Source organism: Pseudomonas sp. H26/SER47-MNA-CIBAN-0231 (assembly GCF_040310465.1).
GTDB lineage: Bacteria > Pseudomonadota > Gammaproteobacteria > Pseudomonadales > Pseudomonadaceae > Aquipseudomonas > Aquipseudomonas atacamensis.
The window spans coordinates 1-57380 of record NZ_JBEOPW010000009.1; the positions used below are offsets into that span (position 1 = coordinate 1).

Consider the following 57380-nt stretch of genomic DNA (forward strand, 5'->3'; position numbering starts at 1 on the left):
GCGAGCCTGCTCGCGAATGCGGTTTGTCAGTCACTGTGGCTTCGACTGGCGGATTGCTTTCGCGAGCAGGCTCACTCCTACATGGGGGCGGGTCAAGGCTGGAACCATTCGTGGCGTTCGTTGAAGGTTTGCTGGATGAGGTCGGTGAGGGCTTGGATTTCGGTGGAGTTTTGCGAGTCGGTGTTGACGGCAAGCCACGCGTGTAGCTGCATCGGTTCGGCGAATAATCCGGGCAGTGCGATGAGGCCACGGTCGAAGCGGCTCATGTATGCCGGCAGCAATCCGATGCAAGCGCTGCACCGGATCATCTCCAGCATCAATTCATAAGATTGCATCTGCACTACGCCAGCCAAGCGCTGCTCGACCAATTCATTCCACGGGCGAAAACTCTGAACCTGTCGATCATGCTGCCACTGCACCAGCATGAAGTCCGCCAGATCATCCGGCGTTTCCGGTCGCGCTGTCACCCGCGAATAGCGCTTGGCGATGTGCGGCAGATATTCAATTCGCGCGAGATGTTGCGGTGCGCTGGTGGCGAAGGTGGGACCAAGGTTTGGAGCTTCGCCGGAGGCGAGCCAGAGGACAATGTCGGCGCTGACCGCGCGCAGGGCCAGTTCGCTGTCGAGGGCGATGATTTCCAGGCGCAGGCTGGCATTGCGCCGCAGTAGTGCGATGAGGTCGCGGCCGAGGATGTCGTGGAGGATGGATTCGGCGATGGCGAGGCGGATCAGCGGTTGTTCGATGACCGGGAGTTTGCGTTGGTGGGCCAGGGTGCTGAGTCGGGCCTGCAACTGTTGGCCTTCGCGGGTGAGCGTTAGGGCGCTGCCCTGGAAGCTGAACAGGCTGTGTTGCAGTTGTTGTTCGAGTTGCGCGAGTTGTTTGCGCAACAGGGTCGAGCGCACGTTGAGGCTGCGCGCGGCTTGCATGAAGCAGCCGCAGCGGGCGCTGACGAGGAAGTATTGGGCGACTTCGCTGTCGATGGTCGCGGCCTGGTTTAGCCAGGGTTCGGGGCGGGTTTGGGGCGTTTGATAATCAGCGGGGCCCGGGCGTCCTGCGGGTTCAGTGAATGACATTGATGACTCCCTGTCGATCTTTGTAGTTGCCTTGAGTGCGCCATAGCCCCCTGTGGGAGCGAGCTTGCTCGCGAAAGCGTCAGCACATTCAACATATTTGCTGACTGATACTCCGCTTTCGCGAGCAAGCTCGCTCCCACAGGGGTTGTGGTGTAGGTGAAATCAGTGTTTTTCCTCCAGGATTTTGTTCAGTTCGGCGCCGTCGATGCTCAGGGTGGCGGTGTTGAGCATGCCGTCCAGATAAGCCTGGGCGATCTGTTCCTGGCGTTGTGCGCGCAGGGCCTGGGTCAGTTGGTCGCGCAGTTCCTCCAGCGTCGCGGTGCGGGCCGGTTGTTGTTCGGTTAGTTTGATCACGTGGAAGCCGGCGGCACTTTGCACCGGATCAGACACGGCGCCCACCTTGAGCCGCGCCACGGCGCTGCGCACTTCCGGCACCAGCTGTTGCAACGGTTGCAGGCCGGTATCACCGCCCCGCTCTGCCGTCACTCGATCCTGCGAATATTGCGTAGCGAGCGCCGCAAAATCAGCCGGTGCTGACTGCGCCTTCTTGCTCAATTCAGCGGCTTGTTTGCGTACGGTTTCCAACGAAGCGGAATCACTGACAGCAAGGAAAATCTGACTGACCCGGTACATCGGCGGCGTCTGCCAGTTGGCCTTCCCCGCGTCATACGCCTGCTGCAACTCAGCTGCGCTTGGATACTCCGCCGGCACCTGACTCACCGAGCGCAAATAATCACGAAACACGATCTGCTCAGTCGCCGCGCGAGTCTGCCGGGCGACGTCGGGACGCTGCGCCCAGCCCTGCGCATCGGCCTGTTCCAGCACGGCTTTTTCCGCCAGCCGCGCACGAATCCAGCGCTCCAGCGCCTCACGGTTGCCGCGCAGCTGTTCGCGGGTTTGCGCCGGGACGGTGGCCAGCAGCGCCTGCAATTCCTCTGGCGAAACCTGCTGATTGCCCAACCGCGCGACCGCTGGCCCGGCTGCAACCGCCATCACCGGCGAGGGCTGCTGAGCGGCGACCGGATCACTGCCCGGCCGCAGCACCAATGCCACGGCCACCACCAACAACGCCAGCGCTCCGGCGCCGATCACCATGGCAGGCTTTTTCACAGCGCGACTTCCTCTTGTTCGGCGATAGCTGATTTGGCGGTTTGCACACCAGTGGCCTGGCTGAAGTCGCGCAGGTAAACGATGAATTCCTGCAACAGGCGATCCCACAATTCCAAATTGCCGCGCAGGTGCTCGTTGCTCACCCCAGCGGCCACGACCACGTCCATTTCCATCAGCAGAAACTCGCCCTGCAACGACAACCGTGCAAACCGCCGCGTAGCGTTCCACTGCTCGGCCACGCCCTGGGGCAAGTCGCCCTGCACGCGCAGCGCACAGCTGAAGGTGAAATCAACAAAGCTGCCCTGCTCCAGCGCCGGGTTGCCGAACCGCACGGCGTAGCCGATGCCCTGACTGGCGCTGAGCAATTGCACGATGCCGTTCTGTTCGCTCTGGTTGACGCGATAACCGGCGGCTTGCAGAACGTCGGTCAGTGATTGCGGGGAAACGTGGGTGATCAATTGAGTCATGGCTTTCTTCCTTGTTATCAGTGAGCGATCGCGGCTTGCGGCGCGTCGAATTGGGTTTTGTACAGCTCGTCGCCAAAGCCTTGGGCCAGTTCATCGAACTTGACCCGGGCACTGCCGGCGAATGGCTGGCGGATCTTCATCACTTCGGCGACGTCGATGTTTTCGTAGGCCGTGAGAATCTGTTTGGCGACGCCGTACATTTGCTGATTCTTGGCTGAACATTGCTGCACTTGTGTGTCACGTTCCGCCAGTTGCGCTTGCAGCTTCGAGCGTTCGGCTTCCTTGCCGCGAGCGAGGACCAACAACTCGTCGTAGGCTTTTTTGAACTTGCCGGTCTGCTCGGCACTGGCCGCCACTTGCGCCTGCGCCTGGCTGTGCAGGCTCTGTTGCTGCCCGGCGAGTTGCTCGGCGAGGCCTTTGGCTTTGGCCAGTTCGGCGGTCAGCTGCTTGATCTGCGCTTGCGCTGCCTTGGCTTCGTTCTGCGCTGCCAGTTGCGCGGCGCTGGCCTGGGCCTGTTGGCTTTGCAGGGCCTGCAATTGCTGGGTGGTGCTGCGCAATTGCGTGCGCAAGCGCTCTTCCATGCCTTCGGCGCTCGCCCCGGTGGCAAGCAGCAAACCCAGGCACAGCGCGAGAAAACGCGTGTTCATAAAGCTCTCCCGGCGCCTTAGAAGCGCGTGTTGATCTCAAGCTGCAAGACGTCGATGTCGAACGGCGCGCCGTACACCGCTTCGGTGCTCATCCAGCGACCCGTGGCAGAAACGTTCTTCGCCAGGCCGTAGTTGCCGCCCATGAAATAGCCCTTGGCGTTGGTGCCGCCGAGGTGGAACGACGAGTCGTTGAAGCCGTCCGGCAAGGCGTCCGGCTGGATGTACTTGTAGCCGGCGAACAGGTTCCAGTCGCCCTTGCGTTTGAGGTCCAGTGCGTTGCCGAGGGTGAACTGCACCATCCATGCATTGGCGCCGCTTTCGATCTCGCCGTTGCTGTCGAGGTTGTTGACGATCTGCCCGGCGGAACGCTTGCGCATGTCGCCTTCGTCGTAGCTGAGGTTGTGGATGTAGTTGCCCTGGCTGCGCAGTTTGAAGTCCTGCGGCAGGTCGGCATCCCAGACCACGTTGAGATCGAGCAGGTTGAATTCGGAGGCGAGACCGACGAATTGCGGCTGCGGCGTAGCGCTCGGGTTGAGCGGGTTCGGCGTGATGTCACGCAGCAGGAACACGCTGTTGCCCTTCTGCATGAACGCCGCGCGGGTGCCGTCGCTGTCGCAGCCTGGCGCGCCGGCCCACGGTTCGCAGGGGCTGGAGCGCTGGCCCTGTATGTCGTCGAAGCGGTAATAGGCCAGCGCACCTTTGAGGCGGTTGTTGCTGTTGATCGCCCATTTCGCGCCGAGCTGCGCGCCGTACAGCCATTTGTTGTCGCTCTCTTCCTTATCGAAACCGTTGCTGCTGGAAGTGTCGTTGGTGTAGTCCACCGGGAACGCGCCGACGGTGCCGAACACGCCCCAATCGCGGTTGAGCTTGTGATCGAAAATCGCCGCCACACCGTCGAAATTCAGGTCGTTGGAATAGAGCATGTCGGTGGACATGAACGGATTGGCGAAGCGCCCGCCGGTCAGGGTCAATTCGTCCATTGGCTTCCAGGTCAGGTAGCCCTGATCGAGCCAGATGTCCTTCTTGGCGAAGCCGCCGCCGAGGTTCTGCGTGGTCGATACCGGGTTGTTGTCCGAACCGGTGCCGATGCGAATGCCGGCGGTCCATTCCTCCGAAATCACTGCTTTCATGCCCAGGCGTGCACGCAGGCGAAAGAGGTTTTCGCGGTCTTCGCGGGTGTTGAGCAACGGCGGCAGACTGGTGCTGCTGTTGGGATTTACGTCGTACGGGCCATTGTTGTTGAGCTTGGCGAAGTCGACGATTTCGTTGCTGTTGTTGCCCGAGTAGTACCGCGATTCGTCACGCAGGCGAATGTCGCCGTCGAAACTGATGCGCGAGGCCCAGTCCGGGAAGGTATTCGGCGCTGCCCAGTTTTCCTGTTTGGCGGTGGCCATGACCTCGGCTTTGACCTGATCGCGGATCTGGTCACGCACCGCTGCCGGCACGTACTGCACACGGACATCGCCCGGCGCGGCGACCGGTCCGGCCGCGACTGCGGTGGACGCGGCAGCCTGTTTGGCCTGCGCCGCTTCGTTCTGCGCCTGGGCGATCAGCGCGTCGGCCTTGTCCTGTTTGAGGATGCCCTGCTCGACCAGCAAGCGGATCAGATTGATCGTGGCGTTCTCCGACGGCGCAGGCGCTGCCACGGCCTGACCGACCAGGGTCGCAATGACCATGCCGACCGCCAGGGACAATCGATTCACGTTGGAAATCATCTGCACACAACTCCTTTTGCCGAAGCTTGAATAAGTGAATTAACCCGGACGCCGCCCTTGCAGGGACAAGCGCACGGGCAAAGTGATGGAGGCCGGAGGCCGTTCGCTGAGGGCTGGCGCACCGCGTAAAGCGGCCAGCACCTGGGTATCGATTTGCGGGTTGCCACTGGATTTGATCAGCTCGACGCGGGTGATCTCACCGACGCGGCTCAGCCAGACATCGGCCTGCAGCGAGAATGCGAGGTTGCGCAGGTCGGGGTTCTCGCGCAGCAAACGCTGGAAGGTGAACGCGAGAAACTGGCTGTACGTGCCCGTGCCCAAACGCCCGCCGCCAGCACCGGCCATGCCGCCGCCCTTGCCCGCGCCGATGTTGAAAGCGTCGCTGCCGGCCTGCGCGTCGCCGTCCATTTGCATCGGATTGGCCAGATCGTCCGCCGGCGATGGCGGCGCCTCTTCTTCAGGCTTGACCTCCTCCGGCTCCGGCGTTGGCTCGGGCTCGACGACTTTTTCTTCCACCGGCGTTTCCGGCTCTGGCGGTTTCTCCGGCGGCGGTGGTGGCGGTGGCGGCAACGGAATGATCGTCGGCACCTTCGGCGCTTCGCGACGCACGCCGGCCATGTCGTTGGCCCACTGCCAGAGGAACCACGCGGCGAGCGCGGCGACCAGCAATCCGGCGCCCCACTTCACATAGCGCAACGACGACTTTTTCACGGGCGGCGGCTCGATCGGGAGTTGTGCGGTCATGACTCAGCCCTGACTCGGTTTGCCGGTAACGAGACCGACCTGGGACAGTTCGAGCCGGCGCAGCAGATCGAGTACTTCGATGACTTTCTGGTACTGCACCGTCGCATCGCCGCGCACGATCACCGGGAAATCCGGGCTCTGCGCTTTCTCGATGCGCAGGCGCTCTTCCAACTCGGCCAAAGTGACCGGATAGGCATCGAGGAACACCTGGCCGCCGTCGTTGACCGAGATCGCCTTGGTCTTGGCCTCCGACAGCGAAATCGACGCGCTGGCCTTGGGCAGGTTGATCTGGATCCCGGAGACCTGCGCGGTGGCGGTGAGGATGAACATCACCAGCACCACCATCAGCACATCGACCAGTGGGGTGATGTTGATGCTGTCGACGGCGGCATCGTCATCATCGTCGTGGGAGGCATTTACGGACGCCATGTCAATGCTCCTCAGGCCGGTACGGAGTGGTTGGCGTGATGGCCGCGCTGGTGCGACGCCTCACTGAACTGGCTCTCGCCGTGCATTTCCGCCAGCCGGGTGATGAACTCGTCGACGAACACGCGCATGTCGGCGCTGACTTCCTTGTTGCGGGTGATCAGGCGGTTGTAGCCAAACAGCGCGGGGATCGCGACGAACAGGCCCATCGCCGTGGCCAACAGCGCGGCGGCCATACCGGGAGCGATGGCGTTGATGTTGACGTCGCCGGCCATCGCCGTGCCGAGGAACACCACCATGATCCCCAGCACCGTACCGAGCAGGCCGATATACGGACCGCCGGCGATGGCGTTGGACAGGGTCGAAAGTTTCGAACTCAGCTGCTGGTTCTCGCGGGTGCGCACGCCGTCCATCGAGCAGCGGATGGCTTCGATGGTCGCCGCTGAAACCGAGGAGGTATCGGCGCCCTGCTCGCGACGGGTACGGATCTCTTTGACCGCCACCAGATACAGGCGCCACAGCGACGAATGCTGCAGACGCTGAGCCAGTTGCGCATCGTCGGCGAACATTTCCAGACGCGTGCCGACCTTGGCGAATTGCACGCGGAAGTCTTCGTTGGCCGCGGTGACGCGGCTGAGGCTGCGGTTCTTGCGCAGCATGATGATCCACGACTGGAACATCATCAGCACCAGCACGGCGATGATCACCCAGGCGTCGACTGGCACCGCGTTGAGCAGGAAGCCGAGGCTGCCGAAGCCAAAGCCGGACTGCTCTTCATCGACGCCGTAAGCCACCAGTTTCGACTCGGCGCCTTGCGAGGTGGCATCGGCCAGCAACAACGCGGCCGGACGGGCGACTTTCGACAGGCGCAGCTCATCAATAGCGCCAGCGAATGGCTGGAACGCGCCTTCCTGCAGATCGGCGCCGATGGCCATGACCGAGTTGAACGCCGGCATCGCTTGGGCCAGTGCAGCGCTTTCGCGACCGTTGATGTACAGGGTGACTTTCGAACCCTCGGCGGTCAGCGCAACGTGTTGCCATTGCGCCGGAGCCAGAGCTTGCGTGGCGGCGGCGCGCTGGCCGTCGATTTCCACGAACGGCAGGCCTTGGCTGACGCCGACCAACAGACTTTGCGTGCCTTCGCGTCGAGCGAGAATCAGTTGCTCGCCACTCGCCTGATCCAGACGCAGCCAGGCACTGACGGTGAACGCGCTGCCCGCGTTGTGTTGCAGCGACGGACTGGCTGGCAGCAACAACGGCTGGCCGCTGAACTGCAAGGCACGCCCGACGACGCCATCAATCGCTGTGCCGGTCGCGCTTTGCGCGGTGTTGCCGTACGCCGTGGTGTCTTTCGCCGGGGTGCCGGTGGCGCCGTCGAATTGATACAGCGCGGTGTAATTCGGATCGAAGGTGAGTTGCCCGTTGCCGGTGGCCGGGGCTTTCTGGTTGCCGTAGTACATCCAGATGTCCTGACGCTGACCGCCCTCTACATTCGGCACATCGACCCAGATCAGCGCCATGCCCATCAGCGCGTCGAAACTTTCGATCTGGTGGTTGAGCACGGTTTTGTCATCCGCCGCGACAAAGCGCAGATCGGAGCCGTCCTCTTTCACGCCGTCGAAGGTGAAGTTGCCGGTGTGCAGGCGCACCAGTAGCGCGGTGCGGCCGAGCGCCTGATTGATCGCCGCGCCTTGTGGCGTGGTGTCGACGGCGATCTGTTTGCGGTAATGCCAGTCGTCCTGCCACCAGGCCTGAGCCGTGGCCGGGAGCACGAAGCCCAGGCAGATCAACAACGAAAGGAAGAGGCGTTGCATGGACGTGCTCCGTTAGAAAGTGGCTTGAAGGTTGAAGTGCAGGCGCGATTCCTGCTTTGAGGTGTTCGGCCCTTCGAGTAGCGGGTAGCCCCAGTCGAGGCTGCCGGACAGCCATTTACTCAGGCTGGCGCGGGTGCCGAGGCCGACGCTGGCCAGGGCGTAATTGGCGTCCTGATCCGGCAGTTCGTCGCGCAGATACAACTGCGCGCCTTCGGCGAAGGCATAGAAGCGCCAGTCCTGCATCCACGTGCCGGCGAATTTCGCCAGCGACGGTGTGCGCAATTCCTGGCTGAGCAAATAGCCGTCATCGGCGGTACGTTCAGCCGCGAGATAGCCGCGCACGGAGGTGGCGCCACCGGCGGAGAATTGCTCGTTGGAAACCAGCGGCCCCGAGGCGAGTTGGAATGCGGCTTTGCTTGCGCTCTGCCAGTCGCTGTCGAAGGTCCAGGTGTAGTTGGTGTCGCCCTTGAGCACGGCGAAACTCGGTTTGGCGCGATAACGTTTGTAGTCGAAGTCTTCGTCGTCGCTGCCGTAGCCGAACACGCTGCGCGTGGCGGCCACCAGACTCAGGCCGAGGCCGAGCTGGCTCTTTTCGCTGTAGCGAAAGCCGTTGTAGGCGAAGGTGAACGGCGCGTATTTCAGCGGTACCTTGTCGCTTTCGCCGGACAGGCTCAGGCGCTCGTCGAAGTCCTTGAAGTCGATCCCGGCCGACAACGAGCTCGACCAATTGTCGCTCGAGGGCAACGTGTAAATCGCCGCGACGCCGTAGCTGTGACCCTTGCCGAGCACGTTGCTGCCGCCGATGGTGGCGACGTTGCTGTCGGACTGGTAACCGGAGAACTGCACGCTCCAGCGCTCGCTCAGCGGCGCGGTGTAGGACCCGGACCAGACCTTGGCGTTGTCGGTTTCCTGCGGCGCGGTGAAGAACGTCAGGTTGACGCTGTGGCCGAGCTGCCAGAGGTTGTTGTAACCGAGGCTGGTGACGCTGCGCAGCTTTTCGGTGTCGGCGCTGTAATCGTTATTGAGGCCGACGCTGGCCGTCCACGGGTTCTGGTCTTCGACCTGCAAATCGACATCCATGGTGCCGGGGCGCTGCCCTTCGCGCACCAGCGGCATGACCTGGCGACCGGGGGTCTTGTTGAGCTGCGCGAGTTCGCCTTGGACTTTGGCAAAGTCCGGCACCTCGCCTTCTTTCAGCGCCGGGACGTTGTCGCGGATATCCAGCGGCGAATAGTGTTTGGCGCCGACCACGCGCACCCGGCCGACCTTGGTTTCGCTGACTTGCAGATAGACGATGCCATCGGCCACGGCCTGCTCGGGCAGCTCGACAAACACCGATTGATAGCCGCGTTCCTGATAGGCCTTCTGCAACGCATCGCGGGCGCCTTCGATGTCGCTCAAGGCTTTCTGCGGGCCGAGAAACGGGTACACCGCTTCTTCGATCGCCCGGGCATCGAGCACGGTATTGCCGCGCACGAAGTATTCGTTGACGTCGACCAGTCGCTGCGCGGCGGGCGCTTCTGTGCCCTCCTCGGCCAGCGCCGGCTGCGCGCCCGCCGTCACCAGCAGCCAGCCCCACAGCGCCAGCCGTGACGTGAAAATCCGTTCCACATTACCCCCTGAAATTCGCGATGACCTGTGGGCGTTAGCGCCCGGTGTGCTGCGTCAATTGCTGATCGTGGTGGCGCAGGCGTGCTTGCCCAGCCAGGTGTGCAACAGCGCAAAGTTCAGCGAGAACTCGGGCATTTGCAGCAAGGCACCGCAGAACACTTCGCCGATGATTTTCTGAATCAGCAGCACCGCGCGCGGCTCGTTGAGCAGCGTGGCGATGTCACGGCTGAGGGCGGTGAAACTCCAGACTTTCTGGTTCAGGCCGAGGCCGACGAACCAGCGGAACAGCAGGTTGTAGTTCAGCTGTTCATAGAGCTGCTGTTCGCTGGGCACCGAATACAGCAATTGCAGGAGCAGGACGTGCATCACCGTCTGCGCGGGAATGAGCATGCCGGGTGCGGCATTGAGGTCGTGCAGCAGGTCCTGGTGGGCGTCGAGCAGATCGTCGATCTGCGGGCGCAGCAACACCAGCGAATGGCCCGGAGGAATGTAGCTGGACACTTCTTTCAGAGCGCCCTGCCAGTCCTCCTGCGAGACGATCCAGACCCACGGCGCGCCGTAGCGATACACCGAAACCGGCTTCTTGCGCGCGGCTTCGACGATCTTCGACAGGCGTTGATCGAGCTCCTGCATGCCCACTTTCGAATAACGTTCCATAGTCCCCATTGCCTCACTCCCGGCGTCCCGCCCCGACTCGCAAAGTGCGCCCCGAAAGGCCCCTCAAGCGCGTTACACAGGCATGACCGGACTGGCAAAGGGCTACCGAACTTTTGTCATAAAAGCTTCATTACCGAAGACAGACTGACTGATTTACACGATCGACCGTGGGAGCGAGCCTGCTCGCGAAAGCGCTGCGTCAGGCAATGAGGATGTTGGATGTGCCGGCGCCTTCGCGAGCAGGCTCGCTCCCACAGGGTGGACTGCGGTTGCACCGTTGCGTGACATTCGCGTGACATTCACAGGGTTAAATCCCGGCCCGTTCAGGCGTATAACCTTCACAAGACTTTCAATCGGCACGCCGACTTCAACACAGGGTAGTGACATGACCACAGCAAACATCCTTGGCAACCTGTTCCCTTCGGTCAGCGACATCCCGGAAAAATATCGCCTCGACGCTCAGGTCGAGCAGCGTGAATATCTGGTCGATGGTCAATTGCGCCGCTGGGACGGCCCCCTCGCGCAGGTGCGCAGTCCGGTTTATCTGAAAAGCGAAAACGGCGAAGAACAGGTGATCCTCGGCAGCACGCCGCTGCTGGATGCCGACACCGCCCTCACCGCCCTCGACGCTGCCGTTCGCGCTTACGACCGAGGTCAGGGCCTGTGGCCGACCATGCGCGTGGCCGAGCGCATCCAGCATGTCGAAGCGTTTCTCGGCCGCATGCGCGAGCAGCGCGAGGCGGTAGTCAAGCTGCTGATGTGGGAGATCGGCAAGAACCTCAAGGACTCGGAAAAAGAGTTCGATCGCACCTGCGATTACATCGTCGACACCATCAATGCCCTGAAAGAACTCGACCGCCGTTCCAGCCGCTTTGAGCTGGAGCAGGACACCCTCGGCCAGATCCGCCGCGTGCCGCTCGGCGTCGCCTTGTGCATGGGGCCTTACAACTACCCGCTGAACGAAACCTTCACCACGCTGATTCCGGCACTGATCATGGGCAACACCGTGGTGTTCAAACCGGCCAAGCTCGGCGTGCTGCTGATTCGGCCGTTGCTCGAAGCCTTCCGCGACAGCTTCCCGAGCGGCGTGATCAACGTCATCTACGGCAGCGGCCGCGAGACCGTCAGCGCTCTGATGGCCAGCGGCAAGATCGACATCTTCGCCTTCATCGGCACCAACAAGGCCGCCAGTGACCTGAAGAAGCTGCACCCGAAACCACACCGTTTGCGCGCGGCTCTGGGTCTGGACGCCAAGAACCCGGGTATCGTCCTGCCCGAAGTCGATCTCGACAACGCCGTCAGCGAAGCGGTCACCGGTTCGCTGTCGTTCAACGGTCAGCGCTGCACCGCACTGAAAATTCTTTTCGTGCATGAAGACGTGGTCGACAGCTTCATCGAGAAATTCAACGCCAGACTGGCCACGCTGAAACCGGGCATGCCGTGGGACAGCGGCGTGGCGCTGACGCCGCTGCCGGAGTCGGGCAAGGTCGATTATCTGCACGGTCTGGTCGCGGATGCGCAAAGCAAAGGCGCACAGGTGGTCAACCCGAATGGTGGCGAGTCCCACGCCTCGTTCTTCTACCCGGCAGTGCTCTATCCGGTGAACCCGCAGATGCGCGTGTATCAGGAAGAACAGTTCGGCCCGGTCGTGCCCATCGTGCCGTACCGCCACCTCGATACCGTGATCGACTACGTGCTGGAATCCGATTTCGGCCAGCAGTTGAGCATCTTCGGCACCAACCCGGTGGCGGTCGGCCGGCTGGTCGACACTTTCGCCAACCAGGTCGGGCGGATCAACCTCAACGCCCAGTGCCAGCGCGGCCCGGACACCTATCCGTTCAACGGCCGCAAAAACTCCGCCGAAGGCACGCTGTCGGTTCACGATGCCTTGCGAGTGTTTTCGATTCGGACGCTGGTCGCGACCAAATTCCAGGAGAGCAACAAGGACCTGATCAGCGAGATCATTCGCGGGCGTGATTCGAGTTTCCTGACCACCGATTACATCTTTTGACGGGTGATCGGCAGGATTGAATGATCCTGCCGATCCGTCAGCCCCCCGGCGATTCAGTGACTACACTCAGCCCAGCATTGCTGGATGCCCGGGAGGCTGACCATGCTCGATTACTTCGCATTGGGTCTGTTGGTTTTTGTCGGTCTCGTGCTGTTTTACGGGATCATCGTACTGCATGACATTCCGTACGAGATTGCTGTCCACCGAAACCACCCACACCAGGACGCAATCCATGCCACGGGCTGGGTCAGCCTGTTTACCCTGCATGCGCTGTGGCCGTTTCTGTGGATCTGGGCGATGGCCTATCGCGAGGATCGCGGTTGGGGTTTTGGCGATGGCAAACCCATTCAGAATCACGTCAATCAACTGGAGCAGCAGGTCGTCGAGCTGCAAGCCCGGATCGAGCGGCTCGAAGCGCAGTCGCCGGTTGTGTCTCAATCTGACAGCCGGGGGATCTGAGCATGGATCTGTTGCTCATCCTCACGTATGCCGCGCTCTGCGTCGCGATTTTCAAGATCTTCCGCATTCCGCTGAACAAATGGACGGTGCCCACCGCTGTTCTGGGTGGCGTGCTGATCGTCGGCGCGCTGATTTTCACCATGAACTACAACCATCCCTATTCCGAAGTGGCGCGCTCCTACTTTGTCTCGGTGCCGGTCATTCCGATCGTCAGCGGCCAGGTTATCGACGTGCCGGTAAAGGGCAACGAACCCCTGGAAAAAGGCGACGTGCTGTTCCGCATCGATCCCACGCCTTTCCAGAACCGCCTGAAATCGCTGAAGGCGCAACTGGTTGCAGCCAAGGGCGACCGCTACCGCATCACCGAACTGATTCGCCGCAACTTCGGCACCCAGCGTGAACTGGACGCGGCCATCGCCCGCACCGACGATCTGCAGGCGCAACTGGACAATGCGCAGTTCGAGCTGGACAACACTGTGGTTCGAGCGCCGAGTAAAGGCTTCGTCACCCACGTTTCGCTGCGCCCGGGAATGATGGCGAGCAAGCTGCCGCTGCGCCCGTCGATGGTGTTTATTCCGCAAGAAGGTCAGTACTTCGCCGCTTGGATGCGTCAGAACAGCCTGCTGCGTCTGACCGTGGGCGACGAGGCCGAAGTCGCCTTCGATGGCATTCCCGGCAAAGTCTTCGCGGGGCGAGTGAAAAGCGTGATCGGGGTGATCGCCGAGGGCCAAGTGCAACCTTCCGGCACCCTGATCAGCTACACCGGCTCGCCCCCGGCCGGACGGGTGCCGGTGATCATTGAAATCACTGACCCGGCGTTCGCCGAATACAGCGCGCTCATGCCGGGCGGCGCCTACGGGCAAGCGGCGCTTTACAGTCAGCACTTTCATCACATCGGCGCGATGCGCAAAATCCTGCTGCGCATGTCCGCCTGGATGAATTACATTTTCCCCTTCCATTGATTTGATTGACGTACGAGGTTCGCACTGACTACTTACAGCACCCACCGCCTGCCACCGCTGTTGCGCCGTATCCTGCGTCCGTTACTGGACCCGTATCGGCGCTACCGTCACGCCCGACTGATCCATTCCGTGCGGGTGGCCTTGGGGTTGCTGGCGACGATTCTGCTGACCACCGGCATCAACCTGCCCCACGGCGAATGGGCGTCAGTGACCATGCTGGTGGTGATCGGCGGTTTGCAGCACCACGGCAACATCGGCAAAAAAGCCGCCGAGCGCGCCATTGGCACCCTGATCGGCGCGGGAGTCGGATTGGCCTTGGTGGCGCAGCACGCCTGGCTGGGCATGCCGTGGCTGACCTACTTTTCCATGGCTGTGGTCTGTGGGTTCTTCTCTTATCACGCGATCGGCAAGGGCGGCTACACCGCCCTGCTCTCCGCCATCACGGTGTTCATCGTCGCCGGGCATGGCGACAACCCGATCACCGATGGTCTGTGGCGCGGCGTCGACATCCTGATCGGCATCGCCCTCGCCCTGGCGTTTTCCTTCGCCCTGCCGCTGTACGCGGTCTACTCGTGGCGTTACAACCTCGCCGATGCCTTGCGCGATTGCGCCACGGTATACGGGCGCATCATCAACGGTGAAGCGGTCAGCGCCGACGAGCATGTGCGGCTGATGAGCAAAGTCGGCGCGGTGATGGTGCAATTGCGCTCGCTGATGCCGTCGGTGTCCAAGGAAGTGAAAATCTCCATGACCGAGCTCGACGCGATTCAGCGCAACCTGCGCATGTGCATCAGTACGCTGGAAATTCTCGGCAATATCCGTCCCAATGCCAGCGACCCGCAGGCCACAGCCCATTTGCAAACGGCGCTGAAGGCCGAACACCGGCAGATTCGCGTGCAACTGATCGGGATGGCTCGCGCCTTGAAAACCGGGGCCTCGCAACGGCTGGAGCGGCCGATGGAGCTGCCAGCAGCGGACCTTGATGCGCCAGTCGCCAATACGCTCGACGGCTACCGGATGCTGACCCGGCAACTGGCGGCCAATATCAGCGAGATGCGCCAGCGCTTGGCAGCAACCGCACCGCGCTGGAACATCTGATCCTTATTGTGCCGCCAGCCGCCGGGCTTTCCAGCCCCAACCTTGTTGCATGCCGGCGGCGGCCAGCAGGATCGCCGCCACGCCGATCCACTGCAGCAATTCGAGGCGATGGCCGAAGGCGAACCAGTCAACGAAAATTGCCGCGATCGGATATATAAAGGACAGCGCGCCGGTCAATGCCGTCGGCAATTTTTGAATCGCGCCGTACAGCAAGACGTACATCAGACCGGTGTGCACGATCCCGAGAGTCAGCAGACTGGCCCAGGCATCGACGCCTTGCGGCAACGCATCGAAATGCGCAAAAGGCGCGAGCAACAACACCCCGGTGCAGACTTGAATCAGCGCGATCAGATGTGGCGGCGTGCCGGTCAGGCGCTTGATGATCAGTGCCGCGATCGCATACAGAAACGCCGCGCCCAACGCCAGGGCAATTCCCATCAAGTAATCGTTACCCTCCTCGCCTTGCGTGCCATGGGCGCTGACGATCGCCAGCATGCCCATGAACGAAATCGCCAGCCAGAACAGCTTCTGCAGGGTAATTTTCTCGCCGAGGAACAACGCCGCCAGGCCGACCAGCATGAATGGCTGCACGTTATAGACTGCGGTGCCGATGGCAATCGAGGCGCGGGAATAGGATGCGAACAGCAGCACCCAATTGCCGACAATCGCCATGCCACTGAGCACCGCCAGCAGAAACGTTGTGCGAGTCAGCATTCCCGGACGCAGGAAGCCAAAAGCGGCGCAGACCAAGAGCAAGGTGCCGGCGCCGAACACGCAGCGCCAGAACACCACGTCGAGCACCGGTTGCCCGGACACCAGCACAAACCAGCCGATCGTCCCGGATATCAGCATGGCGGCGGTCATTTCCAGCGAGCCGCGGCGGATTGCGTTGTCCATCATCTTCTCCTGAGGCTGTGAGCGAAGCATGGCAAAAGTATGCCAAGCGCACCTCGCGCTGCTCCAGCGCATAAAGCAGGCTAAACTTGGTTTTTGCCTTTTTTATCGAGGGTGATTTGCGTCCTTTGCCTAATCCGGAGTTTGAATGTGACTGACGATATCGATCAGATCCTTATCAGCGCGCTGATGGAAGACTCGCGGCGCTCGCTCAAAGCGCTGGCGCAGATCAGCGGCCTGTCATCGCCTAGCGTGGCAGAGCGGTTGCGGCGCCTGGAAGAGCGCGGCGTACTCAAGGGCTACACGGTGGAGATCGATCCGAAATGCTTCGGCTATCAGTTGCAGGCGATCGTCCGTGTGCGGCCGCTGCCAGGGCAATTGCAGGAGGTTGAGCGGCAGATCATGTCGATTCCGGAGTTCACCGAGTGCGACAAGGTCACCGGTGACGACTGTTTTATCGCCCGCCTGCACGTGCGCTCCATGGAGCAGCTCGATACCCTGCTAGACCGACTGAATACGTTGGCCGAAACCAACACCGCGATCGTCAAGAAGACCCCGGTCAAGCGACGCCTGCCACCGATGGCGTAGGTGTCTTTTACCAGTGATCAGGGTAGATTGGGTTTTTTCGCGGCTAAGGAATGGCGCTATGAAAATTCAGGCAATACTGCTGGCGGCCCTGCTGCTCGGCGGTTGTGGCACGATTCAAACGGTGGCGCGCGACGACCAGGCTGCCATTGACGGGCTCAAGCAGCAGAAAAGCTATTGCGGCGCGGTACCGAGAATCTACAGCGGCCTCGCTTATGACTTCTGCACGCTGAACGCTCCGCTGGCCTCAGGCATCGATCCCGATGATCACCGCAACGCGGCCATTCCGGTGGTGCTGGTGGACGCCGTGGTGTCCGGCGCCCTAGATACCTTGCTGCTGCCCTACACGATCTACCGTCAGCAAGTGGACGGCAGCATCGTCATCAACTGAGCAGACACCTTTGTCCAGACGATAAAAAACCCGCCGAAGCGGGTTTTTTATTGCAGCCATTACGATCAGTCGTCGCGGCTCATGATGCCGAACAGTTGCAGCAGGCTGACGAACAGGTTGTAGATCGATACATACAGGCTGATGGTCGCCATGATGTAGTTGCGCTCGCCGCCGTGGATGATCGCGCTGGTCTGGAACAGAATGCAGACCGACGAGAACAGCACGAAGCCGGCGCTGATCGCCAGTTGCAGGCCGCTGATCTGGAAGAAGAAGCTCGCCAGCGTAGCGCCCAGCAGGACAAAGAAACCAGCGGTGATGAAACCACCGAGGAAGCTCATGTCTTTGCGGGTGATCAGCACGTAGGCCGACAGGCCACCGAACACCAGTGCGGTCATGGCGAAAGCCGAGCTGACCACTTCAGCGCCGCCCTGCATGCCCAGGTAGCGGTTGAGGATCGGGCCGAGCAGGAAACCCATGAAACCGGTCAACGCGAAGGCGGATACCAGGCCCCAGGCGGAATCACGGAGTTTGTTGGTGAGGAAGAACAGCCCGTAGAAGCCGATCAGCACCACGAAAATGTTCGGGTAGCCGACACGCATCTGCTGGGCTACGAAGGCCATCACGCCGCTGAATGCGAGGGTCAGAGCCAAGAGACCATAAGTGTTGCGCAGGACGCGGCTAACCTCTAGCTGCTCAGCCTGCACGCTGTTATTAACTGCGTAATCCTGTTCGCGCATGGCGACACTCCTGTTGGTTTGAAACGTTCAGTCGCAAAGATCATAACAGACGCTCTGTAACAAGCCATGCAGAGAGTTTGACAGTGTGTTTCATTCAGGTATTATGGCGCCCGCAACGCAAACGGAGGTGTGGCCGAGTGGTTTAAGGCAACGGTCTTGAAAACCGTCGACTGTAACAGGTCCATGAGTTCGAATCCCATCGCCTCCGCCATCTTATGTACGACAAAGCCCTGATTATTCAGGGCTTTGTCGTTTCTGCGAGACATGTTTTGCGCAGCAGCGTTTGCGCATCTGTTGAGTCATTTCTCAGCAGTGCCTCGTACACCTGAGGCGCTGCTGTCCAGATAGCCAATGCGTACTCGCTCAGCCAAGCGACTCAAAGACAGCCTCCGCACGCTGTTGCACCGGCGCCTGAGGTCTGCGCATTTGCTGCCAGGCGAGCTGCGCCTGGACCTTGGCCACCGAATCGAGCACTTTCTGCGCCCAGCGATCATCCTCGGGATGCACCACGACCACCCGGAAGCCATGATCCTTGCCTTCAATCTGCACGCCCTCCGAATCATCGACATGCAAGTCGATATCGAACGCTGGCGGATACTTGGAAGGCGCGTTCGACATCCCGTGCGCCGTCAGGGCACGGTTGTGCAGTACGCTGTTGACCACGCCGTCGACGCGGATACCGTACAGCGCCAACCAACGCCTGATATAGGACGGCGTGCGCCCGGATGAGGTGTAGACCCAGACACTGCAATCCTGGCGGCGCAGCTCTCGGATTAGCGATCGTGTGCCCATCCGCAACGGTTCACCCAACCAGCGATGAATACAGGCCGGTAGTCGACTGTTCTCGACTGCGCAGTGATGAAGCTGGCAGGCGAGCGTGTCATCGATATCGAACGAAATCCGTATGCGCTGACGTTCGAACAACTGCGGCAAAGCGCAGCGGACAGCCTGCCCTGCCCGGCTGCCGAAGGTTCTCAATCTGGCAAATGCTGGAGCCCAGCTCATTAATTACTACCCTGCGAGAGAGGCAAAGGCTTGCCTTTGAGAAAGAACTTCATTGGATCAGGCGCCTGTTCTTCCAGGAATGCTGCATATTTTTTCTTGATCTTGGGCAATTCGTACAACGCCTTGACGCCATGCTTGGCGGAGTTGCGGATGACCGAAGACGGGTTGAAATAGCCCTCGGCATTTTCCAGGGTCAACACGAATGGAGGCAGCCCCGCCCGCATGAGCAGGTAGCTGACTATCAGCGAGCCACTGCGGTTGTTGCCTTCGATAAACAGCTGCGGCTTGCTCAGAATGCGCACATAGACACCCGCCGCACGCTTCCAGACTGACTCACTGCGGTATGCGCAATACCAGTTGTACAAGTCCTTGATGCCGCCCTCAACATTGTTGAAGAAGTGCGCCTCGGTAGCTGCCAGATGCTGGGCGTATTCGAGCCGGCGTGCCGGATCCCGGCCACACAGCACCGTGGCGTTGATCTCCAGCATCAGGTTCAGTTGCTGCAGATCGAACAGGTCGACGCCGCGGGCAACATATTCGTCAACCAACGCATAGCCTTCAAGCACATTGTTCAGGACTTCGTCAGTGAACGGGTCTCGGGGCTCGGTGAAGTGCCGGCTGAGCTCGGCGAAACGACTCTGCACATTACGCAGTGCGCGTTCAATCGCAGGCAAATCAAGGCGATGCGTGGCAGGCATTGGAGCTCCTTGGAAACGCTTGGTAAATGTCCACCGATGCCCGCCAAATCCATTTGGCTTGTGCAGGTAGGCGGCCGTGACCGGTGCTGTGACTTAGCTGAACTTGCCGCTGATGTAATCGCCGGTCATCTGTTCACGCGGGTTGTCGAAGATCTGCGCGGTCGGGCCCATCTCGACCAGATAACCGGTGCGTGTGCCCTGGGAAATATCCACCGAGAAAAACGCCGTGGTGTCAGCAACACGGATGGCTTGCTGCATGTTGTGAGTCACCAGTGCGATGGTGTAGTCCTTCTTCAACTCGACCATCAATTCTTCAACGCGTCGGGTGGCGATCGGGTCCAGTGCCGAACAAGGCTCATCCAGCAGCAGGACTTCCGGCTCAGTGGCGATCGCCCGGGCGATACACAGGCGTTGTTGCTGGCCACCGGAGAGCGACAGGCCGCTGACCTTGAGCTTGTCCTTGACTTCGTCCCACAGCGCGGCGCCTTGCAGCGCATGCTTGACGCGGTCACCGATATCGCCTTTGTAGCGATTGAGGCGAAGGCCAAACGCGACGTTGTCGAAGATGCTCATCGAGAACGGGTTAGGCTGTTGAAACACCATGCCGATGTAGCGGCGCACGACCACCGGATCGACGCCCTTGCCGTAGACGTCCTGCCCGAGGAAATGCACATGGCCCTCGAAACGAAAGCCCTTCACCAGATCGTTCATCCGGTTGAGGCTGCGCAGCACGGTGCTTTTGCCGCAGCCTGAGGGACCGATGAATCCGGTGATCTTGTTTTTCTCGATGGGCACGTGGCTGTCACGTACTGCCATGAAGTTGCCGTAGAAAATCTTGTCCAGTTTGCAGTCCATGACTACAGGCGCCTGGGTGACAAAAGGAGCGGCAATTTGCGCAGTGGATACGTTCAAAATCAGATGCTCCCGTTCTTAATACTTGGGCTTGCCGAAGATCCGGCTGATGATGTTCACGAACAGCACGATCATCACCAGCACCAACGAGGCCGCCCATGCGAGCTCGAGCTGGTTATCGAAAGGCATGCCGGAGAAGTTGTAGATCAGCACCGCCAATGAGGCAGTCGGATTCATGACATCGAGATTGCCCTGGTGGTAGATCCAGTAGTTGCTGAACAGCGCGGTAAACAACAAGGGGGCCGTCTCGCCTGCGGCACGCGCCACGGCGAGCATCACGCCAGTCAGGATCGCCGGCATGCCGGTCGGCAAGATGATCTTCCAGATGACCTGCGAGCGAGTGCAGCCCATGCCATAAGCAGCATCTTTCATGATCTTGGGCACCATCCGCATCGATTCTTCTGCGGTCAGCACCACGATAGGCAGCATCAGGACGGCGAGCGCCACGCCACCTGCCGGTGCCGAATACGTGCCGGTGGTCATCACTACCAAGGCGTAGGCAAATACACCTGCCAGGATTGATGGCAGGCCCGTAAGCATCTTGGCGGCAAAACGTGCGGCGTTCCCCAGCTTGCTGTCCGGCCCCAGCTCAGCCAGAAAAATGGCCGCCATGATCCCGACCGGCACCGCGATCGCTGCCGCGATACCGACCATCACAAAGGTACCCGCCATCGCATTGCCGAAACCGCCACCCATCTCGAAGCCGGTCGGCGGCAGTTCGGTGAAGACTTCCAGGTTCAGACGCGCGCCACCGCGGGTGATCAGCATGTACAGCACGGAAATCAGCGGTACGCTGGCCAGCAAAGCACCTGCCCAGACCAGGGTGGTCAGGATCAGGCTGCGCAGCGCGCGGCCTTCGAACCTGCGTTGCAAGCTGGGCATCGCACCGGTTGGCGCAGTCAGGTCTGTTGCTGCGGTCAAATCAGTCATCACTTGTTACCCCGTTGGGCGTACATCATGATCATCGAGCCGAAAATGTTCACGATCAGCGTAATCAACATCAGCACCAGCGCGGCATACATCAACACCTCGATCTCGTTCGGTCCGGCTTCGGGGAAGTTCAGCGCCAGCAGAGCGGCAAGCGTGTTGGCCGGTGCAAACAGCGAGAGGGAAATGTTGTTGGCATTGCCGACCAGCATGGCCAGCGCCATCGTTTCACCCAACGCGCGCCCCAGGCCCAGCACCAGAGAGCCGAAAATGCCGGTGGCGGCCGAAGGCACCATCACTTTGAGAATCGCTTCCCAATGGGTAGTGCCCATGCCGTACGCGGCCTGTTTGGTTTTCATCGGCACAGCCGTCAGCGCGTCCTGCGAAACGGCGGCAATGGTCGGCAGAATCATGATCGCGAGCACCAGCGCTGCGGGCAGCAGGCCCGGACCGCTCAGGGACGTGCCGAAAAAAGGTATCCAGCCCAGTTCGCTGTTCAACCAGGTCGTCAGCGGCCGAATCGCCGGGATCACCACATAGATCCCCCACAGGCCATAGACCACGCTGGGAATGGCCGCGAGCAGTTCGACGATGGTGCGAAACAGCGCAGCGAGCTTGGTTGGCAGGAAATCCTGGGTCAGGAAAATCGCCATGCTCACGCCAAAGACACCGGCGATCAGCAACGCGATGAAGGCGCTGTAAAGCGTGCCCCAGATGGCCGGCAGGATGCCGTATTTGCCTTGGTTGACGTCCCATACGCTGCCCAGAAGCACATCGAAGCCGTGCTTCTCCATACCGGGAAGTGCCTTGCGTCCGACTTCGAACACCAGTGCAAATACCAGCGCCAGAATCAGTACCACACCGATGCGCGCCAGCGCGCGGAAGGTGCGATCAACCAGGAAATCCTTCGTCGAGGGTGGCTGGCAGGCAGAGTCGGGATTAACCGGTACGACAAAAGGTTTGTTCATGGGCTAAGTCCGGAACAGGGGGAAAACTCTCCCGGCGTGGCGCAGACGCACACGCCGAGAGAGACCTCACGGCGTTACTGAATGTTGGCGGACGCTTTGCGAACCTGTTCGACGACCGATTGCGGCAACGGGATGTAACCCATCGAATCGGCAATCTTCTGCCCCTCGGTCAGGCTGTATTCGACCATTTCACGCATGGCCTTGGCCTTGGCCGGGTTGCCATTGTCCTTGCGGAAAATCATCCAGGTATAAGAGGTGATCGGATAGGACTTGGCACCGTCCGGATCAGGCAGCCAGGCCACCAGGTTTTCCGGCATCTTCACCGCCGCCAAGGCCTCGGCACCGCTTTCGGCGTTTGGCACGACGTAATTGCCAGCCTTGTTCTGCAACTGCGCGAAGTCGACCTTGGCCAGCTTGGCGAAGCCATATTCGATGTAACCAATCGCACCAGGGGTCTGGCGTACGGTAGCGGTTACGCCATCGTTTTTTGGCGATTTGATGAACTTGTCACTGGCCGGCCAGTTGACGGTATTGCCCTCACCCAACGCCTGCTTGAACTCGGCGTTGACGGTTGCCAGGTGCTTAGTGAATACCGCGGTCGTACCGCTGGAATCTGCACGCACGACAACGGTGATCGGCGTATCGGAGAGTTTCAGGTCCGGGTTGGCCGCGACGATCTGCGGATCGTTCCAGCGCGTGATCTTGCCCAGGAAAATGTTGGAATAGACGTCGCGTGGCAGCTTCAGACCCTTGGGATTGCCCGGCAGGTTGTAGGCCAGCACGATTTCCCCGGCAGTCATCGGCAGCAACTGCACGCCTTCGGCGACCTTGGCGATATCTTCGTCTTTCATTGCCGAGTCACTGGCAGCGAAATCCACGGTTTTGTTCAAGAAGTCCTGTACGCCCGCGCCACTGCCCTTGGATTGGTAATCGACAGTGACGCCATCGGATTTCTTGCTGAAATCCTTGAACCAGGTCAGATAGATCGGCGCCGGGAAACTTGCTCCGGACCCCGTCAGGCGAACATTTTCTGCTGCAAAGGAGGCCGAGGTGGCACAAAGAGATACCGCAATGGCGAGCGCAGCAGACTTCATCAAACTTTTCATTAAATGACACCTAGTGATTACGGGCTCCCGAACTCTGCAGCAGTTTTGTGACGATTTCATGAAAGCAAAGTGGCAAGCGTTACCCTCATGGTCCGCAGCAGCGCCTATGGATGTAATCGGCTTCCGGGTTTCGAAAAATCGAATCTTCCCGTGCCGGGCTTGTCACTACCCCCTGATCCCGAGCAGTCACGTGCCAGGTTCACATTGCAAAAACGCTACTTTTCCCCAGCCTTTATGGCCCTCAACCGGAAATGGCGTTAGCATTTCAGTAATTCGGCTGAACAAGCCTGTTTATTCAGATCAGGGTCGCATTGTGGAAAAGCTAAAACGCCTTCAAAGCGGGATCGAAGGGCTCGACGCGCTGCTTCAGGGGGGCTTTGTCGCCGGCGCTTCATACATCATTCAAGGGCGCCCGGGCTCCGGCAAGACCATCCTTGCCAACCAGCTAGGGTTTCACCATGCCCGCAACGGCGGCCGTGTGCTGGTCGCCACGTTGCTGGCCGAGTCCCACGACCGCCTGTTCCAGTTCCTGTCGACCATGAGTTTTTTCGACGCTTCGCGAGTCGGCGCGGAAATTCAGTTTGTCAGCGCATTCGATACGCTGGAAAACGAAGGCCTCGATGAAGTCGTGAAGCTGCTGCGACGTGAAATCACTCGGCAGAAGGCGACCGTCATGGTCGTCGATGGCCTGCTTAATGCACGCTCCAAAGCCGACTCGCCGATCGACACGAAAAAATTCATTTCCGAACTGCAAGGCCATGCCGCATTTGCCGGTTGCACCGTGCTGTTCCTGACCAGCTCGCGCCTGGACGACGGCAGCCCCGAGCACACGATGGTCGACGGCGTCATCGAAATGGGTGAAGAGCTGTTCGGTACCCGTTCGGTGCGCCGCATTCATTTGCGCAAGACTCGCGGCAGCGGCGCGTTGACCGGTCTTCACGAGTGCGAGATCACCGATAACGGCCTGGTCGTCTACCCGCGCCTCGAAAGTCTCTACAAGCGCCCTTCCGCCCCTGACAGCGCGGACATGACGCGCATCCCAAGCGGCATTGCGTCGCTCGACAAGATCTTCGGTGGCGGCTTGCACAGCTCCAGCGTCACGCTGGTCATGGGGCCTTCCGGCATCGGCAAGACCACGCTGGGTCTGAAGTTTCTCGCGCAATCTACGGCCGAAGCGCCTGGCCTGCATTTCGGTTTCTATGAAAGCCCGCAGCGGCTGCGGCTGAAAGGCCGTTCGCTGGGCATCGATATCGAACAAATGGAACACGGCGGTGCGCTGAGCATTGCCTGGCAGCCAACTACCGAAGGCTTGCTGGACGGACTCGGCGCACGCCTGCTGAGCCTGGTCGATGAAAAAGGCATCAAGCGCCTGTTCATCGATAGCCTCAGCGGCATGACTCGGGTTTCAACCACTCCGGAACGCATCACCGACTTTTTCAGCGCGCTGATGAATGAGCTGCGGTCCAGAGGCGTGACGGTCTTTGCCTCTTGGGAAATGCGCGATTTGTTCGGCTCCGAGGTCAGCGCACCGAACTCTGACCTGTCCAGTATTGTCGACAACCTGATCCTCATGCGTTTCTTTGAAAATCACGCTGAACTTCGCAGGACGCTTTCCATTCTTAAGGTACGCGATAGCTCCTACAACCCGTCGCGGTTCGAGGTGGTTGTACGCGATCAAGATGTGTTCCTGGAAAAGGCTTTGAAAAATGAACCTTCAGTCGCAGCTGAGTCATTGCCTGGTTCAATTTCGTAAGTCTTCAAGCGGGTTGAAATAACATGACCACCATTCTGGTAGTCGACGACGAGTATCTGATTGCTGACATTCTTGGCTTTGCGCTTGAGGATGAGGGCTTCATGACCGTGACCGCGAGCAACGGCAAGAAAGCGCTCGAGGTGCTGGAAAGAGAACGCCCGGCGCTGGTTATTACCGACTTCATGATGCCAGTCATGGACGGCCTCGAATTCGCCGAAGCCGTGCGTGCCCAGCCGTCCGTCAAACACTTGCCGATCATTCTCATGAGTGGCGCGCAAGCGCACATCGGCATGCAGCGCTCCGATCTGTTTGATGTGGTAGTGCCCAAGCCGTTTGATATTGCGGTGATTGTGGCTGAGGTGAAGAGGCTGTTGGGCTCATAGATACTCGACGACAAAGGCAATTTCGGCATTGGCATCGCCCGCTCGCATTTGCGCATTGGAAGGCTCGATGCGCACGAAGCGGGCTTGCAAGGAAACGGATGCATTACCGCCGCTCGATGTTGGCGCTTTCATTATGTAATTCTGGTTCAGCTTGAGTATCGTCCTGTCACTGAAGCGCATTTGCAATGCCAGCCCTTTGGCAGTGGAATTACTGTTGAGGTGTACCACGCCGGTATCAGCGCTCCATGCAGGGCTGCCCGCAGTGGGCGAAAAGGAGTACCTGAAGTTATTGATTCCGGGAGGACAGTTTTTCATATCAAGAAAGAAATATTTCTCCTTGGCATAGTCACCGTTCTGCAAAAAATCGCTCATGGTGTAGCTGCCCATATCCACTTTCACATCAGGTGTTTCACAAGACTGCGAGACGATCCGCGTTCCATTTGTATTCATTGCCAGAGGCTCGATTTCTGCAGCGACGAAGGTCCCAAGTTGGCCTGAGGGTATCGTCGCACTGCCGGAAATAGTTCCCGTCTTTACAAAACGCAAGATGTGCTCAGAACCATTCCAACCCCAACCGCCAGCAGTGTCGGTAGTTCCTGGAAAGCCTTTCCACGCTTTCCCCGATGGCGGTCGGACCCATTGCCAGCCGATTCCGGTATTTCCGATAGGAAAAATCTCCGCGCCCGGCTGAGTAACGCCGACAGTATTGCGTACACCTTCGTTGTGTACCGCAGAGCACCTGAATGAGCTGGGTATGGCGCCCAGGGTCACGATCGGGCTTTCATAGATAACCGTGCCGTTGGGCGTGTCACGAGGCACCGAGATCGTGGCTGGAAGAACCACCCTGACACTGCCCTTGGAATGGTCGGGATAAAATTCGCAAACTGCAGCCATTGCGTTAAATGGCAGTAAATACAAAAAACCGACAATTAAAACATGGGAAAACTTCATAGCAATCTCTCTGAACTCGCCGTGTTTGCAAACATTTGAATGGCGGACGATTGCGTGAACTATCAGCAGTAAACGCCACCAAAGCGGCAGCAGACGATAATGAAAAAAAGGAGCTTGAGCAAAAAGTTTATTTATTCGCAAACAAGACAATTCTCATGGACCCACAAGAAACTTTAGATAGTCGGTTTAAACAAGAAGCCTTCTGCGAATTCGTTAACAAATGTTAGCCGTTATCGACATACGCAAATAGAGCACAATTTAAGACTCGTCTTAAAGGCCCAGCGAATCGAGGTTATTACACTGTCTACTCTTGATAGGAGAAACGATTCCGTGAGAGCCCTCGATACCCTCAATAGCTCAAAACCCCAGAGCAACGCCGCCATCTACTGCCTGACCATTCTTGCGCTGGCACTGATCGCCATGACTGTGGTCGCCGGCTACCAACTCAATGAACTGTTTCCACTGAAGGCTGTGGTGCAACAACAGGAGGTCCAACTCACCCAGCGCGCCGATGCAATCCAGTCGATGAGCGCAGAACTGAAGCGCCTGGCGGAACAGAAACAGGTTTTGGAAGCCGACCTGCTTAGCGCAAAGGAACAGGCGAAGGCCGCTGAGCACGCAAAAACCGAACTCGAAAACAATCGACAGGCAGCCCTGACCAGCGCGGCGTTAGAGGATGAAGATTCACTGTGCGCGATCATCGAGCAAAACATCCGACTTGTTGCGGACCAACTCAATCGCGACGATTTCTTCCGCCTGCGTGATGAGCGCGAAGCTGAAGCCGAAGCGGTACTTGAAAGCTATGAAAAACAACTCGCCAGCTGCATTGAGCAGTTGACAGCACAAACCGCATCGCCAGCACAAACTGACTCTGCACCCCATGCGCAAGACTTTGCTGCGCCGATCGAGCGCTGATCAAAAAGCCCTGGTAGCCAGGGCTTTACGTTTACTGATTAAAGTTTGAATTCCTTGGTCAATTTGTTCAGCGACGCCGCCAATTGCGACAGCTCCGCCGATGCGACTGCGGTCTGTTTCGATCCCTCTGCGGTTTCACACGAAAGGTCGCGAATGCTGATCAGGCTGCGATCCACTTCACGCGCAACCTGAGCCTGCTCTTCTGCAGCGGTTGCCATCAGCAGGTTTCGCTCGTTGATGAGATTCAGCGAGCCAGTGATGTCGGTCAGCACTTCGCCGGCGATATTGGCCATTTCGAGCGTTCTCTCGGCCTGAGCGCGGGTGTGGCTCATGGAGGAAACTGCGCGGCTGGTGCCCGACTGAATGGAGCTGACCATGGACTCGATGTCCTCGGTCGACTTCTGAGTACGCTGCGCCAGCCCTCTCACCTCATCGGCAACCACGGCAAAACCGCGACCCGCCTCCCCCGCCCGCGCCGCTTCGATCGCTGCGTTCAAGGCAAGCAGATTGGTTTGTTCGGCAACCTCTCGGATAACGTCCAGCACGCTGCTGATATCGCTCGCCATGGTCGATAGCGCCTGCACCTCAGCCGAGGTGCTGTGCACGCTGGACACCATCAGGTTGATTGCGGCTACCGTGTCGCTGACCTGACTTCGACCGGCAATGGCTGCCGCGCTTGATTCCGACGTCAGCTGCGAGGTCGATGCGGCGTTGTCTGCAACCTGCTCCACCGCTGCACTCATTTCAGTGACGGCGGTGGCGGCCATTTCGATTTCATGGCTCTGACGTTGAGTGATACGCGAGATATCTTCAGTGACGCCGTGCATGACCTCCGAGGTCTCGGCCAACTGCGTGGACGAATCACGGATCATGATCAAGGCATCTCGCAGACTGGTTTGCATCGCCGCCAATGACGACAGCATTTGCGCCGCCTCATCGGAGCCATCCAGCGCAATGGTTTCGCTCAAATCATTGGCGGCGATGCATTCGGCCACCCTTAGCGAGCCTGCAATGGGTACCGTCAGGCTGCGGGTATACAACACGGCCAGGGCCAACGAAGCACCGATCGCGATAAGAATGAACACACTGACGATCAACAGCGTGTGCTCATAGACATTGTCGGCCTGCTTGCCCGCCTCATAAGCTTCTATCTCGTTGAGAGCAATCAATTTCTTGAGCGCGACCTGTACGCCATCCGACGCCGCACGCATCTGATTCCTGGACAGCGCAATGGCCGCTTCAAGCTGCCCGTTCGCCACTGTTTCAAGGTATTGATCCTGCGCCTGATCGTTGACCTTCTGTGCTTTGGCAAACTCCTCGAACGCCTCGCGCCCGGCGTCAGTCGCCAGCAGGTCAATGAGCGCACGCTGATGATTTTTGATCATCTGACGCGACTGCTGGATGTCAATCAGGGCCTGCGCTTTGCGCTCACTCGTTTCAATGGGATTGCGCAAGCGAGCGTTGTTGCCCTTGATTTCGACGAACTCTCGATCGAGTTGGCCGAGCAGCTTGATACTCGGCACGATCGTCGTCTCGACGTACGTTTCTGCCTTGTTGAGCAAGTCGACTTGCTGCAGAGCGATCAATCCGATCGCGATAATCATGAGACAGAACAAGCCGAAACACAGCGCCGAACGCGGCGCGAGATTGAGTTTACGAAGCAGCATGATGCCTTACCTTAGAGTGTATTCAAGACAATGGGGTAAACGAGTGGGCAGCAGAGCGGCGCTGCGGTATAGCGCCTCGGCGCATACCTGGATCAACGCGGGAAGGTGCGGTAGCTAGCGGTTGGCGCACGGAGAGAGTGTGGAGTTGGTCGAGGCCGGCTCCGCAATTTCCTTGAGCGCCGGATCGGCCAGCATCAGAAAATCTGCCAGTCGCGGCAGATTGATTTTCGAGACCAGGCGCATCCAGCGTTGCGGATGCGGGTTGAAGAAGGTCTTCGACCACTGGTGATCATCGTTAGGATTGAAAATCAGCAGATGACGAATCAGCGGGTTTTCCCCGAAAAAGTCGAGCGGATCCATCGCCATTTCGCTGAGCAACTCAGCATTGACGACGACCAGGCTCAACCGTTGAGGGCAGTAATACGTCAGTATTTTCAGGTCACGATAAGTGCAAACGTTCAAGACGCTGAGACAGCCCAGCTTATTGAACTGCTGTTCGATCGACTGGCCTCTTCGCACGTCGCTGTCGGCGATCAGGATCCGCAAGGATCGACTGCGGTTATTTTCAAGAAACATCGGACACCTTTGGCAGCTCCATTCTTCCTTTCAAGAAAATAACCAAGGGCCAACCTGCCTGATATGAGACTTGTCTCAAAAATGAACGCAGGGATAGATGATAAAAAGCCACACCTTGACGACAGCCCACGCGATCGGCGCATGGTCTGGCTCAGAAAGTGTTGAAGGAGGGATTTTGCAACGCAGGGGAGTCGCGACAAGCCAGAAGCGCGGGACGATTCTGTGCGAACCAGACAATTCTCATTATTAACGCCCCTCTTTGTCAGTAACCTTGAAACAAGGGGCGCAGGCTCATTCTTTCCAAGCCATCAAGGCAGCGTCATCGTCACTACGTAATTACCGCTCGTTATCTGGTGACCCTTGTTGTCCGTGAGCAGCAAGCGCTGGTCGTAATAATCGTCCTGCTCATGAGTATCGGCAATCACCTTCACAAACACCTGCTGGCGCGACTCACCTCGCCCTGCCGCACTGACGTTGTTCACGGTAAAAATCTGCCCGGTGCTTGCCTGGGGGCAATCAAGCAACTCGACAGAAGAATGGCTGGCGCCACTGGCAATGCAACTTGCCTCGACAATTCGACCGCTGAAGCGAATCACTCCGCTGACCGGCGCAGACTGGGCTGCGCTGACGGTGTCAAAACCGAGCAGGCAAAGGCAGGCAATCAATAAAGGACGTCGAATGATCATCGCGAAACTCCATGGTTATTAACCAAGGTATCGCCCGCTGCAAAATGATCTTTAACGTCAGCTTCAATGCAAGGCCAGTCGGATGGTCATGAGCCGATACGTTTACAGCTCGATCCGTTTGATTTTCTTGATCAGATCAGCCTGTGCATGCTCCAGCTTCAATGCACTGCGATTGAGGTCCAGCGGATCGATAACAGGCGCCTCGCACTCGGCTTCAAGCTCGTTACACGCCTCAATGACCTGATGCTCGGCAACAATGCGCGCCGCCCCCTTGATGCGGTGCGCCAGGTCAGCCAACAGCCCGGGATCGCTTTCGGGTATTAGCGAATGCAACTCCTCCAGATCCTTTTCGCAACTCGACAGCGCCTCGCGCAGAAGTTCTTTCATCATGTCGAGATCGCCTCCGGTGAGCTCGTCAAGACGCTCGCGAATCGAACCCAGCTCCTTGATAGTCGCCGCAGGCGGGCTTTCAAATGGCTGGGTTTCAACAGTTTTTTCCCAGCCTGCAAGCATGATCGACAAGGTGCCGAGACTGATCGGTTTGAACAGACAATCATCCATCCCGGCCTCCCGGCATTTCACTTTTTCTTCCGGCTGCGCGTTGGCCGTGAAGCCCAGTACGATGCACGGCGATCCACCACTTTCGCGTTCGTCCTGGCGAATGGTGCGGGCCAGCTCATAGCCGTTCATGACCGGCATGTTGCAGTCCGTGATCACAATGTCGAACGGCTCCGAGCGCCACAGCGCCAATGCCTGGGCACCGTCGGCGGCATCACGCACCGCCTGGCCAAGGAAACTCAGCTGCTGCGTCAACAGCAGGCGGTTGGCGCTCTGGTCATCGACTACGAGAATCCTGAGTGTCGGTACCGGTTTGTCCTGAACAACCGAAACAGGCAGCACTTTGCCGCCAAGCGGGCTGAGAATATTGAAGAACAGCGACACTTCCAGGCAGGTGCCTTTGCCAAGCGTACTGGTAATGTTCAGCCGCCCGCCCATCAATTCGCACAATGAACGGGAGATCGCCAGTCCCAGACCGGTGCCGCCTCTGCTGGAGGGACCATGGTTGGCTTGGGAAAACGGCTGGAACAGATTCTGCAGATCGGCGCTGGAAATGCCGATGCCGGTGTCCTCGACCTTGAGGTCGACCTGTAAGCGTTCGTCAGCGAGACGTTGGCCGCGAATCGAGACGCTGACATGACCGGTGTCGGTAAACTTGATCGCGTTGCCCACCAGGTTCGAGAGCACCTGCTGGAAGCGCATCGGATCAACCAATACGTCACAGCCGACAGTGGCGTCGATGTCGAGCTTCAGCACCAGACTCTTCTGCCTGGCCAAGCCGTCGAACACCCGCGCCACGGATTCGACCAATTCGCGCAGGTTGGCACGTTTCGGCGAAAGGCTGACATGGCCCGATTCGATGCGTACCACATCGAGGATATCGCCGATCAGTTCCAGCAGACCTTTTGCCGAGTCGTATGCCACTTCAATCGCCGGCCGATCGAAGTGACCTTGCTCGGCACGCTTGAGGGTAAGTTCGAGCATGCCGATCACGGCGCTCATCGGCGTACGGATTTCGTGGCTCATGGTCGCCAGGAACGTGGTTTTGGCGCGGCTCGACTCGTCAGCCAGCTCTTTCGCCGAACGCAACTCCTCGATCAGTTCACGGCGTTCGCTGATATCGATCCAGCCGCAGATCACGCCTCTGACTTCACCCGCCGTGTCGTGATACGGCTGGATCCAGTGGTAAATGATCAGCCGCGTATCACCGACATGCAGCGTGCGATCCACCTCGTAAGGTTCGTCCTGCTCGATGACGCGCAGGTAGTCGTCGTGAAATTGCAACGCCTCCTGGCGATTGCGCTTGCCGCTTTCGAGCACGGTCTTGCCGATCACGTCCTTTTCCAGCAGGCCAAATGTTTGCAGATAATTATTATTGCAGGTGACAAGCCGACCTTCACGATCACGTACGTAGATGGGATGCGGCGTGCCGTTGATCAACGCGCCCATGAACTTCAACTGATCGCCCAGCAAGCGCTCTGCCCGGCTGCGTTCGCGGATCTGCCGGCGAATATAGAAATTCCACGCCAGCGATCCCAGGATAATCAGGAACGCGCCAGCGCTGATCTGGTAGATCAGCGCCTTGTAATCGCGCCACGACAACCCCGAAAACGCTGCAATGGGACGCCACCTGTTGAGGATTACGTCCAGCTCATCCGGCGGAATGCTCAGCAGCGCCTTGTTCAGAATGCTGACCAGTTCGGTATCGGCACGCCGCGCGGCGAAAGCGAGGAAGCCTTTGTTCATGCCGACGATGTTGGAGATACGCAAGCTGTCGCTGTAGATGTGGGCGATGTAGTAGCGCGCACTGTGCAACGTGGTAATCATCGCGTCCGCTCGACCGTCCTTCACGTCAGCCAAGGCGCCCAGAACTGTTTCGTTATCAACGATCTCGATGTCGGGGTAGTCCTTGAGCAGCTCACGCTCAGCCGAACTTTCGGGCACTGCGACGCGCTTGCCGCGCAGCTCCTGCAGGCTTGAAGGCGCGCCTGCGTCCTTGGTGGTGACGATCACAAAAGGGCTGGCAAGGAACGGATGAGTGAAACGCATGCCGACTTCCCGCGAGACCGTTGGTGTCAGCAGAGAAATATCCGCGCTGCCATCCAGCAGACGCGTGCTCAGACTGGAAAAGCTGTCGGTGCGCTCGACATTGATCTGCAAGCCGGTACGCCGCTGGATGAGCTCGAGCAGATCAGCGCCGATCCCGCCAAAGTTGCCGTCACCATCAAAGAATGCAAACGGTGCCTGATCGTCATTGATCACGAACCGCGCGACCGGATGCAGCTCAAGCCAACGTGCTTCGCCGGGTGTCAGGTCAATGCGTTTGGGCGTCAGCGCCCCGCCGCCGCCCGACCAGCGCTTGGTAATTTCGGCAATCTTCGCATCACCCAGCGACTCGAGGGTCGAATCGATCAGACGCAGCAATTGGTCGTTGCCCCGGCGCAAGGCAAAGCTGAAACCGCTGGTTTGGGTTTTGACGAAAGAGTGCAGCCGCACATAGTTGAAGTAGTTGAGGTTGATCAGGTAATTGCTCGACACCGTATCGCCGAGAAACAGGTCGACCTTGCCAAAAGCCAGCGCAGCCAGTGCCAACTCGTTCGATGGAAAAAGCACGAATTCGGCGTTGGGATATAACGCGTGTAATTGACTGGAAGGCAGGTAATCGTCGGCAACCGCAATGCGCAAACCGGCCAGATTGGCCGGCATCGGTCGTCGATCATCGCCGCGCATGAACATCGCCGGCACGTCTTCGACATAAGGTTTGCTGAGCGTGACGAGGCCATCGATCAATTCGAAACTGTTGGAACTGCCCAACATGTCAATGTCACCGCGCTCAAGTGCGGCCATGGCGTCACGCCGGTCAGGGTAAGCCTTGACGGTAATCTCAACATGCAGTGCCTGACCGATAATGCACGCGATATCGGCGGCAATCCCCTCATAGCGCGTACCGCTGGCGGTCATGACATAAGGCGGGAAATCCGGAAGCGCAGAACCCAATATCAGGCTGCGCTTTTGCCGCAGCCAACTCCAGTCTTCATTGGCCAGATCGACTTGCAGCTCCTTGCAGTCCGAGCGACCGAACACCTGCAAGGTGCGCGGCTCTGCTGCCAATAACACACCACTACTGAATACGAAAAGCACACTGATTAGCAAAACACCGCGCAACAGATGAAACATAAGCGTGTTATCCCTGGTTGTCGGCTGTCAGGCTGTGCTGCAACTTGAACAGCTCTGCGTCACCACGAATGCCAAGCTTTTTGAAAGCGGCCTGTTTTTGCCCACTGATGGTTTTGCGACTGCGCGAGAACTTCAAGGCAATCTGCGTCACCCCCATCCCCTCGAGACAACAGCGCAAGACTTCTTTCTCTTTAGGTGACAGCAGAGGATTACTGAGGAAATCGTCGCTGTGCGCCGCGCTCTCGTCTTTGGCACCGGCGGGCTCTTCGATCGATGCTGGCAACACGTCAAGCTCAAAGGCCATGGTTGGAGACAGGTACAACTGGCCGGACGCTGCACAGCGAATGGCAGTAATCAGGTCATCGACCGACTGTGACTTTCCGAAGAATCCACTGACGCCCGCCCCGACCGCCATGTTCACAACTGCCGGGCGCTCTTCTGAGGAAGAGACGAGGATGCGCATGCCCGGATATTGCTTGCGCAGCAGGCGGATCAGATTGAGCCCGTCCAGCTCCCCATCGTGCAGTTTGTAATCGAGTATCAGCAGGTCGATGTCGATTTCGCGCAATCCGGCGAGCAACTGCGCGCTGCTGCCATACACACCTACGACACTGAACTCGGCTTCGCGCGTCAGCCGCGACTTCATCGCCAGACGTATGAGCGAGTGATCATCAAGGATGGCAACGCGTAACGGATTCACGACTGACCAATGCATGAACAGCTCCATGATGAAGAGTGTTGGAGGACCATCAGCACTTGGCAACCGCAGCAAATCCCGGGCATCACCGAAGCATTCAGGTGCATCTGATTGATTTCTCGGCACATGATGAGTGTTTTAAAGGCGTGACGAAATAGGGCTTTGTCCCAAAAGTCAGAATGCCGCTTGCATCAACGATCGGACGTGCCTATTGCGCGGCGCCAGGACGACTTCTGGCCTTCGAAACGCCAGTCGACCAAATGCGCCCAATTCATCGGGCGAGCATAGAAGAAGCCCTGCCCCCACTGACAACCAAGCCGCGCCAGATGCTGAACCTGATCTGCGGTTTCAATACCCTCTGCCACCACGCGCATGTCCAATTCCCGCGCCAGGGCCAACGCCCCGTGGATGACCGCGCTGTAGCGCGCCTGATGGAAATTCTGCACGAAGCCGGCGTCGAGTTTGATTTCGTTGAACGGCATCTGGCACAGCCGCTCAAGCGAAGAATAGCCGACACCGAAATCATCGATTGCCAGACTGAAGCCGAGCATGCGCAGACGCACCATGTTTTCCATGCTGATCTCGGGCATCTGCAGCAGGCCGGTTTCCGTGAGCTCGAAAATGAGCCCAGCTGGCGAGGCGCCATGGATGCGCAACAGCGCCTTGATCCGGTCGACAAGATTCGGATTGGCCATCTGCGTCACGTCGAGATTGAACGCCAGCTTGAACGGCTTGCCGTGAGACTGGACGAAGCGCTGCAGACTCAAGCCTTGCGTGAGCAGGCTGAAAAACATCTCATCGAGCAGACCGCAACGCTCGATCGTCGGCAAGAACATGCCCGGAGAAAGCAAACCGCGGCTGGGACTCTGCCATCGCACCAGCACCTCGGCGCCATCCACTTCACCACTGCGCAGATGAAATTTGGGCTGGAAGTAGGCGCGAAATTCCTGACGGCGTATCGCTTCAAGCACTTCGTTCTCCGAAGGCTGATCGAGATGACTTTCCACCACTTTGGCATCGCCCGGAGTGTGCGGCCGATAACGCGCCAACAATGGCCCCAGCACATCGACCATCAGAGGCTTGCCGACACTGCCAAGCAATTCCAGCCCCTGCAACGTGACAATCCGGTCAACCGTGCGCAACAAGTCTTCAGGCAGTGAACTGCAGATGATCACTGCACGAATCAAACCGGCCTCTCTCGCCAGGCGCAAGAACGTCAAACCATCCATCCCGGCCATGCTCAAGTCACACAATGCAACGTCCACGCCTCCAGCCTGGGATATCACAGCCAGCGCATCCTTGCCGTCAGCCGCCTGAAAGATATTTTTGTACCCCAGACTATTAAGCGCACTGACTGCCGCCGTGCGCTGAAAGGCGTGATCTTCCAAGACCAATATACGAAGCGTGTTCACAAACCTGGAACCTCTTTCTATCAGTCGTTAATAGCGAAAGTTTGAATAATCTTTCAAGCAGGACGCCCGCTCACAAACTTTGCGTTGACTGAGAATTTCTGCATCCGCGAATACTAGCCAGACAAAGACCGCACGACTTTGAGAATTGTCTCATTTGGTTCGCTGCACCATTACCGCAAATATGAATACGCCACTGCCATATTACTGACTGGCTCGCACCTTTATCGCTTTAAGACAAATCCCAAAGACCCGCCACCACCGCACACCTAATATGGCCTGGCATTTCAATGCAGCACTTCACAATAACTTCGGATATAAACATGAAAAAGTTCGCTTTCGCAGTACTCACTCTTTCCGTACTGGCTGCCTCCACTGGCGCAGTGGCTGAAGAAGAAGCGGCCAAAGCTGTCAAGGGCGGCAGCGGTCAAATCAGCTTCACCGGCGTTATCAATAACGACGCTTGCTCGGTAGATGGCGCCTTGGGTAACGACAAGATGATTGCCGTGGACATGGGCAGCGTGTCGATCAAAGACATGGGCACCGACTCTGCTCCGGGCGCCGGTCGTGTGGCCGCCAACGATTTCAACCTGAAAGTGAACTGCAACGCTGGCACCAAGGTTTCGATGCTGTTCAAACCAACCGTAAACGGCGGTTCGGGCCTGGTTGATGGAAAAAAAGTTCTCAAGCTGCAGGGTGCAGACGCGGCCAAAGGCGTTGGTATCGCACTGCTGGACAGCAATGGCCAGTTGATCGACCTGAGCTCCGAAGCCACTGCCAAAGTGCAGACCAACCTGACTGGCGACGCAACCACAGGCGGTGACGGCACCCTGTCGTTCGCAGCCGCTTACGTCACCACCGGCGACAAGACCACCGCTACTGCCGGTACCGGTAACGCCACTCTGCCGTTCGTTCTCGAATACGAATAAGCAGCCCGCAATACCTGGACGGGGCCGCTGTGCCTCGTCCTTCCCGAACAGATTAATCGGTGAAATCTATGTTAAGTCGCTACTTTCCGCTTTGCCTGGGGCTTGCCGGGGTGTTGATGACGCACTCGGCATTCGCCAGCATCTCCTTGAGCTCCACCCGGATTATCTTCGATGGCGCGCACAAAGAGGCGAATGTCACCGTGCGCAACGGCGGACAAACCATTCTGGCGCAATCGTGGCTGGATGCCGGCGACACGGCTGGCAGCGCACCGCCTTTCGCAGTTACTCCACCACTGGCCAAACTTGAGCCCAATCAACAGCAATTACTGAGGATTCTTTATGAAGGCCGCGGCATGCCTGCGGACAAGGAGTCGGTGGTATGGCTGAACGTGCAGGAAATCCCCCAGGCCAGTGCTGCCGATGTCAACACGCTGCAATTGGCGGTACGTCAGCGTATCAAGGTCTTCTTCCGCCCGGACGGACTCACCGGTGATGCCGCAAAGGCACCGGAGCAACTTGCATGGCAATTGGTCACTCAGGCTGGCAAGTCGGTGCTGAAAGTAAAAAACCAAAGCAACTACCACGTGTCGCTGGCGGATCTGAAAGTCGTTGCAGGGAAAAAAGCGGAATTGGTAATTGATTCGACAATGATCGTTCCAGGGGAAGTTCGCTCATTCAATCTGAAAGATCTGCCAGCTGGCACTTCGCATTTGAGTTTTTCAGCAATTAACGATTACGGCGCACAACAACGATTCGATGCACCACTAAGCGTTGCCGAAAGCCATGCCGAGCGCGTGAAAGATGCCTCCGCCCAGTAAATCCCCCGCCCCACCCTGCCAACTTACAAGCTATTCACAAGTTCCGGACTCCGGTTGAAGCAACACGGACTGATAAGGCAAATTGCATGTTTTCCTCCCAACACCACACATCTGAAAGTTGTGTTAAGCATCATGTTGCGCGCCAGAAAAACAAAGCGGCGTTGGGCTGCCTGCATCCATTGTGCTTTGCTATCAACATGGCCATTTGCGGATTCGCCGTGGGCGCCGAAGCCCCGGCCGCAGTGGCGAGTGAATCTTTCAATACGCTGTTCCTTGAAGGTTCATCGGCGGTCGATCTGCAACCGTTGCTGAATGCCAACAGCGTCTTGCCAGGCCAATACCGCGTCGACGTGTTCAGCAACGGCACGCTGGTCGGGCGTCGCGATATCGATTTCGCGGCCAACTCGGTCAACGGCAAAGTCGAGCCACGCATCACCCTGGAACTGTTGCAGCAGCTGGGTGTGGACATGCGCAAACTGCGTGAGCAGGGTCTTGTTGACGAGCAACACCCTGCCGATCACTACGACCTGCCTGCAATGATCGAGCAAGCGAGTCTCAATTTCGATGCCAACCGCCTGCGCCTCAATATCAGTGTGCCGCAGGTCGCCATGGCGCGTGGCATGCGCGGCTATGTAGATCCAGAGCTTTGGGACCAAGGTGTGGCCGCCGGTTTCATCAACTACCAGCTGAGCAGCACCCGCAGCAAAACCGATTACACCACGCAAATCTCCAATAACCTGGGGCTGCGCAACGGCATCAACTTTGGTGCCTGGCGTCTGCGCAACGAATCCAACCTGAGCAGCTCCACCGGCCGGCCCAACCGTTTTGTCAGCAACCGCACGTTCATCCAGCGCGACCTCACGGCGATCAAGGGGCAACTGAGCGCGGGTGAAATCTTTTCCGACTCGGATCTGTTCGACAGCGTGCGCTACCAAGGCGTCAAGATCGCTTCTGATGAAGGCATGCGTGCGGACAGTGAGCGCGGTTATGCACCAATCATTCGTGGCGTGGCGGAAACCAATGCGAAGATCGAGGTCCGCCAGGACAACTACATTCTCTACACCACCAATGTACCGCCGGGTCCGTTCGAGATCAGTGATATCTACCCATCGGGCTCCAACGGTGACCTGGAGATCACCATTGTCGAAGCGGATGGTCGGCGCAAGGTAACCCGGCAGGCGTTCTCCGCCCTGCCGACGATGGTGCGTGAGGGGCAACTGAAGTACAGCCTGTCGAGCGGCAAGTTCAACAACAACAGCGAGGGCTATGACAAACCGGCTTTCCTTGGGGGCACTTTCGCCTACGGCTTGACCAGCAATCTGACGGGCATTGCCGGCATTCAGGCGAGCAACGGCTTCAAGGCGCTGTCCATCGGTGCGGCGAAGAACACCTCGATTGGCGCGATGTCCCTGGACGTTACGCAATCGTCCAGCAAGGCATTCGGCAAAACCACCCAGGGCAGCAGTGTCCGCGCGCTCTATGCAAAGACCTTCACCGGTACCGATACCAGCTTCACCCTCGCCGCCTATCGTTATTCCACCGAGGGTTACCGCACGCTGACCGACCATGTGCAGGACACCAGCGCCGGCGCTACGCGGCGCGCGGGCAATGCCAAAACCCGTACCGACCTCACGGTCAACCAGACCCTTGGCGAAGCGCGCCAGTTCGGCTCGCTGTATTTGAATGCCAGTGACCAGCGCTATTGGGATCGCGGTGGCTCGCGCAGCTTTTCCGCCGGCTACAACAACAATTGGCGCGACCTGAACTACAACATCAGCCTGAGCAAAACCCAGGAATTCGGCGCACGCGGTGACACCAGCAACGATACGCAATTAAGCGTTTCAATATCGTTCCCGCTCGGATCGACACCACGCGCACCGCGTGCCTACGTTTCCAGTAACCATCAGAACGCCGGTACCAGCACGCAAGCCGGGATCAATGGTTATCTGACCGAGGACAGCGACACCTACTATTCCGTGCAGACCGGGCGCAGCGTCCAGGGCGAGCGCTCTGGCTCGCTCAGTCTGAGTACCCGTACGTCGATGGGCGATCTGGGCTTTGGCTACAACCGAGGCAGCGGCTATGAGTCGCAGAACCTGAGTGCGGCCGGATCGATCGTGGCTCATGCCGGCGGCATCAATATGGGCCAGACCGTCGGTGAAACGTTCGGCCTGGTGGAAGTCCCCGGCATGTCGGGCGTCGAAGTCAGCAGCTATTCGGGTGTGAAAACCGGCCTGAACGGCTATGCGGTTCTGCCTAACGCGCAACCGTACCGCGTGAACTGGGTAACGCTGGACACGCGTAACCTGGGCGGTGAGATCGAGCTGGACAATGCCACCCAACAACTGGTGCCAAGACGAGGTTCGGTGGTTCTTGCACGCTTCGAAGGCAGCAAAGGCAGACGCGTCCAGTTTGAACTGTACGATGCCAACGGCCAGCCGATTCCATTCGGCGCGGTGCTGTTGGATAGCGACGGCAAACAACTGGCATTGTCAGATCCGACGGGCAAGGCCCTGGCGCTGGTGACCAAAGATCACGGTGTCATCACCATCAAGTGGCAGGGCAAAAGCTGCCCCGTGCCATACAAGCTGCCGGAAAAGGTCGAAGGCTTGAACTATGAGCAATACCGGTTGGCTTGCGCTTCGAGCCCGAAGTAGACCGACCGCGAACTTGTCACTCTGCGCCCCCTCAGCCAGAACACAGCCCTGATGATTCAGGGCTTTTTAACGCGCAGTTTGAGCATCGCGTTGATCAATACGCTGGCCCCAGAGCTGAACGTCAAGAAACCTTCCACGGATGCTCACGCCACTTGTTCTGAAAAAACTCGATGAACACTCGTATCCGTGGACTCAAATGCTTGCGATCCGAATAAAGCAGATAGATCGGCTCGACCACACCCGTTTTGAAATCCTCAAGCAACGGCACCAGTGTTCCCGCTTTTACATCAAGCCCGATATGAAAGTCCGCAAGCTTCACCACGCCAGCGCCTGACAGCGCCATGTCGCGCAACAGATCGCCTTGAGTAAAAGACGCGCTGGCGGTCACCGGTACCGAGACGCCGTCTCCATCCTGCAAAAACGACCATTTGTTCCACGGGCTGACGAAGCTGAAATTGAAGCAACGATGATTCAGCAAATCTGCGGGTGTGGTTGGTGTGCCGTGTACGGCCAGGTACTGGGGCGAGGCACAGATCAGCCATTCACATTCGCCGATGCGTCTGGCAATGCGTGATGAGCTGGGCAATACGCCGCTGTGGATGGCGATATCGAGCCCTTGCTCGAAGTGATCGACGAATTGCGCGCCGAGTTGGATCTCAACGTCCAGTGAGGGATACAAATCCAGAAATTCCGGTAGCCACGGCACGATCTGGTGTTTGGCGAAAGAGGTCATGGTGTGGATGCGCAGGGTGCCACTGACCCTGGAGGGCAACGCCTCGGCCAGCGAGTCCGCCTCGTTCATGGCTTCGACGACGGCTTTGGCGCTGCGCAGGTAAGCGGCGCCCTCCTCGGTCAGCGTCAGCACGCGTGAGCCGCGCTGGAACAGCCGGACCTGCAAGCGATCTTCCAGGCGAGTGATCAGTTTGCTGACCGCTGATGGCGTCAGGTGATGGGCGCGCGCGGCAGCAGAAAAACTTCCACATTCGGTAGACCAAATAAAAGCGAGTAGCTGCGAATAATTGTCCATGGCCGGTCCTGGCGAAAAGCTTGAAGGCATGTTGTCTCAACGCTCATGAAAAAGCGCGCCGAAGCGCGCTTTTTCCTGGGGTCCGGGTCAGCGAATGAACTGTTCGATGTAGTCGTCCGGCAAACCCAGCGTCTTGTAATGCGCTCGGGCGGCTTCAAGCTTGGTGAACACATCTTCGTAACCCACGGCAACGCCCTGCGGATCGACGTAAGTGTAGCCACCCTGCACGTGGAACCAGGTGATCATTTCACTCACATCCTCGGGGACGAACAGGGTATGCGTTTCACCGGGCGGCTCATAGGCAAAAGACCCCTCCTCCGCGACCCAGTCATGCTCCAGGTAGTACCAGCGACCCTTGAGCACGATCGCATGCACGCCGCCGGTATGGCGGTGACGCGACAGCACGCCGGCCTGACGCACCCGCAACAGGTTGATGTAGTAGCCGCCGCTGGTGTTGAGCAGCAACGGCTTGAAGGAGACAGATTTCGTTACCGGCACCCACAGCGCATCGTCTTCGAGCCACTGCGTCATGACGCCCGGATGCACCATGTCGGGCGTCATGAATGGAACTTGCGGCAACTGGTACGCAATGGCGAGCTCATCAGGTTTAACAGGAGTATTCATTGTCAGGCCTCTAGGTTTTCTTGACGAACTCACAGCACTTGATTGCGCCAGGATTTCGCTTGAGGGAAAGGTTATGGCGTCGCTGTACGGGAGAAAACAGCTACTTGGTCATACCTGTTGTGACACAGGATCACAGCGTCGCGGGCGGCTTCGCGCAGCCTCTGATCAACCGCGCACCCAGGCTGTCAGCCGCCGCCAATCCTTCTACCAGGCGCTGGTAGGTCAAGGGCGGTTGCATGTTTCTGGCGTATGCCGCCGATAAGGTCGCGTCCACGAGGACAGTGATCTGCGCCGTCGTCAATGGCGTGCGCTGACCCAGTTCAGCCAACGTCACGGGCAGCTTCACCGCGTGCAGCAGACGCGCGACCTGTTCAATCTCTTCGGCCGGTCGCGCCTCCACCGCCATCTGCACCAGTGTGCCGAACGCCACCAGTTCGCCGTGCAGCATCGACGCCATCGCCGGTATCGCGGTCAGCCCCCGAACGAGGGCATGGGACAGTGACAAACCACCGCTCTCGAAACCGACACCGCTGATCAGCACGGTGCCTTCGATGACCCGCTCGACATCATCGGTGAGTTCATGTCGACACACCGCCTGATAAGCCGGCACGCCGTACTGCATCAGCGTGTCGAAAACCAGGTTGGTGAGCATCAACGCGGTGTGCAGCGGCGGTGTACCGAAAGAGTTGTGGCCGCCGGCGGCGTAGCACTGTCGGGCTTCGAATTTCTTGCTGATGGCATCGCCGATCCCGGCCGCGAAGAACCGTGCCGGCGCCTGAACGATGACCTCTGTATCGACAATCACAGCAGCGGGATTCATCTTCAGGAACTCCACGCCCACCACTTTGTGCTCTTCGTCGTAAAGCACGATCAGCCGACTCGTTGGCGCGTCACTTGAAGCGATCGTGGGGCAGACAATGATCGGTACGTCGAGATTGGCCGCCAGCCCCTTCGCCGTATCGATGGTCTTGCCACCGCCCAGCGCAATGATGGTGTCGGGGGCGTGCAGCAATGCCTGCTCGGATAACTGCGCAATCGCAGCGCGCGTGCACTCGCCGGGAAACTCGATGTGCAATGGCTCCAATCCCTGGTCCTGCAACGCGGCGCCAACCTGCGGCCATAGATGCCGGGCGACAAACTCATCGCAAAGCACCAGCGGCCGTGATCGACCCATGTCGCTCAGCACTCTGCCCAATTGTTGCAATGCATTCGGACCCTGCTCGTAGCGCCCGGGAAATCCCATCGTTTTAACCATGACAAACGTCCTCGCAAGAAGTCATCAGCGCATCAACCAGCCGCCCGCGACATCAATCACCTGGCCGGTAATGAAGTCGCTTTCGCTTGACGTGAGAAAACACGCCGCCCTCGCCACCTCAAGCGGTGTGCCCAGCCTGCGCAGCGGTGTCTCGTCGACCACGGTTTGATTGGCCTGGGCCGATACGGTCTTGAGCAATGGCGTTTCGATTCGTCCCGGTGCCAGCGCATTGGCGGTGACTCCGAACGGCCCGAGTTCGCCGGCCAGGTGGCGGGTAAAGCCGATGATGGCGGCTTTGGTCGCACTGTAGTGCGCTGCGACAATCGGCAAGAACGCGCTGCCCGCCACCGAAGACATATTGACGATGCGCCCGAACCGGCGCTCGACCATGCCGGGCGCGAGCACTCGCACCAGGTTGAAGGAGCCATTGAGGTTGATATCGACAACCCGCTGCCACTCATCCGGTGCCATGGTCCAGATCGGCGCGGGTGCGCCGTGGTGTTTGGGCGAAATGCCGGCGTTGTTGATCAGGGTATCAATGGGGCCGAGCTCACCTTGCACGCGCTCGCAGGCAGCAGCGCAGTCTTGAAAACTCGCGACATCAGCCTGCGCCCACGCGACCGCAAAACCCGCATCACGCAACGCCCCGGCCTGCTGTTGCACCTTGTCGACATCAGCGTCGAGCAGCGCCACGGCTGCACCTTCTTCGCAATACAACCGCGCGATCGCCGCACCGATGCCGCCACCGGCGCCGGTGACCATTACGGTGCGCCCGGCGTGTCTGGAATGAGTCATGACCTTCTCTCGCTTGCAGATGAATGGACTGGGTCAGAGCCCCAGATAAGCACGCTTGACGTGCGGGTTTTCCAGCAGTTCCTGGCCGGTGCCGCTGAGCACCACTTCGCCGTTCTCCAGCACGTAACCTCGATGAGCAATGCGCAGCGTATGAACGATGTTCTGCTCGACGATCAACACGGTGGTGCCCAACTGGAGAATCCTGTTGATGATCTCGAAGACCTGCGACACCAGCAGCGGCGACAGGCCCAGCGACGGCTCATCAAACATCAACAATTTCGGCTCGGCCATCAGGCCCCGGGCGATGGCAACCATTTGTTGTTCGCCGCCCGACAGTGTCCCGGCGTTCTGATCAAGACGTTCGCGCACCCTCGGAAACAGATCGAGAATATTGTCCAGACGCTGCCTGTAGCCCGCTCGTGCACTGCGTTTGTAGGCGCCCATCAAGAGGTTGTCGCGCACGCTGATGAAGGGAAACAACTGGCGCCCCTCCGGTATCAGCGTCAGGCCCGCGTCGACAATCTGATCGGGGCGATGGCCATCGATGCGCTGGCCTTCGAATTCGATCGTGCCTTGGGACGGTGTGACGATGCCGCACAAGCTGCGCAGGGTCGTGGTTTTGCCGGCGCCGTTGGCGCCGACGATAGTCACCACCTCACCGGCATTGACCTCGAACGACACGCCACGAAGGATCTCCGTACCGCCATAGCCGCTGTGGACGTTGTCGAGTTTAAGCATGGCTGTACTCCTTACCGAGGTAGGCTTCGATAACCTGAGGATCGTTGATCACATCGTGAGGCGCGCCCTGCATCAGCAGCGTGCCGGAACTGATCACGACGATGCGGTCAGAAAGGCTCATGGTGGCTTGCATCAGGTGCTCGATCATCAACACGCTGACGCCCGAATCACGCACCCGGCGAATGACTGCGATGGCCCTGGCAACATCCGTCGGGTTGAGGCCGGCCATGACTTCGTCGAGCAACAGGATGCGCGGGCGGGTCGCCAGAGCGCGGGCCATTTCCAGGCGCTTCATGCCGCCGACCGTCAAGTTGCGCGCCCGGGTGTCGAGCAGCGCGGTGAGTTCGGTCAGCTCGGCGACTTGCTCGGCGATCGCCCTCGCCTCCTTCGCGTCGGCGGTGTGCATGAATGCACCGAGCATGATGTTCTCGCAGACACTCAAATCAGCGAATGGCTGCACGATCTGAAAGGTCCGGCCAATGCCTGCCCTGGCGAACTCGGCCGGGCTGCTCGGGGTGACCCAGTCGCCATTGAGCAGGCGCACTTTCACTTGGCCTTTGGACGGCAGGAGAAATCCGGAGAGCTGGTTGAACACCGTGGTTTTGCCGGCGCCGTTCGGGCCGATCACACCCACGATTTCGCCTTCGGCCAAGCTCAGCGAAACATCGTTGGTAGCGTGCAGTCCGCCAAAGAACTTGTGCAGGTTTTCTGCGACCAGAACCGGCTCACCGTGCGTGGCCGAGTGGGGTTGCGCCAAGGTCGGCCCGATCGGTGCTTTTGTATTTGCCATCGAACGACGGCCGCCGGGCAATGAGTCGATCCAGGCAAATATCCGGGCCCCAAAACGCCCCACCACGCCTTGCGGAATAGTCAGCACCACCACGACCAGCACGATGCCATAGACCAGACCGTGCACCCCGCTGCCCAGATCGCCAAGCCAGCCGCGTGCCAGTTCAGCCAGCGGCAGCACCAGCAAAGTGCCGATCAGCGGTCCCGATACCGTGCCCAGTCCACCAATCAACGCGAACATGGCGATCTGAATCGACATCTCCAGAGAAAACATCGAGCCGGGTTCGATGAAGGTCAGGTACATCGCGTGAAAGCTGCCGACCAGGCTGGTGATAAATGCGGACAACACCACGGCGATCAGCTTGACCTTGACCGAGTTCACGCCCACCGCATGGGCGGCGTCTTCACGCTCACGCACGGCGATCAGGTAATAACCCAGTCGGGAATTCTTGATCTTCCACGACACTGCCAATGTGATGAGCAGAAAGGCGAAGGCAATCAGCAGGTATGGCCAGCGCGGGCGGAACAACATCCACTCGAAACCGAGCTTCAGCGGTACGCCCAGCCCTGCCGCACCACCGGTCACGTCATGCTGATTGATCGCCACCAGACGCACGACCTCCAGCACCGCAATGGTCGCCAAGGCAAAAAACGGCCCGCGCAATCTGAAGCACGGCCAACTGATCAGCACCGCGACAATCGAGGACAGAATTGCGCCAGCGAACATGCCGATCCATGGACTGATGCCCAGTTTCATCATCAACAGCGTCGTCGTGTAAGCGCCCACTCCATAGAACACGGCATGCCCCAACGACAGCTGGCCGGCAAACCCGCCGACGATGTTCCAGGCACTGGCCAGTGCCGCATAACTGCATATGAGGATGAACAGGTGATAAATGAACGGCGAGCCAACGCTCAATGGAATGATCAGTAACAGCGCCAGGGCCAGTGCACTGACATAGACACGCGGGTGCAAAATATTCATGACCATTTTCCTCACTCAGACCCGCGACCGGCGCCGAAAAGACCTGTCGGACGAAACACCAGGATGCCCAGGAAAATCGTGAAATAGACGACCTCCTTGAGGTCCGGCGCGATGTAGTAACCGGCGAGACTGTCGACGATGCCGATCAGCATTGAACCGATCAGTGCGCCGGACAGACTGCCCAGACCGCCCAGCACCACAATCACAAACGCCGTCAGCACGAAGAAAGTGCCAACGGTTGGAAAGACCGGATATTGCGGAGCGATCAGTCCCGAGGCGACGCCCAGGCAGGCGCAACCCAGGCCGAAGGCAAACACATAGATGTTCTTGACGTTGACGCCCATCAGTTGCGCCGCGTTGCGATGCTGTGCAGTAGCGCGCACGGCCCGGCCGAGAAAGGTGTTCTGCAAAAACCAGTGCAGCCCCGCGACCAGTGCGAGCGACGCGACAAACGTGATCAACTGACCGCTGCTGACGCGAAAGGCGCCGAAGCTGACGGTCGTGGTACCGACGCTGATGTTCTTCACCGTCATGACGTCGGCACCGAAGATCAGCAACGCGCCGTTCATCAGGGCAATCGAGACGCCGACGGTGGCGAAAATCTGGATATGTCCCTCGGCGCCAAGCAACGGCTGAATGATGAAACGCTGCATTGCCGCACCAGCGGCAAACAACAGGATCGTTGCAGGAATGATCGCTATATACGGGTGGATGCCGAAGTGCGAATTCAGCAAGTACACGGCATACAGGCCGATCATCAGAAACTCGCCATGGGCGAAGTTGACCACACGCACGATGCCGAAAATCAAAGTCAGGCCGATGCTGATGATGGCCAACGTGCCACCGAGCAATAAGCCGTTCAACAGGAGCTGGATGAAAATTTCCACGGTTGGCGCCCTCTTTGCGAGCGAACGAACCCGTGAAGCTCAATGATCAAGCTTCAGCAGATTGCGGGTTCAGGTATCAGGGTTGGTCGGAAAAACGCGCTTGGGCAACGGCGGCTGCCTGGGGGTAAACGGTTTTCAGCAGTCCGTTCTGCCACTGCATGATTGCCGTATTGGCGCGCTGGTTCTGGCCGTTCTTGCCAAACCTGGCACCGATGCCGGCAGCCGTACCGCCGAGAGGAATATCGATGGTTGCCACCGAGGCACGGATCGCATCGGCGTCCAGCGAAGTACTGTTTTCCATGGCATCGAGGAATATCTTCGCCCCGACATAGTTGATCAGGCTGTGGCCCGAGCGCGGTTCGCTGCCGTAGCGATCCTTGTATGCCTTGGCGAACGCACCGATACCGGGAGCGCCGTTTTCATTGGTCTGGAACTGTGGGAAATCGACATCGAGCACGCCTTCCATATTGGCTGCGCCGACGACCTTGACCGTGTCCTGCATGGAATAGCCGCCGCCGGCACCGATAACGGCTTTGGGTCTGAAACCGGCTTCGCGGATCTGGCGGAAAAACAGCGTCGTGTCGTTCTGATAACTGGTCTGCAATACCACATCCGCCTGAGCGCCTTTCAAACGCAGGATCAGCGATGAGAGATCGACGGCTTTGGCCGAATACGGTAGTACCTCGACCACATTCAGACCTTGCTCCTGAGCGATTTTTTTCTGAAACCCGGCGATGGTCGTACCGTACAGCGCATCCTCGTGGATGATCGCGACTTTCAATTGTTTCGGATCGACCTTGAGCGACGGGCTGACAATGTCCGTGATGGCGGTGATGGTGCCCTCGGCAAAATTCCTGGCGGTCGGGTTGCTGCGCATCACGTAGCTCAGATCACGCTCAGTGATGTGGTCGGACACCGCACCCAACTCGAAAAACGGCACCCCCGCCATCTCCGTCACCTGCGTGGCCGCAAATGACAGCGCCGAGGAATAGCTGCCAAATACAGCAGTGACGTTCTCAACAGAGGTGAGCCGGCGCGCGGCACCGACCGCTTGTCCCGCATCGACTGCGTCGGCCTTGAGCAATTTGATCGGCTCGCCCTTCAAACCGCCCGAGGCATTTCGTTCGGCGACGGCCAGTTCGAGGCCACGGAAGCTCTCGTCGCCCAGCAACGCCAGGGATCCACTCAGGGGATAAAGCGCACCTATCCTGATGTCCGCGAGCGCGGCGACCGGGGTGGACAGGCAAAGCAGGATGCCGGCAGCTTTCAGCCAGCTTTTCGCGGTAGCCGCCACGGCCACGACTTCCTCTTGAGCGAGTCTCATTGGATTCATCTCCCGCAGATATTGTTTTTATTGTTCCTTCAAGTGATCCGTGCCGAGCACAGACATCGTCGGATTACAGTGGCAATGAAACGGCAGTTTCTGCGCCACTGTTTGCAAGAGTACGGCTCGCCGAGATTGGCTGGATATAGCTGAAAAAGCACACCTGCTGTGAATTTGCGGCACAGCTTCTATCGCCGCTGATCAGTCCCAAGGCGCCGGCGACCATGCTTCCACCAGCCTGTCGATGAACAGCCGAATCTTCGGCGACAGGTGTCGCTTGCTCGGGTAAATCACCCGGATCGGCTCGGCAGCCTCGGCGTACTCTGCGAGCAACTGCACGAGCTTGCCACTGCGCAGGTCATCGTTGACCACATAGGATGGCAACGTCGCGATACCGAGGCCTGCCGCAGTCGCCTGATGCAAGGCTTCGGCGCTGTCCATTTGCAGCCGTCCGGCATGAATGACCGGCACAGGCTGACCATTGACGCGAAAATTCCACGACAGCAATCGGCCACCGCTGACGAAGTGCAGGCACGCATGCCCGGCGAGATCTTCGGGTGTCTGCGGTGCCGGATGTTCATTCAGATAATCGGGCGAGGCACAGGTGATCATTTGCTGGTAAGCCACCGTGCGCGTGAGTAGCCCGGAGTCTTCCTTGGGCGGACCGATGCGAATCGCCAGATCGAAACCCTCGTCGATCAGGTCGACCAGCCGATCGGAAAACGTCGCATCGATGGCGAGCGACGGCCAGTCTCTCAGGCAGCGCTCGATGTGCTGCACAACGTGCAGCCGGCCCAGTGCTACCGGCAGGCTCATGCGCAAGCGGCCGCTGGGCGTCGAACGGCGGAACGCCAAAGCCTCTTCGACCTCGTCCAGATCCTGCAGGATGCCCACACATCGCTCATACAGCACCCGACCATCGTCGGTCAGGCTCAGGCTGCGGGTGGTGCGGTTGAGCAGGCGGACCTGCAGACGTGATTCGAGCCGCACGATCGATTTACCGACGGCCGAGCGGGTCAGCCCGAGTTGCCTGGCCGCCGCCGTAAAACTTCCGGTATCCACCGAGGCGACGAAGGCGGCGATGTCGTTCAGGTTATGCAGTTCCATGTGGCCTCCGGGTTTGGCATTCAAGCGGCTTGGCACCGGTTATGGGGAACCCTATTCCCCAATCATGAGCATAACATCTCGATTAGTTAAGCCATCACTAACGCCTCATCGAGGTCATATGAACACTGAAGTAAAAGCAGCCGTGCAAACCTGGGCCAACAGCCTCAGCGATCTGGTACCTGTGCTCAAGGGCACCGATACCACCACAAGGATGAGCGACATCCGCGATGCCTACGCAAAAATGCTCGGGCAGAATCAGCCGCCGGCTGGCGTGAGGTTTGAAACAGTCAACATGGGCGGCGTGCCCGCTACGCTGGTGACTCCGGATGAGCTCCAGACCGATGCGGTGCTGATGTACATCCACGGCGGTGCCTACATCGTCGGTCGACCTGACGGCTACCACGGCATCGGCGGCAACTACGCAAAAATGCTCGGCGCGCGGGTGTATATGCCGGATTACCGCCTCGCACCCGAGCATCAGTTCCCCGCCCCCATCGATGACACTTTGCGCGCCTATGAGTGGTTGCTTGAGCAGAACATCGCCGCCAGCAAGATTGCCTTCGCAGGCGAGTCGGCGGGTGGCGCGATGGTGGTCAGCGTGATGGTCGCGGCAAAATCCAAAGGCTTGCCCTTGCCCGCAGTGGGTTCGTCAATCTCGCCTTGGGCCAACCTCGAACACACCGGCGCTTCCATGAGCAATCGTGAAGGCCTTGATCCGCTGAACTCCAAGCCAGTGCTGGACATCCTCGCGCGAGCCTTTCTCGGCGACACCCTGGCCAACCATCCGCTGGCCTCGCCGGTGTTCGCCGACGTCACCGGACTGCCACCGATTCTGGTGCAGATCGGCGAAAACGAACTGATGCTCAGTGACGCCATGCGTCTGGCCAATCACCTGGCGGACAACCGCGTCCGGGTCAATCTTGAAGTGTGGCCCGGCATGTTTCACGCCTGGCATTTCTACGCGGGCATGCTGGCCGAGGGGCAGCAGGCGCTGGAGAGTTCGGTGCGGTTTATCGAGGCGGGATTGATTGAGGCTAATCGCTGATCAGACAGCATTCGCTGCTGATCGGCGACACTTCTGGGTGTATAGCTCGGCGTCTTGGCGGTATGGTGGTTTGCCGCCCGCCGAGGAACCGTGAATGCCGAAAAAACCATCAGCCCCTGAGAACACCGCCAGTGCAGCCGACATCGAACGCGCCATTCTGGCCTTGAACAAAATGGCCGAACGCCTGTGGGGCGACGGGCGTGAGGCCGAGGCCAAGGCGCTGCTCGATGCACTGGATGCGCTGAACCGCGCCCTTGACCGGATCCGCATCGGGGAAAGTCGCAGGGCCGTCACCCTGCACTGAATCAGACCTGATAAAACTCGCGATACCACTGCACGAACGCTTGCACGCCCTGCTCGATCGGCACCTGCGGGCTGAAGTCGATGCAGCGTGCCAGCGCCGATACGTCGGCCCAGGTCTTCAGCACGTCGCCCTCCTGCATCGGCAAATAACGGCGCTGAGCCTTGATGCCCAGTGCCTGCTCCAGGCATTCGACGAAGCTCATCAGCGCTACCGGACTGCCGCGACCGATATTGAACAGGCGATTGGTGCCGCGCTCGGCGCTGAGTGCGGGCGGTTTGTCGAGCAGTCGGAAAATCGCTTCGACAATGTCATCGATAAAGGTGAAGTCGCGCGCCATTTCGCCTTGGTTGTAGAGGTCGATGGCGCGCTCGTTGAGCATCGCTTCGGTGAATTTGAACAGTGCCATGTCCGGTCGCCCCCACGGGCCGTACACGGTAAAGAAGCGCAGGCCGGTGGCCTGCAAGCCGTAGAGATGGCAGTAACTGTGCGCGATCAGTTCGTTGGCGCGTTTGCTCGCGGCGTACAACGAAACCGGTTGATCGACCGGATCGTCTTCTGCAAACGGCATCTTGGTATTGGCGCCATACACCGAACTGCTCGATGCATAGATCAAGTGCTCTGGAGGGTGACGACGGCACGCTTCCAGAACGTTGAGAAACCCGACCAGATTCGACTGCGCATAGGCATCAGGATTGTCCAGCGAGTAGCGCACTCCGGCCTGCGCAGCGAGGTGAATGACCTGTTTGTAGTGGCCGTGTTCGAACAATGCGGTCAGAGCGCTCTGATCGACAATGTCCAGCCGCTGGAACGTGAAATTGGCCAGCGTCTGCAATCTCTGCAAACGCGCCTGTTTGAGTTTGACGTCGTAATAAGGATTGAGATTGTCGACCGCCACAACCTCTAGCCCTTCGCGACATAAACGCATGACCGTGTGATAACCGATAAAACCTGCGGCACCCGTTACCAGAACACTCATGATTGCCTCGGCTCACCGGTTTGACTTCAAGAAATATGCAGCCCGAACATTTACCTGCGAACGACCGTAACTATTCATAGACGACCTTAGTTACTCGGGCCAGCAGCATCCGACGCGAGGCATCTAAAATCAAAACTTCTTACGAACCGAAACATGTAAGATTGAAACTAATTTGCTATCACGCGCGCCATCTAACCCGCGTGACTTCAACAACTTCGAAAAGTTTAAAAAACCCGACGAATAAAATCCGCCTTGACCAAACAATGACTTACGTGAGATGGCCATCATCAGCGGATGAAAGGTAATGTTTTTGACTGTTAGCAATTGACAGCTTGCAAAGACTGGCCGATAACTAATCACTGCCCGATGAGCTCGCGCCGACGCGCACTTTTCTGCTCTCCGGCTATTTATGTAATTGGATCCTGAAGGTCGCAACTGCGAACCGTGCGGTAGCTTTGCTCAAACAAAAGCGCGGACTCGTTATAGCCAAGACGGCCATGGATATAACAACAACCCAATCAAGTTGATTCATTTTTGAAACACTTCCTCTGCCAATAAACATTGATGCATCTGGCTCGGCACTTTGCCTTGATCAGCCTACTACCTACTAGCAAGCTTGGCGGCTAGTCCCACGTTATCGGCCGCCCTGCTTACACGATCGCTATGTATGGAGTACTCCAGCATGCTAACGGTTTGCCGCAACGGCTCTAACTGGTATTTATTGCAGTGCAAGCCCCGCCAGGATGAACGGGCACAACTCAATCTGCAGCAACAGAACTATTCGACCTTTCGGCCGCAGCTGATGAGCGAGCGAAGTATTCGTGGCAAACGCCAACGAACACTGGAATCGCTGTTCCCCGGCTACGTATTCATTGAACTGAGCCGCGACGATAACTGGGCACCGATTCGCTCGACCCGCGGTGTCAGCCGCATCGTCGAATTCAACCATGTGCCCGCCCGGGTCGACGAAGACGTGATTGCGCAACTGCGCGAACGCAGCCAGGAGTCGCTCGGTTTTCCTGCCGAACCGACACTCAAGCCCGGCGAACCTCTGCAAATCGTCCAGGGCCCACTGTCCCCGCTCGAAGGCGTGTTCCTGTCCATGCAGGGCGACGAGCGCGTGATGATGCTGCTCAATTTTCTCAACCGCCAACAGCACGTCAGCGTCCCGCTGAGTTACCTCGAACGCCAGCGACAATAGTCCGGATCCGCTTCGCCCTGACCCCGACCCCCTTAATCAGGAGCGTGATCCATGGCTCTGAAGCCTCGCTGTTCCCTGGTTTTAGTCGTCGCCTGCTGTGCCCCCGAAGCTGCCTGGTGCGTTGAGCCGCAAGCGATCAATGTCTACGGCTTCGATTTCACCCCGACCTTTGCCTTGTCGGAAAGCTACGACGACAACTTTCGCGAAGTCGAACACGATGTCGAATCGACCATGGTCACCCGTCTGGCGCCGGCCTTCGAGCTCAAGGCCGAGGACCGCAACAGCGCCACGCTGGTGATCTGGGAACCGACCCGCTACATCTATCACAGCGCCTCAGACGCTTCGAACACCGCCCAGCGCCTGCGCGCCGACAGCATCATGGAGTTCACTGATCGGCATCGTCTGAAACTCGAAGCCGAGGCGCGTAAATACGAGCGCACCACCTCGACCGCCGTCGACGGCATCAACGACAAGATCGAGAGTCAGCGCGTCGGCGGCGTCTACACCTTCGGCGCGCGCAGTGCGCTGAACCAGATCGACCTCGGCGCCAGCTACGCACAGCTGCGCTACGACAACTCCGATGGCATCAACGATGACAAGGAGCGCAACACCAGCAATCTGACCAGCACCTGGTATCACCGCCTCGGCAGCAAAAGCCGTGGCTTGCTCGAATACGACCACACCCGCTTCGACTACCTGCAATCGAACAGCCCGCGCAGCAGCCGCTCCGACGCAGTGCTGGCCGGTGCCGAGTGGGACATGACGGCGAAAACCACCGGCAAATTGCGCGTCGGTTACGAGCGCAAGAATTTCGACCAGAGTGGTTCCGACGACCTGAGCAACCCGACCTGGCAAGTGGATCTGGCGTGGAAACCGCGCACCTACTCGACTTTCACCTTTCTCGCCCGCCAGGCCATGGCCGAAGGCGACGATGGCTCCGACGCGGTGAAAGCCACCTTCACCCAGATCGGTTGGCGTCACGGCTGGACCGAACGCATCACCAGCGTTGCCGAAGTCGGCATGGGCCATTACGTCTACGAAGGCCAGGACCGTAGCGACGATTTGCAGGACTACAAACTCGGCGTGAATTACGCAATGCGCCGCTGGCTGGACGTCGAAGTCGCCTACCGCCACCGCGATAACGACTCCGATGCCGACAACGAAAGCTTCACCCGCAATGTTTTCCAGATCACGTTCGACGTCAGTCTGTAGGAGGGTTGGGCCATGCATACGCGCCTGATTTTATTGTTGTTGCTGCTCTGGACAGTGCCCACGGTCGAGGCGGCGGACACCGACACCAATTACCGCCTGGCCGCTGGCGATGTCTTGCGCATCATCGTGTTCGGCGAGCCGGAACTGAGCTTCAAGAAGATCCGCCTCAACGATGCCGGCACCTTCTCCTACCCGTTTCTCGGCGAAATCGTCGCCAAGGGCCTGACGCCCAATCAGGTCGAACAGAAGATCGTCGATGGCCTGAGGCAAGGCTATCTGGTCGATCCGAAAGTCAGCCTCAGCCAGATCGAATACCGCCCGTTCTACATCAACGGCGAGGTGCAGAAGCCCGGCAGTTATCCCTTCCAGCCCGGGCTCACTCTGGAAAAAGCCATCGCCCTGGGTGGCGGCCTGACCGAACGCGCCTCAATGAAACGCGTGACGATTTTGCGCGGCAGTGGCGGCCCACCGGTCACCGAGAACATCTCGCGCACCACCGTCATCGCCCCCGGCGACACCATTTCCATTGCACAAGGCTTTTTCTGATCATGGACAACAGCCCAAGCACCTACCTCGAACGTCCGCTCCAGGGCCACTTGCCAACGCAAGCCGCCGACGAGTCGGACACCCTTGATCTGCTGCACCTGTGGCGGGTGATCTGGTCGGCGAAGTGGAACATCGCCTGGCTGGTGCTGCTCAGCTGCGCGCTGGCCGTAGCGGCACTGTCGTTCATCACGCCGCAGTACGTCGGCAGTGCGACACTGCTGATCAAGGACAAGACGCCGCCGGTGTTGAGTTTTCAGCAAGCCGCCGAATCCGGCGGTGCCACCACCACTGATTACTTGCAGACCCAGCAAGCCCTGCTGCAATCGCGGGAGTTGGCCGAGCGCGCCGTGCGCAAACTTGGCCTGACTACCAACCCGATCACCGATCCACGCCAGCAGGCGCAGAGTTGGTTCACCCCGCGCCAATGGCTGGCGGACCTCAATCGTGACCAGTGGCTGCCATGGCTGGACCTGTTGCCGCCGCCGAAGCCGCCGGCGACCGAAGAACAGGTGTTCAACGACGTCACGCAAAACCTGATGCTGCACACCAGCGTCAAATTCGTCGGCAAGAGCCAGTTGCTGGAAATCGACGTCGAATTGCCCGACCCCGCGCTCGCTGCGGCGGTGGCCAACGTCCTCGCCCAGGGTTTTATCGACAGCCAGCAGGACACCAGCCTGAAGTCTTCGCAAAACAACACCAGCTGGATGAACACCCGCCTGGTCGAGTTGCGCGACAACCTGCGCGTCGCCGAAAACAAGTTGCAGGCCTATCGCGAAGAACAGGGTCTGGTCGATGTCGACGGTGTCGCCACCATTAGTGCCAACGAGCTGCAGATGACCGGCAACCGCATGATCGATGCGCGCCGCGACCGTGCTGAAGCGGAGAGTCAGTTCCGTCAGGCGCAAGCCTTGAGCAACGGCGATATCAGCCGTTTGTCCAGCGTGCCGGCAGTGCTGAGCAATCCGCTGATTCAGCAGTTCCAGGCTGATCTGGCCAAGGCCCAGGCCAAAGTCGAAGAGTTGTCGGGCCGCTACGGGCCGAAGCACCCGGCGCTGATCTCCGCCCGTTCCGAACAGCGTACGGCGGCCAACAGCCTGCGCCTGCAAGTGCAGCAAGTGGTTGCCGGTATCGAGCGCCAGTATCAGCTGGCAGTGGCCAGCGAAGACGCGCTGCGCAAATCCTTCAACAGCAACAAGGCGCAGATTCAGGACATTTCGCGCAAGGAATTCCAGTTGCGCGAGTTCCAGCGTGAAGTCGACAGCACCCGAGCGCTGTACGAAACCTTCGTCACCCGCCTCAAGGAAACCGCTGCCACCTCGGACATGGATTCGGCCAAGGCGCGCATCGTCGACCCGGCGATCGCACCGCTGGAAGCGAGCAAACCGCGCAAGAACCTGATTCTCGCAATTGTTGCGCTGGTGGCTGCGGTCGTCGGCGTCGCCCTCGCCTTCCTCTTCGATACCCTGAGCAACACCTTCAAGACCGACGACACCGTCGAGAGCCTGCTCAATGTGCCGCTGCTCAGCGTCGTGCCGCTGGTGATGAAAATAAGCCGGCGGCAGCTGGCGCGGCTGTTCGAGGACAACGACCACCCGCGTTTCTGCGAAACCATCCGCAACCTGCGCACCTGGCTGATGCTGCAAAACAACGAACGGCCGGCGCAGGTGGTGCTGGTCACGTCTTCGGTGTCCGGCGAAGGCAAAAGCACCATTGCCAACAATCTCGCTTCGTCGCTGGCGCCGCTGGAACGGGTGCTGCTGATCGATGCCGATATGCGGCAGCCGACGCTGTCGCTGAACTTCGATTTCCCGCCCCAAAGCCCCGGCCTCTCCAACCTCATGGCCGGCACCGCGCGGCTGGAAGACTGCATCCGCAGCGTCGGCAATCTCGACATGCTCCCGGCCGGCTGCCTGACGCCATCGGCGCTGGATCCGTTCGAGGCACCGCGTTTGAAAGCCTCGAGCAGTTCGAGCAATGCCGTGGCGCCGGCGCAGGATTTGCTCAGCTCACCGCGCCTCGGCCGGCTGTTGCAGATTCTCAAGTCGCGCTACCGGCACATCATCATCGATTCGCCGCCGGCAGAAATTGTCAGTGACGCGCTGTTGCTGGCCCAGCATTCCGATGCGGTGATCTACGTGGTCAAGGCGCAGAGCACGCCGGTCGGCCAGGTGCGCAAAAGCATCGCCGTGTTGCAGCAGAGCCAGGCGCCGGTATTCGGCGTGGTGCTCAATCAGGTCGATCTGCGCAAGGCGCGCAAGTACGGCCATGGCCATTCCCGTTCCTTCTACGACTACGACTTCGCCCCGCGCTGATCCTTCGGGCCGTGCCGCCCGGCAACAGCAAATCCTTCCCTGTTCGACGAATCGGAGATC

Annotated in this window: 53 protein-coding genes and 1 tRNA gene; 19 read left to right on the forward strand and 35 right to left on the reverse strand. The window is 59.1% G+C overall.

Annotation, left to right across the window (positions count from 1 at the left end):
• Window positions 1-92 precede the first annotated feature (92 nt).
• From AAEZ10_RS15345 to AAEZ10_RS15395, 10 genes are all read right to left on the reverse strand, one after another.
• A complete protein-coding gene (locus tag AAEZ10_RS15345) occupies window positions 93-1073 on the reverse strand; it encodes a LysR substrate-binding domain-containing protein (RefSeq protein ID WP_350569909.1) in 981 nt (326 codons plus the stop codon).
• Between the two features lie 162 nt (window positions 1074-1235).
• A complete protein-coding gene (locus AAEZ10_RS15355) occupies window positions 1236-2183 on the reverse strand; it encodes a peptidylprolyl isomerase (RefSeq protein WP_350569911.1) in 948 nt (315 codons plus the stop codon).
• On the reverse strand, window positions 2180-2650 hold the full coding sequence (locus AAEZ10_RS15360) for a YbjN domain-containing protein (protein WP_282387036.1): 471 nt from the start codon (window positions 2648-2650) through the stop codon (window positions 2180-2182). Before AAEZ10_RS15360 ends, AAEZ10_RS15355 begins: the two co-directional genes overlap by 4 nt.
• A 17-nt stretch (window positions 2651-2667) precedes the next feature.
• Entirely contained in the window at window positions 2668-3297 is a 630-nt protein-coding gene (locus AAEZ10_RS15365) for a DNA repair protein (RefSeq protein WP_110646561.1), read from the reverse strand.
• Between the two features lie 17 nt (window positions 3298-3314).
• Complete coding sequence (locus AAEZ10_RS15370) at window positions 3315-5012, reverse strand: putative porin (protein WP_024012852.1); 1698 nt, start codon at window positions 5010-5012, stop codon at window positions 3315-3317.
• A 39-nt stretch (window positions 5013-5051) separates the two neighbouring features.
• Complete coding sequence (locus tag AAEZ10_RS15375; RefSeq protein WP_350569914.1) at window positions 5052-5756, reverse strand: energy transducer TonB; 705 nt, start codon at window positions 5754-5756, stop codon at window positions 5052-5054.
• A 3-nt stretch (window positions 5757-5759) separates the two neighbouring features.
• Entirely contained in the window at window positions 5760-6185 is a 426-nt protein-coding gene (locus tag AAEZ10_RS15380) for an ExbD/TolR family protein (protein ID WP_350569916.1), read from the reverse strand.
• 11 nt (window positions 6186-6196) lie between these two features.
• On the reverse strand, window positions 6197-7996 hold the full coding sequence (locus tag AAEZ10_RS15385; protein ID WP_350569918.1) for a DUF2341 domain-containing protein: 1800 nt from the start codon (window positions 7994-7996) through the stop codon (window positions 6197-6199).
• A gap of 12 nt (window positions 7997-8008) precedes the next feature.
• The gene (locus AAEZ10_RS15390; protein WP_122507252.1) at window positions 8009-9607 is read right to left on the reverse strand and encodes a ShlB/FhaC/HecB family hemolysin secretion/activation protein; all 1599 of its coding nucleotides are present in this window, start codon (window positions 9605-9607) and stop codon (window positions 8009-8011) included.
• Between the two features lie 54 nt (window positions 9608-9661).
• On the reverse strand, window positions 9662-10273 hold the full coding sequence (locus AAEZ10_RS15395) for a transposase (RefSeq protein ID WP_024012848.1): 612 nt from the start codon (window positions 10271-10273) through the stop codon (window positions 9662-9664).
• A 376-nt stretch (window positions 10274-10649) separates the two neighbouring features.
• Between AAEZ10_RS15395 and AAEZ10_RS15400 the strand changes: the two genes are divergently transcribed.
• From AAEZ10_RS15400 to AAEZ10_RS15415, 4 genes are all read left to right on the forward strand, one after another.
• A complete protein-coding gene (locus tag AAEZ10_RS15400) occupies window positions 10650-12275 on the forward strand; it encodes an NADP-dependent glyceraldehyde-3-phosphate dehydrogenase (protein WP_016774600.1) in 1626 nt (541 codons plus the stop codon).
• 102 nt (window positions 12276-12377) lie between these two features.
• A complete protein-coding gene (locus tag AAEZ10_RS15405) occupies window positions 12378-12734 on the forward strand; it encodes a DUF3302 domain-containing protein (protein WP_350569921.1) in 357 nt (118 codons plus the stop codon).
• 2 nt (window positions 12735-12736) lie between these two features.
• Entirely contained in the window at window positions 12737-13696 is a 960-nt protein-coding gene (locus tag AAEZ10_RS15410) for an HlyD family secretion protein (RefSeq protein WP_071172330.1), read from the forward strand.
• 57 nt (window positions 13697-13753) lie between these two features.
• Window positions 13754-14794 carry an FUSC family protein gene (locus tag AAEZ10_RS15415; protein ID WP_038861649.1) on the forward strand — a complete coding sequence of 347 codons (1041 nt, stop codon included), beginning with the start codon at window positions 13754-13756 and terminating at the stop codon, window positions 14792-14794.
• A 3-nt stretch (window positions 14795-14797) separates the two neighbouring features.
• On the opposite strand, the gene AAEZ10_RS15420 is transcribed toward AAEZ10_RS15415, so the two are convergent.
• Window positions 14798-15691 (reverse strand): DMT family transporter, encoded by an 894-nt coding sequence (locus tag AAEZ10_RS15420; protein WP_056785729.1) that lies wholly within the window; start codon window positions 15689-15691, stop codon window positions 14798-14800.
• 147 nt (window positions 15692-15838) lie between these two features.
• On the opposite strand from AAEZ10_RS15420, the gene AAEZ10_RS15425 reads away from it, so the two are divergent.
• Entirely contained in the window at window positions 15839-16276 is a 438-nt protein-coding gene (locus AAEZ10_RS15425; protein WP_056785725.1) for an Lrp/AsnC family transcriptional regulator, read from the forward strand.
• Window positions 16277-16334: 58 nt separating this feature from the next.
• On the forward strand, window positions 16335-16664 hold the full coding sequence (locus AAEZ10_RS15430) for a YceK/YidQ family lipoprotein (RefSeq protein WP_024012842.1): 330 nt from the start codon (window positions 16335-16337) through the stop codon (window positions 16662-16664).
• Between the two features lie 65 nt (window positions 16665-16729).
• Here AAEZ10_RS15430 and AAEZ10_RS15435 read toward each other — a convergent pair whose 3' ends face one another.
• The gene (locus AAEZ10_RS15435) at window positions 16730-17401 is read right to left on the reverse strand and encodes a Bax inhibitor-1/YccA family protein (RefSeq protein ID WP_008006561.1); all 672 of its coding nucleotides are present in this window, start codon (window positions 17399-17401) and stop codon (window positions 16730-16732) included.
• Window positions 17402-17524: 123 nt separating this feature from the next.
• On the opposite strand from AAEZ10_RS15435, the gene AAEZ10_RS15440 reads away from it, so the two are divergent.
• Window positions 17525-17612: transfer RNA gene (locus tag AAEZ10_RS15440), tRNA-Ser, on the forward strand.
• A gap of 152 nt (window positions 17613-17764) precedes the next feature.
• Here AAEZ10_RS15440 and AAEZ10_RS15445 read toward each other — a convergent pair.
• The 6 genes from AAEZ10_RS15445 to pstS all read right to left on the reverse strand — a co-directional run bounded on the left by AAEZ10_RS15445 (window position 17765) and on the right by pstS (window position 23017).
• Window positions 17765-18406, reverse strand: a complete 642-nt coding sequence (locus AAEZ10_RS15445; RefSeq protein WP_206074990.1) for a hypothetical protein — start codon at window positions 18404-18406, stop codon at window positions 17765-17767.
• Window positions 18406-19104 (reverse strand): hypothetical protein, encoded by a 699-nt coding sequence (locus tag AAEZ10_RS15450; RefSeq protein ID WP_073474629.1) that lies wholly within the window; start codon window positions 19102-19104, stop codon window positions 18406-18408. The genes AAEZ10_RS15445 and AAEZ10_RS15450 overlap by 1 nt, the downstream gene beginning before the upstream one ends.
• Window positions 19105-19197: 93 nt before the next feature.
• Window positions 19198-19959, reverse strand: coding sequence for a phosphate ABC transporter ATP-binding protein PstB (gene pstB, locus AAEZ10_RS15455; RefSeq protein WP_016774591.1), 762 nt, complete (start codon window positions 19957-19959; stop codon window positions 19198-19200).
• Window positions 19960-20034: 75 nt separating this feature from the next.
• Window positions 20035-20946, reverse strand: coding sequence for a phosphate ABC transporter permease PstA (pstA, locus tag AAEZ10_RS15460; RefSeq protein ID WP_016774590.1), 912 nt, complete (start codon window positions 20944-20946; stop codon window positions 20035-20037).
• Window positions 20946-21911 (reverse strand): phosphate ABC transporter permease subunit PstC, encoded by a 966-nt coding sequence (pstC, locus tag AAEZ10_RS15465; protein ID WP_024012838.1) that lies wholly within the window; start codon window positions 21909-21911, stop codon window positions 20946-20948. Before pstC ends, pstA begins: the two co-directional genes overlap by 1 nt.
• A 74-nt stretch (window positions 21912-21985) precedes the next feature.
• On the reverse strand, window positions 21986-23017 hold the full coding sequence (gene pstS, locus AAEZ10_RS15470) for a phosphate ABC transporter substrate-binding protein PstS (protein ID WP_051600442.1): 1032 nt from the start codon (window positions 23015-23017) through the stop codon (window positions 21986-21988).
• 313 nt (window positions 23018-23330) lie between these two features.
• Between pstS and AAEZ10_RS15475 the strand changes: the two genes are divergently transcribed.
• Window positions 23331-24770, forward strand: a complete 1440-nt coding sequence (locus tag AAEZ10_RS15475) for an ATPase domain-containing protein (RefSeq protein ID WP_350570066.1) — start codon at window positions 23331-23333, stop codon at window positions 24768-24770.
• A 23-nt stretch (window positions 24771-24793) separates the two neighbouring features.
• On the forward strand, window positions 24794-25153 hold the full coding sequence (locus tag AAEZ10_RS15480; RefSeq protein WP_016774585.1) for a response regulator: 360 nt from the start codon (window positions 24794-24796) through the stop codon (window positions 25151-25153).
• Here AAEZ10_RS15480 and AAEZ10_RS15485 read toward each other — a convergent pair.
• Entirely contained in the window at window positions 25148-26104 is a 957-nt protein-coding gene (locus AAEZ10_RS15485) for a fimbrial protein (protein WP_056785684.1), read from the reverse strand. The two genes, AAEZ10_RS15480 and AAEZ10_RS15485, sit on opposite strands and share 6 nt — an antisense overlap.
• Before the next feature lie 330 nt (window positions 26105-26434).
• Here AAEZ10_RS15485 and AAEZ10_RS15490 point away from each other — a divergent pair, with 330 nt between their 5' ends.
• A complete protein-coding gene (locus AAEZ10_RS15490) occupies window positions 26435-27019 on the forward strand; it encodes a hypothetical protein (protein WP_056785683.1) in 585 nt (194 codons plus the stop codon).
• Window positions 27020-27057: 38 nt separating this feature from the next.
• On the opposite strand, the gene AAEZ10_RS15495 is transcribed toward AAEZ10_RS15490, so the two are convergent.
• The 6 genes from AAEZ10_RS15495 to AAEZ10_RS15520 all read right to left on the reverse strand — a co-directional run bounded on the left by AAEZ10_RS15495 (window position 27058) and on the right by AAEZ10_RS15520 (window position 35792).
• Entirely contained in the window at window positions 27058-28686 is a 1629-nt protein-coding gene (locus AAEZ10_RS15495; protein ID WP_073474635.1) for a methyl-accepting chemotaxis protein, read from the reverse strand.
• A gap of 114 nt (window positions 28687-28800) precedes the next feature.
• A complete protein-coding gene (locus tag AAEZ10_RS15500; RefSeq protein WP_207872687.1) occupies window positions 28801-29232 on the reverse strand; it encodes a hypothetical protein in 432 nt (143 codons plus the stop codon).
• 338 nt (window positions 29233-29570) lie between these two features.
• Entirely contained in the window at window positions 29571-29948 is a 378-nt protein-coding gene (locus AAEZ10_RS15505) for a fimbrial protein (protein WP_016774580.1), read from the reverse strand.
• Between the two features lie 102 nt (window positions 29949-30050).
• Window positions 30051-33683, reverse strand: coding sequence for a transporter substrate-binding domain-containing protein (locus tag AAEZ10_RS15510; protein WP_130899377.1), 3633 nt, complete (start codon window positions 33681-33683; stop codon window positions 30051-30053).
• Window positions 33684-33690: 7 nt separating this feature from the next.
• A complete protein-coding gene (locus tag AAEZ10_RS15515) occupies window positions 33691-34398 on the reverse strand; it encodes a response regulator transcription factor (protein ID WP_016774579.1) in 708 nt (235 codons plus the stop codon).
• 173 nt (window positions 34399-34571) lie between these two features.
• Entirely contained in the window at window positions 34572-35792 is a 1221-nt protein-coding gene (locus AAEZ10_RS15520) for an EAL domain-containing response regulator (protein WP_024012832.1), read from the reverse strand.
• A gap of 320 nt (window positions 35793-36112) precedes the next feature.
• On the opposite strand from AAEZ10_RS15520, the gene AAEZ10_RS15525 reads away from it, so the two are divergent.
• The 3 genes from AAEZ10_RS15525 (at window position 36113) to AAEZ10_RS15535 (ending at window position 40193) form a co-directional block, all read left to right on the forward strand.
• Window positions 36113-36718, forward strand: a complete 606-nt coding sequence (locus AAEZ10_RS15525; protein WP_016774577.1) for a fimbrial protein — start codon at window positions 36113-36115, stop codon at window positions 36716-36718.
• A 68-nt stretch (window positions 36719-36786) separates the two neighbouring features.
• Window positions 36787-37536, forward strand: a complete 750-nt coding sequence (locus tag AAEZ10_RS15530) for a fimbrial biogenesis chaperone (protein ID WP_041478776.1) — start codon at window positions 36787-36789, stop codon at window positions 37534-37536.
• Window positions 37537-37733: 197 nt separating this feature from the next.
• Window positions 37734-40193 carry a fimbria/pilus outer membrane usher protein gene (locus tag AAEZ10_RS15535; protein WP_231507563.1) on the forward strand — a complete coding sequence of 820 codons (2460 nt, stop codon included), beginning with the start codon at window positions 37734-37736 and terminating at the stop codon, window positions 40191-40193.
• 121 nt (window positions 40194-40314) lie between these two features.
• On the opposite strand, the gene AAEZ10_RS15540 is transcribed toward AAEZ10_RS15535, so the two are convergent.
• The 9 genes from AAEZ10_RS15540 to AAEZ10_RS15580 all read right to left on the reverse strand — a co-directional run bounded on the left by AAEZ10_RS15540 (window position 40315) and on the right by AAEZ10_RS15580 (window position 49724).
• On the reverse strand, window positions 40315-41220 hold the full coding sequence (locus tag AAEZ10_RS15540) for a LysR family transcriptional regulator (RefSeq protein ID WP_073474641.1): 906 nt from the start codon (window positions 41218-41220) through the stop codon (window positions 40315-40317).
• 87 nt (window positions 41221-41307) lie between these two features.
• Complete coding sequence (locus AAEZ10_RS15545; RefSeq protein WP_024012829.1) at window positions 41308-41844, reverse strand: 2,4'-dihydroxyacetophenone dioxygenase family protein; 537 nt, start codon at window positions 41842-41844, stop codon at window positions 41308-41310.
• Window positions 41845-41974: 130 nt separating this feature from the next.
• Window positions 41975-43099, reverse strand: a complete 1125-nt coding sequence (locus AAEZ10_RS15550; RefSeq protein WP_350569932.1) for a glycerol dehydrogenase — start codon at window positions 43097-43099, stop codon at window positions 41975-41977.
• Window positions 43100-43123: 24 nt separating this feature from the next.
• Complete coding sequence (locus AAEZ10_RS15555) at window positions 43124-43894, reverse strand: SDR family oxidoreductase (protein ID WP_243242760.1); 771 nt, start codon at window positions 43892-43894, stop codon at window positions 43124-43126.
• 33 nt (window positions 43895-43927) lie between these two features.
• Window positions 43928-44632, reverse strand: a complete 705-nt coding sequence (locus AAEZ10_RS15560; protein ID WP_130929951.1) for an ABC transporter ATP-binding protein — start codon at window positions 44630-44632, stop codon at window positions 43928-43930.
• Window positions 44625-46406: a branched-chain amino acid ABC transporter ATP-binding protein/permease gene (locus AAEZ10_RS15565; protein WP_350569935.1), complete on the reverse strand. Its 1782-nt coding sequence runs from the start codon at window positions 46404-46406 to the stop codon at window positions 44625-44627. The genes AAEZ10_RS15560 and AAEZ10_RS15565 overlap by 8 nt, the downstream gene beginning before the upstream one ends.
• Window positions 46407-46417: 11 nt before the next feature.
• Window positions 46418-47293 carry a branched-chain amino acid ABC transporter permease gene (locus tag AAEZ10_RS15570; RefSeq protein WP_073474651.1) on the reverse strand — a complete coding sequence of 292 codons (876 nt, stop codon included), beginning with the start codon at window positions 47291-47293 and terminating at the stop codon, window positions 46418-46420.
• Window positions 47294-47369: 76 nt separating this feature from the next.
• On the reverse strand, window positions 47370-48617 hold the full coding sequence (locus AAEZ10_RS15575) for an ABC transporter substrate-binding protein (RefSeq protein WP_350569937.1): 1248 nt from the start codon (window positions 48615-48617) through the stop codon (window positions 47370-47372).
• Window positions 48618-48818: 201 nt separating this feature from the next.
• The gene (locus tag AAEZ10_RS15580) at window positions 48819-49724 is read right to left on the reverse strand and encodes a LysR family transcriptional regulator (protein ID WP_350569939.1); all 906 of its coding nucleotides are present in this window, start codon (window positions 49722-49724) and stop codon (window positions 48819-48821) included.
• 118 nt (window positions 49725-49842) lie between these two features.
• Between AAEZ10_RS15580 and AAEZ10_RS15585 the strand changes: the two genes are divergently transcribed.
• Window positions 49843-50769, forward strand: a complete 927-nt coding sequence (locus AAEZ10_RS15585; protein WP_350569941.1) for an alpha/beta hydrolase — start codon at window positions 49843-49845, stop codon at window positions 50767-50769.
• A 94-nt stretch (window positions 50770-50863) separates the two neighbouring features.
• Window positions 50864-51073, forward strand: coding sequence for a hypothetical protein (locus tag AAEZ10_RS15590; protein WP_095179863.1), 210 nt, complete (start codon window positions 50864-50866; stop codon window positions 51071-51073).
• 1 nt (window position 51074) lies between these two features.
• Here AAEZ10_RS15590 and AAEZ10_RS15595 read toward each other — a convergent pair whose 3' ends face one another.
• Entirely contained in the window at window positions 51075-52049 is a 975-nt protein-coding gene (locus tag AAEZ10_RS15595; RefSeq protein ID WP_122603794.1) for an SDR family NAD(P)-dependent oxidoreductase, read from the reverse strand.
• Window positions 52050-52731: 682 nt separating this feature from the next.
• Here AAEZ10_RS15595 and rfaH point away from each other — a divergent pair.
• From rfaH to AAEZ10_RS15615, 4 genes are read left to right on the forward strand one after another with little or no spacing between them, the layout of a single operon-like run.
• Window positions 52732-53250 carry a transcription/translation regulatory transformer protein RfaH gene (gene rfaH / locus AAEZ10_RS15600; RefSeq protein ID WP_110646548.1) on the forward strand — a complete coding sequence of 173 codons (519 nt, stop codon included), beginning with the start codon at window positions 52732-52734 and terminating at the stop codon, window positions 53248-53250.
• A 51-nt stretch (window positions 53251-53301) separates the two neighbouring features.
• A complete protein-coding gene (locus AAEZ10_RS15605; RefSeq protein WP_350569944.1) occupies window positions 53302-54462 on the forward strand; it encodes an outer membrane beta-barrel protein in 1161 nt (386 codons plus the stop codon).
• 12 nt (window positions 54463-54474) lie between these two features.
• Window positions 54475-55008, forward strand: coding sequence for a polysaccharide biosynthesis/export family protein (locus AAEZ10_RS15610; RefSeq protein WP_071172312.1), 534 nt, complete (start codon window positions 54475-54477; stop codon window positions 55006-55008).
• A 2-nt stretch (window positions 55009-55010) separates the two neighbouring features.
• Complete coding sequence (locus AAEZ10_RS15615; RefSeq protein WP_350569947.1) at window positions 55011-57320, forward strand: GumC family protein; 2310 nt, start codon at window positions 55011-55013, stop codon at window positions 57318-57320.
• Window positions 57321-57380 lie beyond the last annotated feature (60 nt).

Bases quoted from the DNA above. Each gene is read 5' to 3' on its own strand.
- AAEZ10_RS15385 (WP_350569918.1), bottom strand. From the start codon at position 7,996: ATGCAACGCCTCTTCCTTTCGTTGTTGATCTGCCTGGGCTTCGTGCTC.
- AAEZ10_RS15550 (WP_350569932.1), bottom strand. From the start codon at position 43,099: ATGGTTAAAACGATGGGATTTCCCGGGCGCTACGAGCAGGGTCCGAAT.
- AAEZ10_RS15365 (WP_110646561.1), bottom strand. From the start codon at position 3,297: ATGAACACGCGTTTTCTCGCGCTGTGCCTGGGTTTGCTGCTTGCCACC.
- AAEZ10_RS15430 (WP_024012842.1), top strand. From the start codon at position 16,335: ATGAAAATTCAGGCAATACTGCTGGCGGCCCTGCTGCTCGGCGGTTGT.
- AAEZ10_RS15360 (WP_282387036.1), bottom strand. From the start codon at position 2,650: ATGACTCAATTGATCACCCACGTTTCCCCGCAATCACTGACCGACGTT.
- AAEZ10_RS15560 (WP_130929951.1), bottom strand. From the start codon at position 44,632: ATGCTTAAACTCGACAACGTCCACAGCGGCTATGGCGGTACGGAGATC.
- pstB (WP_016774591.1), bottom strand. From the start codon at position 19,959: ATGGACTGCAAACTGGACAAGATTTTCTACGGCAACTTCATGGCAGTA.
- AAEZ10_RS15485 (WP_056785684.1), bottom strand. From the start codon at position 26,104: ATGAAGTTTTCCCATGTTTTAATTGTCGGTTTTTTGTATTTACTGCCA.
- AAEZ10_RS15515 (WP_016774579.1), bottom strand. From the start codon at position 34,398: ATGCATTGGTCAGTCGTGAATCCGTTACGCGTTGCCATCCTTGATGAT.
- AAEZ10_RS15410 (WP_071172330.1), top strand. From the start codon at position 12,737: ATGGATCTGTTGCTCATCCTCACGTATGCCGCGCTCTGCGTCGCGATT.
- AAEZ10_RS15605 (WP_350569944.1), top strand. From the start codon at position 53,302: ATGGCTCTGAAGCCTCGCTGTTCCCTGGTTTTAGTCGTCGCCTGCTGT.
- AAEZ10_RS15445 (WP_206074990.1), bottom strand. From the start codon at position 18,406: ATGAGCTGGGCTCCAGCATTTGCCAGATTGAGAACCTTCGGCAGCCGG.
- AAEZ10_RS15610 (WP_071172312.1), top strand. From the start codon at position 54,475: ATGCATACGCGCCTGATTTTATTGTTGTTGCTGCTCTGGACAGTGCCC.
- pstS (WP_051600442.1), bottom strand. From the start codon at position 23,017: ATGAAAAGTTTGATGAAGTCTGCTGCGCTCGCCATTGCGGTATCTCTT.
- AAEZ10_RS15450 (WP_073474629.1), bottom strand. From the start codon at position 19,104: ATGCCTGCCACGCATCGCCTTGATTTGCCTGCGATTGAACGCGCACTG.
- AAEZ10_RS15565 (WP_350569935.1), bottom strand. From the start codon at position 46,406: ATGAATATTTTGCACCCGCGTGTCTATGTCAGTGCACTGGCCCTGGCG.
- AAEZ10_RS15525 (WP_016774577.1), top strand. From the start codon at position 36,113: ATGAAAAAGTTCGCTTTCGCAGTACTCACTCTTTCCGTACTGGCTGCC.
- AAEZ10_RS15545 (WP_024012829.1), bottom strand. From the start codon at position 41,844: ATGAATACTCCTGTTAAACCTGATGAGCTCGCCATTGCGTACCAGTTG.
- AAEZ10_RS15505 (WP_016774580.1), bottom strand. From the start codon at position 29,948: ATGATCATTCGACGTCCTTTATTGATTGCCTGCCTTTGCCTGCTCGGT.
- AAEZ10_RS15380 (WP_350569916.1), bottom strand. From the start codon at position 6,185: ATGGCGTCCGTAAATGCCTCCCACGACGATGATGACGATGCCGCCGTC.
- AAEZ10_RS15530 (WP_041478776.1), top strand. From the start codon at position 36,787: ATGTTAAGTCGCTACTTTCCGCTTTGCCTGGGGCTTGCCGGGGTGTTG.
- AAEZ10_RS15345 (WP_350569909.1), bottom strand. From the start codon at position 1,073: ATGTCATTCACTGAACCCGCAGGACGCCCGGGCCCCGCTGATTATCAA.
- AAEZ10_RS15590 (WP_095179863.1), top strand. From the start codon at position 50,864: ATGCCGAAAAAACCATCAGCCCCTGAGAACACCGCCAGTGCAGCCGAC.
- AAEZ10_RS15395 (WP_024012848.1), bottom strand. From the start codon at position 10,273: ATGGGGACTATGGAACGTTATTCGAAAGTGGGCATGCAGGAGCTCGAT.
- AAEZ10_RS15495 (WP_073474635.1), bottom strand. From the start codon at position 28,686: ATGCTGCTTCGTAAACTCAATCTCGCGCCGCGTTCGGCGCTGTGTTTC.
- AAEZ10_RS15420 (WP_056785729.1), bottom strand. From the start codon at position 15,691: ATGGACAACGCAATCCGCCGCGGCTCGCTGGAAATGACCGCCGCCATG.
- rfaH (WP_110646548.1), top strand. From the start codon at position 52,732: ATGCTAACGGTTTGCCGCAACGGCTCTAACTGGTATTTATTGCAGTGC.
- AAEZ10_RS15585 (WP_350569941.1), top strand. From the start codon at position 49,843: ATGAACACTGAAGTAAAAGCAGCCGTGCAAACCTGGGCCAACAGCCTC.
- AAEZ10_RS15405 (WP_350569921.1), top strand. From the start codon at position 12,378: ATGCTCGATTACTTCGCATTGGGTCTGTTGGTTTTTGTCGGTCTCGTG.
- AAEZ10_RS15400 (WP_016774600.1), top strand. From the start codon at position 10,650: ATGACCACAGCAAACATCCTTGGCAACCTGTTCCCTTCGGTCAGCGAC.
- AAEZ10_RS15535 (WP_231507563.1), top strand. From the start codon at position 37,734: ATGGCCATTTGCGGATTCGCCGTGGGCGCCGAAGCCCCGGCCGCAGTG.
- pstA (WP_016774590.1), bottom strand. From the start codon at position 20,946: ATGACTGATTTGACCGCAGCAACAGACCTGACTGCGCCAACCGGTGCG.
- AAEZ10_RS15375 (WP_350569914.1), bottom strand. From the start codon at position 5,756: ATGACCGCACAACTCCCGATCGAGCCGCCGCCCGTGAAAAAGTCGTCG.
- AAEZ10_RS15435 (WP_008006561.1), bottom strand. From the start codon at position 17,401: ATGCGCGAACAGGATTACGCAGTTAATAACAGCGTGCAGGCTGAGCAG.
- AAEZ10_RS15510 (WP_130899377.1), bottom strand. From the start codon at position 33,683: ATGTTTCATCTGTTGCGCGGTGTTTTGCTAATCAGTGTGCTTTTCGTA.
- AAEZ10_RS15370 (WP_024012852.1), bottom strand. From the start codon at position 5,012: ATGATTTCCAACGTGAATCGATTGTCCCTGGCGGTCGGCATGGTCATT.
- AAEZ10_RS15540 (WP_073474641.1), bottom strand. From the start codon at position 41,220: ATGGACAATTATTCGCAGCTACTCGCTTTTATTTGGTCTACCGAATGT.
- pstC (WP_024012838.1), bottom strand. From the start codon at position 21,911: ATGAACAAACCTTTTGTCGTACCGGTTAATCCCGACTCTGCCTGCCAG.
- AAEZ10_RS15480 (WP_016774585.1), top strand. From the start codon at position 24,794: ATGACCACCATTCTGGTAGTCGACGACGAGTATCTGATTGCTGACATT.
- AAEZ10_RS15580 (WP_350569939.1), bottom strand. From the start codon at position 49,724: ATGGAACTGCATAACCTGAACGACATCGCCGCCTTCGTCGCCTCGGTG.
- AAEZ10_RS15595 (WP_122603794.1), bottom strand. From the start codon at position 52,049: ATGAGTGTTCTGGTAACGGGTGCCGCAGGTTTTATCGGTTATCACACG.
- AAEZ10_RS15575 (WP_350569937.1), bottom strand. From the start codon at position 48,617: ATGAGACTCGCTCAAGAGGAAGTCGTGGCCGTGGCGGCTACCGCGAAA.
- AAEZ10_RS15555 (WP_243242760.1), bottom strand. From the start codon at position 43,894: ATGACTCATTCCAGACACGCCGGGCGCACCGTAATGGTCACCGGCGCC.
- AAEZ10_RS15615 (WP_350569947.1), top strand. From the start codon at position 55,011: ATGGACAACAGCCCAAGCACCTACCTCGAACGTCCGCTCCAGGGCCAC.